This window comes from Vibrio sp. Isolate22 (assembly GCF_022398115.1).
GTDB lineage: Bacteria > Pseudomonadota > Gammaproteobacteria > Enterobacterales > Vibrionaceae > Vibrio.
The window spans coordinates 115,343-170,907 of sequence record NZ_JAKEUW010000016.1 but is presented as its reverse complement, the minus strand read 5'-3'; the positions used below and the strand labels follow the sequence as shown (position 1 = coordinate 170,907).

The 55,565-nt window shown below is 44.8% G+C and carries 58 protein-coding genes and 15 tRNA genes (1 of these 73 cut by a window edge); 11 read left to right on the top strand and 62 right to left on the bottom strand.

From position 1 onward, the window contains the following. Positions 1-653: 653 nt before the first annotated feature. The 7 genes from L1D55_RS11920 to dusA form a co-directional block, all read right to left on the bottom strand. Positions 654-1,430: a phosphoadenylyl-sulfate reductase gene (locus L1D55_RS11920; RefSeq protein ID WP_061034294.1), complete on the bottom strand. Its 777-nt coding sequence runs from the start codon at positions 1,428-1,430 to the stop codon at positions 654-656. Beyond that, positions 1,423-3,150: an assimilatory sulfite reductase (NADPH) hemoprotein subunit gene (cysI, locus tag L1D55_RS11915; RefSeq protein WP_239917558.1), complete on the bottom strand. Its 1,728-nt coding sequence runs from the start codon at positions 3,148-3,150 to the stop codon at positions 1,423-1,425. Before cysI ends, L1D55_RS11920 begins: the two co-directional genes overlap by 8 nt. Continuing rightward, complete coding sequence (locus L1D55_RS11910) at positions 3,150-5,015, bottom strand: assimilatory sulfite reductase (NADPH) flavoprotein subunit (RefSeq protein WP_239917557.1); 1,866 nt, start codon at positions 5,013-5,015, stop codon at positions 3,150-3,152. Before L1D55_RS11910 ends, cysI begins: the two co-directional genes overlap by 1 nt. A gap of 123 nt (positions 5,016-5,138) precedes the next feature. After that, entirely contained in the window at positions 5,139-5,369 is a 231-nt protein-coding gene (locus L1D55_RS11905) for a hypothetical protein (protein WP_004735813.1), read from the bottom strand. A 193-nt stretch (positions 5,370-5,562) separates the two neighbouring features. Beyond that, positions 5,563-6,228: a TIGR04219 family outer membrane beta-barrel protein gene (locus tag L1D55_RS11900; RefSeq protein ID WP_105025776.1), complete on the bottom strand. Its 666-nt coding sequence runs from the start codon at positions 6,226-6,228 to the stop codon at positions 5,563-5,565. 135 nt (positions 6,229-6,363) lie between these two features. Next, positions 6,364-6,585, bottom strand: a complete 222-nt coding sequence (pspG, locus tag L1D55_RS11895; protein WP_004741265.1) for an envelope stress response protein PspG — start codon at positions 6,583-6,585, stop codon at positions 6,364-6,366. A 182-nt stretch (positions 6,586-6,767) separates the two neighbouring features. Next, entirely contained in the window at positions 6,768-7,772 is a 1,005-nt protein-coding gene (gene dusA / locus L1D55_RS11890; RefSeq protein ID WP_239917556.1) for a tRNA dihydrouridine(20/20a) synthase DusA, read from the bottom strand. Positions 7,773-7,876: 104 nt separating this feature from the next. Between dusA and L1D55_RS11885 the strand changes: the two genes are divergently transcribed. Beyond that, positions 7,877-8,944: a site-specific integrase gene (locus tag L1D55_RS11885; protein ID WP_239917555.1), complete on the top strand. Its 1,068-nt coding sequence runs from the start codon at positions 7,877-7,879 to the stop codon at positions 8,942-8,944. Between the two features lie 61 nt (positions 8,945-9,005). On the opposite strand, the gene L1D55_RS11880 is transcribed toward L1D55_RS11885, so the two are convergent. The 20 genes from L1D55_RS11880 to L1D55_RS11790 all read right to left on the bottom strand — a co-directional run bounded on the left by L1D55_RS11880 (position 9,006) and on the right by L1D55_RS11790 (position 20,349). Then, complete coding sequence (locus tag L1D55_RS11880) at positions 9,006-9,998, bottom strand: DUF6236 family protein (RefSeq protein WP_239917554.1); 993 nt, start codon at positions 9,996-9,998, stop codon at positions 9,006-9,008. Positions 9,999-10,837: 839 nt separating this feature from the next. After that, positions 10,838-10,993 carry a hypothetical protein gene (locus tag L1D55_RS11875; protein ID WP_239917553.1) on the bottom strand — a complete coding sequence of 52 codons (156 nt, stop codon included), beginning with the start codon at positions 10,991-10,993 and terminating at the stop codon, positions 10,838-10,840. Continuing rightward, positions 10,994-11,212: a hypothetical protein gene (locus L1D55_RS11870; RefSeq protein ID WP_102279189.1), complete on the bottom strand. Its 219-nt coding sequence runs from the start codon at positions 11,210-11,212 to the stop codon at positions 10,994-10,996. A 36-nt stretch (positions 11,213-11,248) separates the two neighbouring features. Beyond that, positions 11,249-11,677: a M15 family metallopeptidase gene (locus L1D55_RS11865; protein ID WP_239917552.1), complete on the bottom strand. Its 429-nt coding sequence runs from the start codon at positions 11,675-11,677 to the stop codon at positions 11,249-11,251. Between the two features lie 73 nt (positions 11,678-11,750). Beyond that, entirely contained in the window at positions 11,751-12,434 is a 684-nt protein-coding gene (locus L1D55_RS11860; protein ID WP_239917551.1) for a hypothetical protein, read from the bottom strand. Next, complete coding sequence (locus L1D55_RS11855) at positions 12,434-13,084, bottom strand: hypothetical protein (protein ID WP_198779009.1); 651 nt, start codon at positions 13,082-13,084, stop codon at positions 12,434-12,436. Before L1D55_RS11855 ends, L1D55_RS11860 begins: the two co-directional genes overlap by 1 nt. Continuing rightward, positions 13,081-14,004 carry a hypothetical protein gene (locus L1D55_RS11850; protein ID WP_239917550.1) on the bottom strand — a complete coding sequence of 308 codons (924 nt, stop codon included), beginning with the start codon at positions 14,002-14,004 and terminating at the stop codon, positions 13,081-13,083. The genes L1D55_RS11855 and L1D55_RS11850 overlap by 4 nt, the downstream gene beginning before the upstream one ends. Next, entirely contained in the window at positions 13,985-14,191 is a 207-nt protein-coding gene (locus tag L1D55_RS11845; RefSeq protein ID WP_198779011.1) for a hypothetical protein, read from the bottom strand. Before L1D55_RS11845 ends, L1D55_RS11850 begins: the two co-directional genes overlap by 20 nt. Further along, a complete protein-coding gene (locus L1D55_RS11840) occupies positions 14,191-14,337 on the bottom strand; it encodes a hypothetical protein (protein ID WP_198779012.1) in 147 nt (48 codons plus the stop codon). Before L1D55_RS11840 ends, L1D55_RS11845 begins: the two co-directional genes overlap by 1 nt. A 2-nt stretch (positions 14,338-14,339) precedes the next feature. Next, on the bottom strand, positions 14,340-14,612 hold the full coding sequence (locus L1D55_RS11835; RefSeq protein ID WP_198779013.1) for a hypothetical protein: 273 nt from the start codon (positions 14,610-14,612) through the stop codon (positions 14,340-14,342). Positions 14,613-14,621: 9 nt separating this feature from the next. Then, a complete protein-coding gene (locus L1D55_RS11830) occupies positions 14,622-15,437 on the bottom strand; it encodes a major capsid protein P2 (RefSeq protein ID WP_141925965.1) in 816 nt (271 codons plus the stop codon). Positions 15,438-15,449: 12 nt separating this feature from the next. Beyond that, entirely contained in the window at positions 15,450-15,578 is a 129-nt protein-coding gene (locus L1D55_RS27580; RefSeq protein ID WP_256099348.1) for a hypothetical protein, read from the bottom strand. 151 nt (positions 15,579-15,729) lie between these two features. Further along, entirely contained in the window at positions 15,730-16,494 is a 765-nt protein-coding gene (locus tag L1D55_RS11825) for a hypothetical protein (RefSeq protein WP_239917549.1), read from the bottom strand. Further along, complete coding sequence (locus L1D55_RS11820) at positions 16,454-16,921, bottom strand: hypothetical protein (RefSeq protein ID WP_239917548.1); 468 nt, start codon at positions 16,919-16,921, stop codon at positions 16,454-16,456. The genes L1D55_RS11825 and L1D55_RS11820 overlap by 41 nt, the downstream gene beginning before the upstream one ends. After that, complete coding sequence (locus L1D55_RS11815) at positions 16,908-17,447, bottom strand: hypothetical protein (RefSeq protein WP_239917547.1); 540 nt, start codon at positions 17,445-17,447, stop codon at positions 16,908-16,910. Before L1D55_RS11815 ends, L1D55_RS11820 begins: the two co-directional genes overlap by 14 nt. Continuing rightward, entirely contained in the window at positions 17,440-17,757 is a 318-nt protein-coding gene (locus L1D55_RS11810) for a hypothetical protein (protein WP_239917546.1), read from the bottom strand. Before L1D55_RS11810 ends, L1D55_RS11815 begins: the two co-directional genes overlap by 8 nt. 64 nt (positions 17,758-17,821) lie before the next feature. Beyond that, positions 17,822-19,651, bottom strand: coding sequence for a replication endonuclease (locus L1D55_RS11805; RefSeq protein WP_239917545.1), 1,830 nt, complete (start codon positions 19,649-19,651; stop codon positions 17,822-17,824). Beyond that, positions 19,651-19,845, bottom strand: a complete 195-nt coding sequence (locus L1D55_RS11800) for a hypothetical protein (RefSeq protein ID WP_239917544.1) — start codon at positions 19,843-19,845, stop codon at positions 19,651-19,653. Before L1D55_RS11800 ends, L1D55_RS11805 begins: the two co-directional genes overlap by 1 nt. 9 nt (positions 19,846-19,854) lie before the next feature. Beyond that, entirely contained in the window at positions 19,855-20,085 is a 231-nt protein-coding gene (locus L1D55_RS11795) for a hypothetical protein (RefSeq protein ID WP_239917543.1), read from the bottom strand. Between the two features lie 9 nt (positions 20,086-20,094). Beyond that, the gene (locus tag L1D55_RS11790; protein ID WP_017078248.1) at positions 20,095-20,349 is read right to left on the bottom strand and encodes a pyocin activator PrtN family protein; all 255 of its coding nucleotides are present in this window, start codon (positions 20,347-20,349) and stop codon (positions 20,095-20,097) included. Between the two features lie 140 nt (positions 20,350-20,489). Here L1D55_RS11790 and L1D55_RS11785 point away from each other — a divergent pair, with 140 nt between their 5' ends. From L1D55_RS11785 to L1D55_RS11775, 3 genes are all read left to right on the top strand, one after another. Continuing rightward, positions 20,490-21,101, top strand: coding sequence for a S24 family peptidase (locus tag L1D55_RS11785; RefSeq protein WP_102313230.1), 612 nt, complete (start codon positions 20,490-20,492; stop codon positions 21,099-21,101). Between the two features lie 440 nt (positions 21,102-21,541). Continuing rightward, positions 21,542-22,000 carry a zinc uptake transcriptional repressor Zur gene (gene zur, locus L1D55_RS11780; RefSeq protein WP_008224322.1) on the top strand — a complete coding sequence of 153 codons (459 nt, stop codon included), beginning with the start codon at positions 21,542-21,544 and terminating at the stop codon, positions 21,998-22,000. A gap of 17 nt (positions 22,001-22,017) precedes the next feature. Then, the gene (locus tag L1D55_RS11775) at positions 22,018-22,479 is read left to right on the top strand and encodes a chemotaxis protein CheX (protein ID WP_004741271.1); all 462 of its coding nucleotides are present in this window, start codon (positions 22,018-22,020) and stop codon (positions 22,477-22,479) included. A gap of 141 nt (positions 22,480-22,620) precedes the next feature. Here the strand turns inward: L1D55_RS11775 and pgi are convergent, their stop codons facing one another. After that, positions 22,621-24,273, bottom strand: coding sequence for a glucose-6-phosphate isomerase (gene pgi / locus L1D55_RS11770; RefSeq protein ID WP_239917542.1), 1,653 nt, complete (start codon positions 24,271-24,273; stop codon positions 22,621-22,623). 326 nt (positions 24,274-24,599) lie between these two features. Between pgi and L1D55_RS11765 the strand changes: the two genes are divergently transcribed. Next, positions 24,600-25,019 carry a secondary thiamine-phosphate synthase enzyme YjbQ gene (locus L1D55_RS11765; protein WP_239917541.1) on the top strand — a complete coding sequence of 140 codons (420 nt, stop codon included), beginning with the start codon at positions 24,600-24,602 and terminating at the stop codon, positions 25,017-25,019. 118 nt (positions 25,020-25,137) lie between these two features. On the opposite strand, the gene L1D55_RS11760 is transcribed toward L1D55_RS11765, so the two are convergent. Genes L1D55_RS11760 through L1D55_RS11750 form a run of 3 tightly spaced genes read right to left on the bottom strand, consistent with a single transcriptional unit; the run spans position 25,138 to position 28,850 of the window. After that, on the bottom strand, positions 25,138-26,346 hold the full coding sequence (locus L1D55_RS11760) for a BamA/TamA family outer membrane protein (protein WP_239917540.1): 1,209 nt from the start codon (positions 26,344-26,346) through the stop codon (positions 25,138-25,140). Positions 26,347-26,366: 20 nt separating this feature from the next. After that, complete coding sequence (gene alr / locus L1D55_RS11755; protein WP_239917539.1) at positions 26,367-27,452, bottom strand: alanine racemase; 1,086 nt, start codon at positions 27,450-27,452, stop codon at positions 26,367-26,369. Positions 27,453-27,458: 6 nt separating this feature from the next. After that, positions 27,459-28,850: a replicative DNA helicase gene (locus L1D55_RS11750; protein ID WP_004741275.1), complete on the bottom strand. Its 1,392-nt coding sequence runs from the start codon at positions 28,848-28,850 to the stop codon at positions 27,459-27,461. Between the two features lie 175 nt (positions 28,851-29,025). On the opposite strand from L1D55_RS11750, the gene L1D55_RS11745 reads away from it, so the two are divergent. After that, a complete protein-coding gene (locus L1D55_RS11745; protein WP_239917538.1) occupies positions 29,026-29,910 on the top strand; it encodes a DUF481 domain-containing protein in 885 nt (294 codons plus the stop codon). 164 nt (positions 29,911-30,074) lie between these two features. Here L1D55_RS11745 and rplI read toward each other — a convergent pair whose 3' ends face one another. The 5 genes from rplI to rnr form a co-directional block, all read right to left on the bottom strand. Further along, entirely contained in the window at positions 30,075-30,527 is a 453-nt protein-coding gene (rplI, locus tag L1D55_RS11740; RefSeq protein ID WP_102422992.1) for a 50S ribosomal protein L9, read from the bottom strand. A gap of 38 nt (positions 30,528-30,565) precedes the next feature. After that, positions 30,566-30,793, bottom strand: a complete 228-nt coding sequence (gene rpsR / locus L1D55_RS11735) for a 30S ribosomal protein S18 (protein ID WP_000090472.1) — start codon at positions 30,791-30,793, stop codon at positions 30,566-30,568. Between the two features lie 109 nt (positions 30,794-30,902). Then, positions 30,903-31,292, bottom strand: coding sequence for a 30S ribosomal protein S6 (gene rpsF, locus L1D55_RS11730; RefSeq protein WP_004741278.1), 390 nt, complete (start codon positions 31,290-31,292; stop codon positions 30,903-30,905). Between the two features lie 548 nt (positions 31,293-31,840). After that, positions 31,841-32,581 carry a 23S rRNA (guanosine(2251)-2'-O)-methyltransferase RlmB gene (rlmB, locus tag L1D55_RS11725; protein WP_004741280.1) on the bottom strand — a complete coding sequence of 247 codons (741 nt, stop codon included), beginning with the start codon at positions 32,579-32,581 and terminating at the stop codon, positions 31,841-31,843. A gap of 138 nt (positions 32,582-32,719) precedes the next feature. Continuing rightward, positions 32,720-35,221 (bottom strand): ribonuclease R, encoded by a 2,502-nt coding sequence (gene rnr, locus L1D55_RS11720; RefSeq protein WP_239917537.1) that lies wholly within the window; start codon positions 35,219-35,221, stop codon positions 32,720-32,722. Between the two features lie 249 nt (positions 35,222-35,470). Between rnr and L1D55_RS11715 the strand changes: the two genes are divergently transcribed. After that, on the top strand, positions 35,471-36,880 hold the full coding sequence (locus L1D55_RS11715) for an amidohydrolase (RefSeq protein ID WP_239917536.1): 1,410 nt from the start codon (positions 35,471-35,473) through the stop codon (positions 36,878-36,880). 128 nt (positions 36,881-37,008) lie between these two features. On the opposite strand, the gene L1D55_RS11710 is transcribed toward L1D55_RS11715, so the two are convergent. Both L1D55_RS11710 and L1D55_RS11705 read right to left on the bottom strand, forming a co-directional pair. Then, positions 37,009-37,644 carry a tetratricopeptide repeat protein gene (locus L1D55_RS11710; protein WP_004741283.1) on the bottom strand — a complete coding sequence of 212 codons (636 nt, stop codon included), beginning with the start codon at positions 37,642-37,644 and terminating at the stop codon, positions 37,009-37,011. A 286-nt stretch (positions 37,645-37,930) separates the two neighbouring features. Continuing rightward, on the bottom strand, positions 37,931-39,247 hold the full coding sequence (locus tag L1D55_RS11705) for an adenylosuccinate synthase (protein WP_004741285.1): 1,317 nt from the start codon (positions 39,245-39,247) through the stop codon (positions 37,931-37,933). 172 nt (positions 39,248-39,419) lie between these two features. Between L1D55_RS11705 and L1D55_RS11700 the strand changes: the two genes are divergently transcribed. Then, a complete protein-coding gene (locus L1D55_RS11700) occupies positions 39,420-39,608 on the top strand; it encodes a DUF2065 domain-containing protein (RefSeq protein WP_004741286.1) in 189 nt (62 codons plus the stop codon). A gap of 213 nt (positions 39,609-39,821) precedes the next feature. On the opposite strand, the gene hflC is transcribed toward L1D55_RS11700, so the two are convergent. From hflC to tsaE, 8 genes are all read right to left on the bottom strand, one after another. After that, entirely contained in the window at positions 39,822-40,802 is a 981-nt protein-coding gene (gene hflC, locus L1D55_RS11695; protein WP_008223939.1) for a protease modulator HflC, read from the bottom strand. A 2-nt stretch (positions 40,803-40,804) separates the two neighbouring features. Next, the gene (gene hflK, locus L1D55_RS11690) at positions 40,805-42,001 is read right to left on the bottom strand and encodes an FtsH protease activity modulator HflK (protein ID WP_008223941.1); all 1,197 of its coding nucleotides are present in this window, start codon (positions 41,999-42,001) and stop codon (positions 40,805-40,807) included. Between the two features lie 27 nt (positions 42,002-42,028). Further along, positions 42,029-43,336 carry a ribosome rescue GTPase HflX gene (hflX, locus tag L1D55_RS11685; protein WP_239917535.1) on the bottom strand — a complete coding sequence of 436 codons (1,308 nt, stop codon included), beginning with the start codon at positions 43,334-43,336 and terminating at the stop codon, positions 42,029-42,031. Positions 43,337-43,380: 44 nt separating this feature from the next. Beyond that, on the bottom strand, positions 43,381-43,644 hold the full coding sequence (gene hfq, locus L1D55_RS11680) for an RNA chaperone Hfq (RefSeq protein WP_004741290.1): 264 nt from the start codon (positions 43,642-43,644) through the stop codon (positions 43,381-43,383). 193 nt (positions 43,645-43,837) lie between these two features. Beyond that, entirely contained in the window at positions 43,838-44,770 is a 933-nt protein-coding gene (gene miaA / locus L1D55_RS11675; protein ID WP_239917534.1) for a tRNA (adenosine(37)-N6)-dimethylallyltransferase MiaA, read from the bottom strand. Positions 44,771-44,912: 142 nt separating this feature from the next. Continuing rightward, positions 44,913-47,105, bottom strand: coding sequence for a DNA mismatch repair endonuclease MutL (mutL, locus tag L1D55_RS11670; RefSeq protein WP_239917533.1), 2,193 nt, complete (start codon positions 47,103-47,105; stop codon positions 44,913-44,915). A gap of 75 nt (positions 47,106-47,180) precedes the next feature. Next, positions 47,181-48,902 carry an N-acetylmuramoyl-L-alanine amidase gene (locus L1D55_RS11665; RefSeq protein WP_239917532.1) on the bottom strand — a complete coding sequence of 574 codons (1,722 nt, stop codon included), beginning with the start codon at positions 48,900-48,902 and terminating at the stop codon, positions 47,181-47,183. Further along, entirely contained in the window at positions 48,896-49,360 is a 465-nt protein-coding gene (gene tsaE, locus L1D55_RS11660) for a tRNA (adenosine(37)-N6)-threonylcarbamoyltransferase complex ATPase subunit type 1 TsaE (protein WP_004741294.1), read from the bottom strand. Before tsaE ends, L1D55_RS11665 begins: the two co-directional genes overlap by 7 nt. A 222-nt stretch (positions 49,361-49,582) precedes the next feature. On the opposite strand from tsaE, the gene queG reads away from it, so the two are divergent. After that, positions 49,583-50,725: a tRNA epoxyqueuosine(34) reductase QueG gene (gene queG, locus L1D55_RS11655; protein ID WP_239917531.1), complete on the top strand. Its 1,143-nt coding sequence runs from the start codon at positions 49,583-49,585 to the stop codon at positions 50,723-50,725. Between the two features lie 695 nt (positions 50,726-51,420). On the opposite strand, the gene L1D55_RS11650 is transcribed toward queG, so the two are convergent. The 16 genes from L1D55_RS11650 to orn form a co-directional block, all read right to left on the bottom strand. Further along, positions 51,421-51,496: transfer RNA gene (locus L1D55_RS11650), tRNA-Gly, on the bottom strand. 33 nt (positions 51,497-51,529) lie between these two features. Next, positions 51,530-51,606, bottom strand: a tRNA-Met gene (locus L1D55_RS11645). A 37-nt stretch (positions 51,607-51,643) separates the two neighbouring features. Further along, positions 51,644-51,719, bottom strand: a tRNA-Gly gene (locus L1D55_RS11640). Between the two features lie 33 nt (positions 51,720-51,752). Then, a tRNA-Met gene (locus tag L1D55_RS11635) sits at positions 51,753-51,829 on the bottom strand. 40 nt (positions 51,830-51,869) lie between these two features. Then, a tRNA-Gly gene (locus L1D55_RS11630) sits at positions 51,870-51,945 on the bottom strand. A gap of 33 nt (positions 51,946-51,978) precedes the next feature. After that, a tRNA-Met gene (locus L1D55_RS11625) sits at positions 51,979-52,055 on the bottom strand. A gap of 144 nt (positions 52,056-52,199) precedes the next feature. After that, positions 52,200-52,275 (bottom strand) — tRNA-Gly (locus L1D55_RS11620). A gap of 33 nt (positions 52,276-52,308) precedes the next feature. Next, a tRNA-Met gene (locus L1D55_RS11615) sits at positions 52,309-52,385 on the bottom strand. A gap of 36 nt (positions 52,386-52,421) precedes the next feature. Then, a tRNA-Gly gene (locus L1D55_RS11610) sits at positions 52,422-52,498 on the bottom strand. 33 nt (positions 52,499-52,531) lie between these two features. Next, a tRNA-Met gene (locus tag L1D55_RS11605) sits at positions 52,532-52,608 on the bottom strand. Positions 52,609-52,748: 140 nt separating this feature from the next. Beyond that, a tRNA-Gly gene (locus tag L1D55_RS11600) sits at positions 52,749-52,824 on the bottom strand. 56 nt (positions 52,825-52,880) lie between these two features. Further along, a tRNA-Met gene (locus tag L1D55_RS11595) sits at positions 52,881-52,957 on the bottom strand. Positions 52,958-52,993: 36 nt separating this feature from the next. Next, positions 52,994-53,069 (bottom strand) — tRNA-Gly (locus L1D55_RS11590). A 54-nt stretch (positions 53,070-53,123) separates the two neighbouring features. Continuing rightward, positions 53,124-53,199: transfer RNA gene (locus tag L1D55_RS11585), tRNA-Gly, on the bottom strand. Positions 53,200-53,253: 54 nt separating this feature from the next. Continuing rightward, positions 53,254-53,329 (bottom strand) — tRNA-Gly (locus L1D55_RS11580). Between the two features lie 180 nt (positions 53,330-53,509). Beyond that, positions 53,510-54,055 (bottom strand): oligoribonuclease, encoded by a 546-nt coding sequence (gene orn, locus L1D55_RS11575; protein ID WP_004741326.1) that lies wholly within the window; start codon positions 54,053-54,055, stop codon positions 53,510-53,512. 149 nt (positions 54,056-54,204) lie between these two features. Between orn and rsgA the strand changes: the two genes are divergently transcribed. Further along, positions 54,205-55,260, top strand: coding sequence for a small ribosomal subunit biogenesis GTPase RsgA (gene rsgA / locus L1D55_RS11570; protein ID WP_004741327.1), 1,056 nt, complete (start codon positions 54,205-54,207; stop codon positions 55,258-55,260). Positions 55,261-55,385: 125 nt separating this feature from the next. Continuing rightward, positions 55,386-55,565, top strand: the 5' portion of a protein-coding gene (asd, locus tag L1D55_RS11565) for an archaetidylserine decarboxylase (RefSeq protein ID WP_239917530.1). It continues 732 nt past the right edge of the window; 180 of the gene's 912 nt are visible here — the first part of the coding sequence; its start codon is at positions 55,386-55,388; the stop codon falls past the right edge of the window.

Here is a 55,565-nt window from a genome sequence, read left to right as displayed (position 1 = left end):
GCGTTCAATCTGAGCCATGATCAAACTCTTCAATTTAAGATTTTGTGACTCAACGAATACTGACTTCAAAACTACTGTGTAATTTTAAAGCTATTATCATTCCAACAGAATGATAATGAATTGACTGTGCCGATAATAAATTATCGATTGGTCACTCAGTTCATTGAAATCAAGTTGAAACCGGAGTTTCATTTTTTGATATTCATCAACGAGTGCCCACACAGATTGATAGGTTTAAATTGTTAAAGAACTTCTCTTCGTTGTGACTTACATCACTTCGGAAGAGGCGGCTATTCTAGCGACTTAATCTTCAGTGTCAAACACTTTTGAAAATTAATTTCTACTTTCTAAAAGTAGAAGCGAATAATCGCTTGAAGCCAGTTGCCTAACCAACATTCTTTGCTGAAGCCTTATGGCGTCTGCCGTGTCAGTGAGGCGGCATTATAGAGATGTCGCTCACATTGGCAAGTGTTTATTTAAGAAAAATGCAAAAACAAGGCTTACATGATGGATAAACCACCAAGACCCTATTTATGCAAGTTTAACTACAAAGTACCTACAAACTAATCACAGAGTTATCCACAGGGGTTGTTTTTTTGCCCCCAGAAAAGCAAAAAAGCTGCCCTAAAGCAGCTTTTTAATCAGCAATGAACCTAAATACCAGAGCCATATTGTTCGCCATCGTCCTCATGAAGCCCACATTCTCGCTTTAACCCGTTAAAGCGGGTTTCTTCTTCTGTCATACCTGGCTCCCACTTCTTAGTTGTATGTGTATCTCCAACTGAAAGGTAGCCCTGCTCTCGAAGCGGGTGGTAACTCAAACCGTGCTCTTCTAAATAGTAGTGAACATCTTTGTTGGTCCAATCGATTATAGGTAAGAACTTAAACACACCATTTTGGATAGATAAGATTGCCAAGTTTGCACGTGATTGGGACTGCTCTCTTCTCAACCCGGAGAACCAAGTACCAGCCTCAAGTTCATCTAACGCCCTTCTCATCGGTTCGACTTTATTTAGCTTGTTGTACTTTTCGATACCCTCTAGTCCTTGTTCCCACAGTTTCCCATATTGCGCTTCTTGCCAATTAGGGCTTTGCTGAGCACGAAATACTTGTAGGTTTAAGGTGAGCTTCTGGCTTAACTCATCTATAAAACGATAGGTTTCTGGAAATAGGTACCCGGTATCGGTAAGAATAACCGGAATATCCGGCTTTGCCTGAGTGACTAAGTGCAGCATGAGTGCTGCTTGGATTCCAAAACTTGAAGACACAACATGTGTTCCTTCTAAGTTTTCTAGTGCCCATTTCACTCTTTCTAAAGCAGTTAGCTGTTCTAACTCTGCGTTAATCTGTCCAAGACGAAGTACCTGCTCCGTCTTGGTCAGTGCGAGCAGTTCTGCTAACTTCAATTTTGAAGCGACAGAATTATGCATGCAGATCCCTCTTTGAAATGATCACCTCTTGGATGATGCCAGCTCGGATTGTGAAATCACCGAACCCTTCGTTCTCTTCTCGTTCTGCAGCCCAACGGCCCACCAGCGAATCAATCTCTTCTAAGATTTGAGCTGATGTGATGTTCTCTTTATACATCTTAGGAATACGAGTGCCGGCTTTGTTGCCACCTAAATGCATATTGTAACGACCTGGTGCTTTGCCTACTAAACCAAGTTCAGCCAACATTGCACGGCCACAGCCATTTGGACACCCTGTTACACGAAGGATGATGTTATCGTCTTCTGGCAAACCATGTTTCTTAAGGATACCTTCAACATCGGTAACAAACTCAGGAAGAAAACGTTCGGCTTCTGCCATTGCTAAAGGACATGTAGGGAATGCTACACACGCCATCGAGTTCTTGCGTTGTTCACTTACCGCGTCATCCATCAGACCATATTGACGAGCTAACTTCTCAATTTTTGCCTTCTGGCTCTTAGGGACACCAGCAACAATTAAGTTTTGGTTTGCAGTCATACGGAAATCGCCTTTGTGGATCTTAGCAATTTCTGCAACACCAGTTTTCAGTGCTTTCCCAGGGAAATCAAGCAAGCGACCATTTTCAATAAACAGCGCTAAGTGATGCTTACCATCAATGCCTTCAACCCAGCCGATACGGTCGCCACGCTCCGTGAATTCATAAGGGCGGCTTTCCGAAAACTTAACACCCGCACGCTTTTCAACTTCCGCTTTGAACACATCAATGCCTACACGGTCTAGTGTGTACTTAGTTTTTGCATTCTTACGGTTTGAACGATTACCCCAATCACGCTGTGTGGTAACAACCGCTGCCGCAACATCTAACGTATTTTCTAGTGGCACAAAACCAAAGTCATCAGCTTTTCGAGCATAAGTAGAAGTATCACCGTGCGTCATTGCTAAACCACCACCGACTAACACGTTAAAGCCCACCAGCTTTCCGTCTTTAGCAATCGCAACAAAGTTAAGATCGTTAGCGTGAACATCGACATCATTTTGTGGTGGGATCACAACTGTTGTCTTGAATTTACGCGGTAGATAATTATTACCTAGGATTGGCTCATCATCGGTTGTTTCTAATTTCTCGCCATCAAGCCAGATCTCGGCGTAAGCACGAGTTTTAGGAAGTAGGTGTTCACTGATCTTCTTCGCCCACTCATAGGCTTCTTGGTGAAGTTCAGATTCAACAGGGTTTGTCGTACACAGAACATTTCGGTTTACATCACCCGCAGTAGCAATTGAATCAATACCAATGCTATTTAACGTTTGGTGCATCAGCTTGATATTTGGCTTTAACACGCCGTGAAACTGAAACGTTTGACGAGTCGTTAAACGGATTGAACCATAAGACGTACTTTCATCTGCAAACTTATCTATTGCTAACCACTGCTTAGGAGTAATGATGCCACCAGGCATACGCGCACGGAGCATGACGTTATGCAGAGGCTCTAGCTTTTGCTTAGCACGTTCGTTACGAATATCACGGTCGTCTTGTTGGTACATGCCGTGGAAACGAATCAGTTGAAAGTTATCTGCTGTAAAGCCGCCAGTGATACGATCTTGTAAGTCTTGCTCGATCGTACCGCGCAGGTTATTACTCTCACGCTTTAGACGCTCATTGTCAGCCAACGGACCAAGTACTTGGCCTAGCACTTCTTGCTCTATTACTTGCTTGCTCATTAGTACACATCCCTTTGGTAACGTTTCGCTTTACGTAAATCATGAATATATTGCTCAGCCTGTTCGCGGCTTTGATTGCCCTGTTTTTCAGCAATCGTAACTAGTGCTTCATGTACGTCTTTCGCCATTCGAGTCGCATCACCACACACATAAAAATACGCGCCTTCTTGTAGCCATTGCCATACTTGCTCCGCCTGCTCGATTAAGCGGTCTTGCACATACACTTTCTCTTTTTGGTCGCGGCTAAAAGCAACATCTAGCTTAGTTAGCGCACCAGATTTGAGGTACTTCTGCCATTCAACTTGGTATAGGAAGTCTTGAGTAAAGGTACGGTCGCCAAAGAATAACCAGCTCTTACCTTGAGCATCTGTGTTTTCGCGCTCTTGAACAAAGCTGCGGAATGGTGCGATGCCAGTACCCGGACCGACCATAATGATTGGAGTATTGTCGTCTTGTGGTAGCTTAAAGTTATTGTTGTTCTCTACGAACACCTTCACTTCACCACCTTCCTCTAAACGCTGAGCTAGGAAACTTGATGCTCCACCTAAACGAGACTCTTCACCTTTTTGGTATTCGACCAGACCAACCGTTAGGTGAACTTCTTCATCCACTTCAGCTTGGCTCGATGCGATTGAGTAAAGACGCGGTGTAAGCTTACGCAACAGACCTAAAAGCTCATCAGCCGATAGTTTGGTTTTCTTCTCAGCTAATACATCAACAATTTGCGTGTTGCCCGCGTATTCACGAAGCTTGTCTTTATCTTCCACCAGCTTTAACAGTTTCTTGCTACCAGATAGCTCAGCAAACTTAGTCACAAGTTGAGGGTTTGAAGCCGTTATCTCGAACTTACTCACTAGAGCACTATGAATAGAGAGGTTTTCACCATCCACATCTACGCTCTCGATACCAGAGAGCCCAACTTTAGCAAGAATCTGATTCGCTAATTCTGAACTGTTTTCATACCACACACCCAGTGCGTCACCCGGTTGATAAGTAATACCGGACTCATCCAGATCAATCTCGATATGACGAACGTCTTTACCCGAATCTCGACCTGTGATCTTTTGACTTGTTAGCAATGTTGCAGTGTATGGGTTTTGCTTGGTGTACTGTGAATGATCGGCAGCAGCTTGACCTACTGGTAATTGAACTACCTCGGCCTCAGCGCCCGTCGAAAGTGTTTCTTGTACTTGTGATAGAGCTTTAGCGCGCCACTCGGTTGCTGCCGCTTCGTAATCTACGTCACAATCAAGACGGTCAACAAATGATTTTGCACCAAGCTTAGCTAGGAAGTTATCGAAGTCTTTCGCTGTTTGGCAGAAAAACTCGTAGCTTGAGTCACCCAGACCAATCACACCATATTGTAAGTTTGATAGCTTTGGCGCTTTCTTTGATTGTAGGAATTCGTGCAGTTCAATCGCGTTATCTGGCGCTTCACCCTCACCATTAGTTGAAGCCACGAAAATAACGTGCGTCTCTTTAGCTAGGTTCTTGCCTTTGTAATCACTGGCATCGAAAAGCTCGACGGCGATACCTAGGGCTTTTGCTTCTGCTTCTAGTGATTCAGCGACACCTTTGGCATTACCGGTTTGAGAAGCAAAGATAATGCTGAGCTTGCCAGCAGGTTTTGCAGCAACCGCCGCAGCTGCTTGAGTAATCGGTGCGGCTGCGCCCACAGGTTGAGCTTGGCTCACACCCCATAAGTAACCACTAACCCATGCCAATTGTTGAGAAGATAATTCGGAAACAGTTTGTTGAAGATGACCCAGTTGTTGGTCATTAAGCGGTGCAGCTAATCCAGGTAGCTCGTTCGTCCCAGACTGTGCATTGTTATTTTGTGAAGACTCTTTCTTATTTAAAGACATGGTCACGACATCCCTAATCATTGCGTGACGATAGATTAACCACTCCTTTTAATAACAAGAAAGAATAGAAAAGTATGTTTTATAACTTTTTGGAAGTAAAAAGCGATTGAATGGGTAAATTAGCTACTGGTTTTCAATACGAACTTGTTGAAAACCGACCGCCATTGCCGACTTAGATGCTAGGTCTAAATCTGCATAATGGCACTCCTCACCGTGGACATCAGTAAGCAGAACAAAGCCGCCCCCCATATGGCGAAACTCCACAACCCAAGACCCTTCTTGTATTGAGGGCTCTATGATGGCTTCTACTAACAAATTTTCTCGATATAAATTGCGTAATTCATTGAGTGTCATATTCCATCCCTTGTTCTGACCCAACAACATAGACCTTATAAGAATAGACGTTAATCAGCTTCCTGTATAAGGATGGTCGAAAGTGATGAATGTGCTAACTAATTCCAGAAAGATATAATCAACAGATATAAAAAAACGCCACTTAATAAAGCGGCGTTCTTAAAATTGGTTTTAGATGTTCTTTAGGGTCGACTTAGAATCGTACTTCTGCGCCAGCAAACCAACCATCTACCATGACAAAGTTTTTACCTAGCTCAGAATCAAAGAACTCATCTGAGTCTAAGTCGATAACACGGTAACCACCACGCAAGGCAATTTCAGACTCTGATACTGGGATTCGGTACTGAACACCCGCCATCAAATCTGTGCTCTTAATACCACTGCTATCACCGAATTCCATGGTACCAATGATATCGAAGTTGGTGTCAGGAACGTTGATCTCTGCGTTACCGTAGAAGCTCCAAGTAAATTCATCGAAGCTTGCTTGAGTTCCTTTTTGAGGTTCAATGTAATTCGAGTTTGAGTACTGAGTAAACGTCAGACCCGCATCGAAGTTCATCAACTTGTGCTCTAGCAAGGTGTAGTAGAATGTGTAGTCGTACTTATCAAAAGCCAATGCATCCGTATCAATAGACGTATAACGGAAGCTAGCATTTGGCAGCATTGGGGCATTATGCTCAAATGCGAAATACACAGAAGGAGAGTTAGAGTCTTCGTCTTGTCTCACTTCATTTAGCTTGGTACTTCCCCACCACATATCGGCACCGACTTTAGCCGTGTAAGAAAACTCTTCCTCAGCAGATACCGCTGAACTTAAAGATAGCATTCCCACTAAAGCAATTAATGGCATTTTATTCATTTGAGATAGCTCCAATTCCATATCGTTGTGCTAAGTGTATGCACATTCATAGATTATTGGGGAAAATTCTACCACACATCTTAAAGACTAAAACGATAAACCGACAGCAAGCCGATATTTGACGGTGTCATGACTTTAGTAGCGTCTCTGACTCGAGCTATGTACAAAGTTTTTGAAAAACCACACACCGATTGCAATCACAATCAACCAAGGCAGTAATTTAAACACCACACTCATCATACCAAGCAGCAACATTACGGCTAATGCAACTCCTGTTGCCGCTAATACCGTCATAAAGGTAATGCCTGTCACAAGAAGCGTAGCAACGAAAATAAGAACAAAGATTAATTCAAACATAATGGTCTCCCTAGTGAGTTAATGACCTATCTTTCCTAATTTCTAATATTGCAGCTTCTGTACCAAGTCGGCAAAATCAATAAAACCCTTATTTATCAGTCAAATAAAAAGCCGCACATTCTCATGTACGGCTTTTCAAGTAAATCCAAGTGGTAAATTTAGCCTTTAGTGGCGAATTTAACCTATACGTTCAGCTCTTTAGGAATCTTAGCCAATGCCGTCTGCATGACTTCGATACCCGCGCCTTTCTTATGCGCATTTTCGCTAATGTAGCGACGCCATTGTCTTGCACCCGGCATGCTTTGGAAAAGGCCAAGCATATGACGAGAAATGTGCCCTAGGCTTGCACCCTTTGAAAGCTCACGCTCGATGTACGGGTACATCTCTTCGACGACTTGTGAGCGTTTCTTGATTGGCGTATCTAAGCCGAAGATCTGTTGATCCACTTCCGCCAGAATAAATGGGCTATGGTAAGCCTCGCGACCGATCATCACGCCATCCAGGTGCTGAAGATGCTCTTTTGTCTGCTCTAATGTGGTGATGCCACCGTTTACTGCGATCACTAGATCTGAGAAGTCTTTCTTGATCTGGTAAGCACGATCATAATTCAAAGGTGGGATCTCACGGTTCTCTTTCGGGCTAAGACCACTCAACCACGCTTTACGTGCGTGAATAGTGAATTGCTCACAACCACCCTTTTCAGAAACCGTTGAGATAAACTTCGTCAGAAACTCATAAGAGTCTTGGTCATCGATACCAATGCGAGTTTTCACAGTGATTGGAATATCAGTGACTTCTTTCATTGCTGATACACAGTCTGCTACTAGCTCTGGCTCTGCCATTAAGCACGCACCAAAGCGACCGTTTTGCACTCGGTCTGAAGGGCAACCTACGTTAAGGTTTACTTCATCATAACCACGCTCAGCTGCAAGCTTGGCACAAGCCGCAAGATCAACTGGATTTGAACCACCAAGTTGAAGAGCCAGTGGATGCTCTTGCTCACTGTATTCTAGGAAATCGCCCTTACCGTGTAAGATCGCGCCTGTTGTTACCATTTCCGTGTACAGAAGAGTCTGCTGAGAGAGCAAACGGTGAAAGTAACGACAGTGGCGGTCAGTCCAATCGAGCATGGGTGCAACAGAAAGTCGGTTACTAGCGTATTTACTGGTTTTATTAGTGTTTGTCATGATTCAGTCTCAATTAATACTGTACAAACATACAGTGAATTACCTAGAATTAAACGGAATTACTTCCTGTAGTACCCCTCAAGTACCCCTTTAGGAGTTGGACAATGGCAAGTTATACCATCGAGACCAGAAAGCTAAAAAGCGGTGAACCAAGGTTCAAGGTAACAATCATCGTTAAAAAGAATTCGCGCATTATACACAGGGAAAGCAAAACTCTAAAAAAGAAAGCACTCGCTAAAGCTTTCGGTAAAAAAAGGGTAGCTGAATTAGAAGCTCAAGGGGTACTCAATCAGCCAAAAACGGTCCCCCTTTCGGTACTCCTCGATTTGTTCATGGCAGAGCGTGACCTTTGGGACAATACAGGTCGAACAAAACGCTACGTTATTAAGATGCTTAGGGATTGCGACATCGCCCAAGTTGAGAGTAATCAGCTAAAAACTAGCGACTTAATCGAGCACTGTAAGAATAGAAGAGGCACAGGAGCCAAACCCGCAACGATTTATCATGATATCGCTTACCTGCGCTCTGTAATGAAAAAGTCTAAGCCTGTCTTCAACATCGACACCAATCACCAGATATTTGATGAAGCCGTCCCTGTTCTGATTGATATGGGGTTAGTCGGTAAGAGTCAGAAACGAACACGCCGCCCGACTTCTGAAGAACTGAAAATCTTGAAGCTTGGATTAGAACTACGAGAATCTTTCCGGCCAAACGGTACAACTCGAATCCCATTCACTGACATTCTAGAGTTCAGCATTCTTACTTGTATGCGTATTGGCGAAGTCTGCAAGTTGCGTTGGGAAGACCTCAACCAAGAACATAAAACGATACTCGTTAGAGACAGAAAAGACCCAAGGAAGAAAGAGGGCAATCACATGATTGTTCCGTTACTTGGTGAATCATTCGAGATCGCACTCAAGCAACCAAATAAAGGTGATCTGATTTTTCCATACAATTCACGAAGTGTCAGTGCAGGCTTTCAGCGAGTACGAAACGAATTAGGTATTGAAGATTTGAGGTATCACGACTTACGCAGAGAGGGAGCGAGTAGGTTATTTGAAAAAGGGTACTCAATCGAAGAGGTAGCACAGGTAACAGGGCACAGGAACTTGAACATTTTATGGCAGGTTTATACTCAACTCTTTCCACACAAACTTCACAACCGTACTTGAGTAAATATGGAGCCAAAAGGCTCCATATTCATTGTAACGCTTATATAAACACGACTTTAAATCAGTTTGTAAAAGTCGACCTTACACTTTTTATATACGTAAAGTGAGATGGGATATTGCTATGAGATTGAGGTATAAGCTTGGGCGCTATAGCTAATCCAGCAGCTGATAAACCCGCAACAAGAGGAGGAACTCCTAATGCACTCGTTAATGTAGTGGCAGTCCCAGCAGCCAAACCCAACCCAACTATTCCGTCAAAGCCATTTAATACAGATCTCAAAGAATCAACAACGACTCGAAACCTTGATTCTTTCATCACTTTGTTTAGATCTATTAATGCAAGATTAAGTCGATTCATTTCCGTATTAAATGCACGAGCTGGATCTTGAGAGTTTCTGATTGACTGATATAGGTCATCCAAGTAAACCCTAAAAGCAACGAGCTCGTCATAACGACTATCTTTAAATTTTATTATGTCTAATAAACTGGTATCAGCCGAAGGTACTGGTAATAGATTGTATAGGTTAATTTCGACCCCACGCTCATTCTTTTCATCAAAAGTAATTGGAGATGAAGACATTTGTCCTTTTGACCAACAGCCTGGTTCTTTAGCATCTAACAACATAAACACATCATTATGTGCATTTAGTATCTGCTCACCAACAGCGCGGTCAAGTGCAACATTTCGACAGTTATCAATCTTACCGAGCCCGGTTCTACCACCAAACCTTATGTTTCTCATATATATTTCTTGGCTATTCGCCAAGTTAAAAACATACCCATCATATTGAGGGCCATATGCAGTTCTCTCAAGCCTACCTGCATCTTGAAGTAATCTAAACTGGTCGCAATCAAAATCAATATATGTTGATCGAGGAACATTTATTTTGTCCCAATACAGCAAGTATTTCCTGAGTTCAAAATCATCAACAGCCGATTCAAACAAAACATCACCTGTTGGGCGGTAGATAAATTTTGGCGATAAAACTATACCCCGATCCATAAGCATCTCATTGATTAAGAAATAGAACTGTAACTTACCACGACCATACAATATTTTAGAGCCCTTTTAGAACTCAAAAGTACTAAGTGTTCACATAACACAGCTTGCCGCTACATCTATGTTATAAACAAGAGTAACAATAACTTCCTTACAGTCTTTTAAATCATGAAGAAGCAACATTACCTCCCCCATATCTAACAGCCAAAAAATCAAATAACTTAACAACTTAAATGTAATTTCGACCAAAAAACAAGGTTATAAGTTTTAGCCAAAGATCAAGAGTTTTTTTTTTTGAGGTGTAGCAAAATATAGCATTCTTAAAACGCGATATTTATACAATCAAGTCGCATATATCACCATCAGTTAGTGGCCACTAACAGTTTTTTTTCCATCCACCACTTATCCACAACCGCCTCCATTTCTTTGCCTTGAAATATACTAGTTGGGGCACTATCTTGTAAGCCTTAAGAGAAGAAGCACACTATGTAGTGTTTTTTTATTCACAACGTAGAAGGGGAAGTTATACAAGCGCTGGAGATTATTTAACCATAAACGAAGAACCCCACCAAAAGGCAGGGTTCGAATTCGAAGCCAAGTCTAGAGTAACGCCAATTACTCGAAAAGTGACTACTAGATATCTAAATCTCAATATCTGACACCGAGACTATAGATCGTGGATACTGGCTTGGCAATCAAATTAACACAACCATCAAGGTGTGATTATGTTGTCAAAAAGCGTCAAAGCTATACTGCGTAAGGTGTTCAACACAGGTTTTACTATTTTCAAATTAAGACCGGATTTTTTTGTCAAGGGACTAATTTACTGTGTCAATACAGTCGTAGACTTGATTAAAGAATAACTAAAAGAGACAGTCGCAAGGCTGTCTCTTTTACCCGTTACCACTTTCAAGCCTTGTAATACGATCATCCATCTTTTCCATCATTAAGCGCAGCCACTTAACATCTGTTTTAAGTGCGATACCAACGCCCACACCACTGGATAAAGCACTGGCAACCGCGACTATTAGCGTTTGATACTCTGCCATTTACTTGAACTCATTGCGTAGGGTTTCCCATAGGCCAAATACTATTGGGGCACTTACGCCAATAATGCCACCGAATTGAACACCGTCTGCCGATACACTAGCGGTGATAAGTTCAGGGTGACCAGCTACCAAAGCAGCTCCCGCGCCAAGTAACGCTAAACCCTTTTTAGTGGATGGTTGGTCAAGGTCGATTCCGATTTTTTCTAATAAGCTTTTCATAGTAATTTACTCTTCCTTAAATACTTGATTGTGTAACTATGAGTAATGGGCTCTATCAAGTTCGATATGAGGACCATCTTTAAAGCTGACCCAATCACCGCCCCATACAATCGGAATACCTAACTCGTCCGCTGCCTGTTTGAATGCCCAACTCACTTGTTCGTAATAACTAAAGCCCCACGTCACTTTGCCGCTTTCGTCGTACACCACAAAATCAACCGCGCAGCCTGATTGGTGACGGCTTTTCTTGCTGTACCCGTCTAACTGGCTGGCGCCTTGTTTGAATAGAGCGTTTTGCTCCTCTGCGGTGCGCTTACCTGATGTGATACCAAAATCAAAAGGGGTTAGCTCAATAGCTCGGCGAACGACACGTTTTAAATCACCGTGTACGCCCACCATGCGCATCTCACTTCTAGCTGATAAAGCAAACCCACCCACTATTTTGATTATCTTGTCTTTTTTCATTAGATATCCCCCAAGCAGGATTAGAAAAAGCAGTCCTAAAAAATACTTAATATTCATTACCGTCAACGCCTTGTTAATTCGGTATTGGGGGAGAGACTTCCTCAGCAATCCACGCCTTTTTGACATGAATAAACCCAAACAAGCTTTCTAATGTTGCAGGAGCCTCTTCCAAGTAAACCATCACATCATTAGTTATATCTTCCACATCGAAAGACATTTGAAGCTCTGACTCTGCAATACTGGCTACATCGCCTGCTTGAACATTGAGAACAACATCAGACGAACCACCAAATACCAATGACGAATCACTCGAAGAGTACGCTGCTGTCACACTGCAGTACGTACCTCTATATGATGGGGCGGCTTGAGTCTTAATTCCGATTACGCAAGAAATCGGACTATCTAACGCGCTCACCTTCGCAGCCGTTGACGCATCGAGGTTTACTTTCCCCTTGAGCGTAACCCCAAGTAGAAAGGAGACAGAATCATAAGGCTCTGCTTTCGTTAGCAAGTCGACAGCCGACTTCAATTCCAATCTTCGACCGTATTCACCATTAATGCTCTCATCTCGATGATACAGAGCGGCATTATGACCGCGCTCAGAGTCATCATGAGTGTTGTTTAAGATGGTCACGAAACCGGATGCACTCCCACCATATTGAGCATCTAGAGGAATACAGGACAAAACATTAGCCCCGACTTCCCCAACGGAGCCCGAATTCGAAGAGCCTTGAGGCGGGTTTGAAAGTTGAAACATTAAATAAACTCCCCTACTTTTACGCTGTCACCCAACGCACCTTTCAACGTCACAATGGCATCTGTTTGAATTAACGCGTGACCGCCAGCCGCAAGGTCAATAAAGCCTTGCACCAAGACGGGACTAGCATTTCTGGTGGAAGCCTGAATAAAGAGCCCTTTACGCCCTGCTTTCCCATCAATAACTTGCTCATCGCTTGTTAAATCCAATAATCCACTGCCGACCTTTTGCAAGGTGTACAAGTCAGCAAGCTTTTCCACCTTGAGGACATCATTTTGAATGCGTGTTTTTACCTCGGCTTGGACTTCGCCCACCTTGATAGGGGATAGAACTTTATCAACCGTAATTGGCGTTAAAATCTCGCTGATCGCTACCGAGTTACTGATATCAATTTTTTGTGCTTTGGTAATGATTGGAATATCTGCAATTTGATACTCAATCGTCACGGCATCCGCTTTGTGATTAAACAGTTCAAGCTCATCAAAACGAGTAATATCAACCGTGTCACCGCGCTCAATCTCTACAGGTCGCAGAGCATCACCGCGCAACATAACGGTATTGCTAGCCTCCCGCATGATGAGGTACTTACCCGACTGACCAGCATTAAATTTAATGGTTTCACCCATCTTTAAGGTATGCAGTTGCTTCATTGCTTACGCCCCGCGAACATATAAGCCATAGTTAACACTGAAACGAGAATCCCCACGATAAGAGACACATTTTTCAGTAACTCGTTATTGCTTTCGTTCTCACCCGTTTGCTCTCGTGCTTTTGCCGCCCCTGCTATAGCAAGTGCCGCTTTGGTCGTTTCAGTTTGTTGGCCTGCCATAGACTTAATGGAATCTATCGCGTGCTCACTAAGACTTGCATTTGCATCTAATGCACTCTCACCAAAGCTGAATGCTCCATCTAAAGCTTTCTCACCAAACTCCAAAGACGCATCAACGGTATCTGCTGAAAAATCTAATGTGTCAGTTCCGAATTTAAACGCCTCTTCTGCCGTTCGACCTGCAACTGCCATTGCACCATGGTCAGTCATGCTTAAATTAATGTCAGAGTTTTCTATCCCTGACAGAGCAAAGCCATTGTTATCACCACCGATACCTTGGCTATTACTTTTGTTTGTGGTTGTGGTGACGGTTTTAGCGTCACTTCTTGAGCTGCTTCTTCCGCCCATATCATCAAACCTTATCTGTAATACATGCTCATTCTTGTGAGTTTCAATCTCTCGAACGGGCAATCGTAATTTACGCTGAATATAGCGATAGGCTCCGCGTTTACTAAAGTGGGCGCGAATGGAGTCAAACCCATTCGCTTTGCCGTGATTAATTGCACTGAGCGTCCCTGCTGCCATATCCCCCGCTAAAGCCACCACAACCAACTCTTTTGAGCCTGATTGTGACTGCTCACCACGGAGTAACATGTAGGTATCTTCCACGCGATAAAGGGACTCTCGCCCCTCCTTAACTTCAATTTCTGCTTGCTTGAGGTAATCACCAAGGGCTTTACATAGCCTCGGCTTGGCATTACTCCAAGTCTCAGGAATTAAGTTACTTTCGAGTGAGAACATACAGCGCAATCAGAGCAACAAGCGCAATTCCCCACCACGGTATGCCGTTGTTACTGCCAAAATTCATTCCGCCAACAGTAAAGCCACTGTTATTCGTAGTGTTAGACGTGTTACCTGACTTTGCAGGACCCGAAGACCCGCCTGTCAGACCACCACCACCCGTTAAAGACGTCAAAGAGCCTAGCATTAGCGAAATACTCCCGATTTGTAGGCAAGGTATAGAAGGGCAACCACTGCGGTAGCAGTCAGAGCTTTATTGATACCCTGACTCACACCAAACCCAAGCGCAGACCCAAGCCCAAGACCACCTAACCCCATAAAAATTAATGGCATAACTATTTACCTTTCAGCATGGTGACAAGTAGAACCAGCACTAACAGCGCAGCAATACCGCCACCGATATAAAGCAGGGTGTTATCTTTCGCTACAAGCGAACCTTGAGGGGTTGTAACTGCATTGCCGTTGTTATCAACAACGGGTGCATTTGGTTGTTGAGTTGTGCTCGGGTTAGATGAATTATCATCATCACCAAACAGCCAATCGGCATTTTCACCTACGCTATCGAGCGCACCGCCCCCAAACTCCAAGAGGTCATCAAAAAAGCTCATCTCGGCTCCTTAGCTGCGACCCGCGAGCATTTCTGGGCGAACAACTTTCACCGATTCAACCAAGATAGGAATTGAGCCAGCTACATCACTCGTTGTTACAGAGAACTTCAAGTTAGAGCTGTGCTGCGTTGGAAATAGCTCATCAATAGAGAAACCACGCACAATTGGGTCGAAATGAAAGTAACCCGCTTGAGGTGTACGCTCATTACGCTTGGCGTTCGCTTCATTGATAAACTTGTTGGCTTCGTACTCTTTTACAAAGTCGCGCTCAACTTCGAGTTTAGTGATACCCGTATGCATAAAGTGCGCACGACGAAGACTAATCAATGGGCTTGATACTAGGCTTGTAAATTCGTTTACCCCTGCCGCATTCGCAGGCATGGTTTCACGCTTGACCATTGGCACAATAATTCGTGCAGGTTGCGCATTCGTTACCCACGCATGAACTTGAATTGATAGCGGGTCACCACTGGCTTTCGCTTTAAACTGAATATCCAAGTGAATATTGTCACCCGCTTCCGTTACTAGTCCGGTGTAGCGAACACCATTTTTGGTGCGAGCAGTGATATCACTGAATGGGATCACGTAATGACCCGTTGTATGAGCACGTTGTTTGTAGCGCTCAAGCATCAAAATCTCACTGCCCGTTAAGACATAGATTTCTTCTGCATTAAGCGTGATAGACAAACGCTCAATATCGGCAGCTTCTGCATTGGTTTCTAATACCAACTCTTGATAAGTAGGTCCGACAGGGATAGGTAAAGTACCTTTTTGTCCCCAAGCAGCACCGACCATTGAGTTAAGTTTGATTGGTTTTACTGACATGTTTAAATCTCCTTAAAACCAGCCACGCTTGCCGTTAATGAGTTCTTTGACTGCTTCTAGCGTTGATACGTTATTGATGATGGCAATCACCAGTAAGGTCAGTGCTACAGCAATCAACATGTTTTTATGTTGTGCTTTCATAAGCTCCCCTGTCTCTCGACGTTGGATTGTGAATAATCAAATTGAGCGTTTATCAAATAGGAGTAAAGTGAAAAAAGGAAGAAAAGGTAACCTATAGGTTGGACGGGTAACCTATAGGTTGGACGGGTAACCTATAGGTTAAAAAGGTCAATTAACGGTAGTTTAAATTGAGCTTAGAGCCAGACTGACAGTTAAACGCTTTGTGCTCGATATTGCCGATACCATCACCAATCAATAAATATTCGGCTATCGGTTTACCAATGCGCTCTTTATTGACCTTGGCAGACTTTAGCCCTGCAACGGTGTTGACATCTAACCCACGCTTATCAGCAATCCAGTGTGCATCACTCATTGAGTTGACCGCCCCCACCCACCAAACACTTGATTGTTCAGTCACGGTTTTAGGTACCTCTTGACCACGTTGAAACACCGTATGAACAACGAGACCATACTGACGCCCACCTCGTAAAAGCTCACCCGCACGACCTCGAAGCTTGCCTGCGGTTTCAACACATGAGGCTAATTCTTCGATAACGGTATAAAGCTTACTGGCTCGACCATTACCCACCGACCACACCACCGATGCAAAGAACTCTAATTCATCGCCAGTTGCCCCGTTCTTGGGGATATAAGCCAGCTTAAACGACCCACCACGACGACGCGCCATAATGAGTGTTTTGACAAAGGTTAAACGTGATGAAGTGCCGTGACACATTTGACCTTGGAACTTGCTTCCTGCGTAGTTGGTGTAGGGGTCAAAGAAGACCACTTGAGCCGTTTTTGGGACTAGTCCCAAATGCTTAACAGCTGAGGTTTTACCTCCACCCGTTCCCGCCACATAAATCGTGTGCTCGGCATCATGCGACGGGTTCGAGTTAACGGGGTTCGGTAGAGCTAGGGGCTTCAGCTTTTTCACCGTCCACCTCCTTTGATTGTTGCAACATTACCAATTGCTTTTTAGAGGCATAAATCAAACCAAGAACCGCAAGCAATAGAGTTGCCTCTTCGATGTAATCCCCAAACACGCCCATAAATGCATTACCGTGTTTTGCAAAGACAGGCTCAGCAGCATCCATCACCGCTTGTTTACCTTTACCGTCAAACTCAAATTCAACCCCTGAAATGATGGAGGTCGCTTGCTCAGTTAAGGCAAACAAAATATTCAGTAAGCCCGCCATAGCCTGAGTTTTATCTTCGGTTTGCGCCTCAGCTGACTCGGTTAAACCAATCAAATCGCTATCGGTTTTCTCTTGTTCTTCAAGCTGATTAATAACGGAGCCAAAGTCCCCCCAATCATCCAGTTCAATTTGCTCACCTGGTAAGGTTTCGTTAGCTTGCTCCATGCTCCCCCCCTTGCGTTTGCTTGGTTGGGGCTTTCGGTAGCAATTGAGACACCGCCCAAATGATGAAGATAAACGACGCTAACCCCGCGAATACTCGTTTAAAAGGGAATTTACTTAGGGGACTTTCTGTTTTTTCAGTTACGACCGTTTCGGTTACCTCTCGGTTAGAAACCTCGTCTTTACTGACTTCATCCACTTGCACCGATTCGGTTAACCCAATTGCATCGGTAGGGTTAGGCTCAGTTATCAAATCAGACTCAATAACCGAACCTTTTTCGGTTGAGTTCGGTTTAAGTTCGCTTAACTCTGCGACGGAATTTGCTTTGATGAACTCCGTAACCTTTTTACTATTCGAACTATTACCGCACTCAGGGCAACGGTAATACATGAGCCCAATGTTACGACTGTTCTTTGGTGGCTCACCAGACGCAATCAATTGTCCCTCACCCACTTGGTGAGTAGTGGCGGCAGACTGGCAAACAGGACAGGAAATATACCCACGAATAGGATTTTCATATTTAGCCATGTTTCACCTCAACGCTCTCCACTTCACTAAGCTTTTCTTGGTTAGCAACAACGACAGCGCGGTATTTACTTCGCGCCACTCCATTGAGTTTTTCGAGCTGCTCTAATTGCTCAAATAAATTGACGGGAAGCCCTAACGCCTCCAGTGATAAGTTGCCACCCATCAGCATTCCCACGGCTTTTTTCATGAGCTTGCTGGTATCCATTTCTTTGAAGCGGTCGATTTCCACTTTCATGTTATTCGTTAGCTTGTCAGCCGCATCCAAAGCGGCTAAATCTCTCTGGCACTCTTCAAGCGATAGTATTTTCATTTCAATCCTCTGTCTCACGACGTTGTTAAGTGTTTCGCCCCTGATTCACATCGTTGGCAATGGTTTAATACACAATCAGACGGTTGTTTCTAAAACTGATACTCGTGTATTTATCAATTTGAACTTTGGCTCCCCGCATCAGCGGTGATATCAAGCATTGGACTCCCTCTACGCTCCATCCGGTCGCGCGTTGAAGATGTTCAACTAAGGGAGAGTTACAGTTATTTTCAGTGCTCCAAGGTGAGACGCTCCGCGCCTCTTGAAGACGCTTCACGTCTTTTTTCTTAACGAGCGAATAGCACTCGCTAGATGTTTCGATAAGACGACCGAGCCAAGAAAAGCCGATCACCTTTTTGGTTGTTTCACCGTATTGGTTTTGTTTCGATTGGTAGGCAACTTTTGCACTATCAGCCAATTGGCAGAACAGCGACCACTTCGAAGAATCTGCCGCTTGGCGCAGCTCTTCGAGCTTTGGGTCTATCATGGTCTGTTCCGGTTTTGCCCTGCGTAGGTTTCGCCAAAGGGACACAGGTTTGCCACCAAATTGCTGAAATTGGCGGATGCGATGAGTGGAAGCCCAAGCGCGAGCACGATAAGCAGATTCTTCACCCTCGCTCTCAGGCATGTGCTTTCCATTGATGTTTTTCGATACGTATTTAGCAATGTAGGCAGTCGCCCCACCCTTTTTCGGATCAGCCTCTTTCACATCAAAGCGAGGCGAAATATCAGATCCAAGCTCGAACCTATCCTCAGAGATCGCGCACGACTTTAAGGTTTTGATTATCAAATCTTTGTCGTCAGGTGAGCAAAATAGAAAGTAGTGAGCATGGCTAGTCGCGTCCTTATGTGGCTCAGCCACTCGAAACCCAAAATAATGAATATCTTCCTTAGCTATCAAGGCACGACCTAAAGCCCACTGCTGCATAAGAACTTGGTGACCATCTTTGATACTCGCCCCTTTCCAATTTTTAGAGACTCGGTGATATTTACTCGGCAGCGTCCAAGTAATAAACAGTGCGGTATAGCCCAAGTCTTGAGCCAGCTCTTCGAAACCACGAGAGCGCACCATCATTTCAATACGACGATTTTCTGGGTTTGCAGTGGTTCGCTTGATCACATCTTCAAGGTTGAACGATTCGCCCGTCTCGTTATTCATCACCGCCATGGTTTCAAGAAATGCTTTAGCATCACGTTGTTTCTGTTTCCAGTTAGCGAATGACAACGCACTAATCACTGGGGACTGGTGTTTACCTTGCCCCACACGCTCAAGCGTGATTTGTGAATACTCAATGTATTGCGCTCGGAGGTGTAACAAGCGTCCCTCAATCCAAGATTCAGATTGCATCTTGAGTACCGCGACCTGTAGGTCTTGCTCTAGCTCTTCCGGTTTCTTATCGCGCTTTTTTAGGTTCACTTGTGGCGCATTAACATGAATTGTTTTTAGTTCGGCTGACTGCAATTGGTAAACATGCTCTATCGCATCTAAAAAGCTTTTGAATACTTCAGGTTGGCTTTCTTCAGTAAGCATTAACGCACATTTATCAGCGAACTCTTTTGCTAGTTCGCTGACAGCATCATCACGCATCAAAATATCGTGGCTTAAAGGTTGAGTTCGGCTCTTGGCGCGACTATCGACAAACGGAAATTTATCCTCAATGAAGTGCGCTCTTTTCAGTCCAAACTTCACCGCGTCTTCTGCCGCGAGTATCAAATTCTCTTTGGTAGGGTTTTGACGCTGCTTACGCTGCACAATTTTGCGCTTCACATCATTACGCACGATTTTAGGTAAGCGAGGAAAGAAGCGTTTAGTGAACGCAGAGTAACGAGGAATGTCCCCTGCTTCACTTTTAGCTTCCATGCTAGCAAGCGCATCTATCGCCACTTGTTCGTTCATTACAGCCCCGCACACGAATGATTTGTGCAAACGTAGTTCATCGGCTTTGCTTTGCGCTTTGAGCGCTTAGACAAGCCGTGTTTCTCGCGTAATTTATCTAGCAAGAAGATAGAGCGTTCGCGTAGCTCCGGCTTTGGGTCAACCATGCCAAGCATATCGGGGCAAGGTAGGTGGATAGGGTCAGAAACGGTCATAACGCCCCCCTAAGCAAAGTTTTGAACGGCAACGATTAGTCCCGTTTCACGGAAATGCTCTAGCCTTAATCGTAGTGGGAACTTGTCATTCTTTAACTCAGCTTCATATGCCGCGAAGTACAGAGCAGAATAATAGGGATATTTCTGCCCAAGACTAAAGGCAGTGTAAGCTGACGCTTTCCCTCTGATAACTAAGCGTAAACGTTTGAAGTCTTGTTTGAGTTGGTTGGTATTTATCATAAGTCCCCCTTAAAGATTCACTGATTGCCATTCGGTTTTAGCTTGCTCATATCGCTTGTCGATATAGGCAGCTAAGTCATCAATTTTGATTAAGGTCGGGCTACGTTCTGAATCGCGCAACTTAAAGGTAGGGACGGGGAAATCACAAGCTTTCGCTCTTTGCTCGGCTGTTCTTGAGGTAATTCCAAAAAACTCTTGGCTAACTTGTTTCAACTCTACCGTTGGATTTCCAAAACGGGCTAATAACGCAAAGTTTGTATTCATAGCTCACCTATTAATCTATTATCTAAGCAACAAAATGAGACTCTAAGCGATTCAAAACCGTCCTAATCGTCCCTAAAGCGATTGAATAATATTAACGATGAGACGCTATTGCAACGCTTTTATTTTAATAGAGGTGCCCTTTGAAGACTATCGACGAACAAATCACAGAACTTAAGCAACTTACAAAAACGGCAAAAATTACAGATTTATCAAAGGCTTTAGGTGTTTCACCATCCACAGTTAGAACATGGCGATCACGCGAAAAAATCCCTGAAAATATTTTTCTTAAAGCTGAAGAGATAGCGCAAGAGCGAGACGGTTTTGGGACACCCAAAGGGTATGTCACTCTAAATTTCTATGATGTGGAAGTTAGTGCAGGACATGGCGCACTTGTCGAACGAGAAGAGAAGTCGACTGAAATTGTTTTTAGTGAAAAGTTCATAAGCAAAAGCATTGGCGTTAACCCTAATGAAGTTTTCTTGATGCCTGTTAGAGGCGATAGCATGGCACCAACACTAAAAAACCAAGCTTTAGTCATGGTTCATAAAGTTGATGAGTTTTCTGGAGATGGTGTTTATGTATTTCGCTTTGATGGTCAGCTGATGGTTAAGAGACTTCAGTTCATGCCAAAGGTGATCAAAGTGGTAAGTGATAACCCTACTTATGAAAACTGGGAATTACTCAAAGATGATTTGAAGAATGAAGATTTTCAGATTATTGGCGAAGTAGTTTGGTCAGGACAGAGAATGTAACACGTAGAAGTAATTTATGGAGTGCGGTACTCCTATAGTACCCCTCAAACTCGCTCAGCCCTTGCTAAGGCTGCTTAATCAATCCAATCGAGCATTGGAGCGACAGACAACCTACATGAATGTGTCATGGCAAAGTACCCTAGTAGCGAGTCAAACAAAGATACTGGAATACCCAGCAAAAGCAAAGTCGGCTATTGTAAAGGCTATACTCTGTTTGTGCTATATGAACTTTGCCTCACACTTTTTTATAAATCATTCACCAGATCTCTAATTCAGCCTCACTAATCAGTTATGCCTTGAGTCACAATGTCATTTTGAGTTACCTTGTCTTATTCAAAGTCGTGGGTCACAATACGCTCTGTACCTGACTTTAATAGAAATCAATGGCTCCTTAGCCGAAATAACCTGAGAATAGGGTTTGTTTAAGGATGTCCGATTGAATGGTGAAGAATTTGGACCACACATTAATAGAGCAAGTTGAAGGGATATGCGCATCGCGTGGCGTTAGATTAACGCCTCAAAGAAAGCGAGTGTTTGAGCTCATCCTCTCTAATAAGAAAGCCTCTAGTGCTTATGAATTATTAGAGCAATTGAAAGTCAGTGAGCCGCAAGCCAAGCCACCTACCGTATATCGCGCTTTGGATTTCTTGTTGGAGCAAGGTTTCATTCACAGAGTTGAGTCAACCAATAGCTTTATATGCTGCTGTTCTTGTAATGCCAACAAACATTTCTCCCAACTACTGATCTGCGATAAATGTGGCACAGTGGTAGAACTACAAGACGATTCCCTTGTGACTCTGCTCGCGAGTAACGCTGAGAAGCATGGCTTTCAATTGACCAACCACGTCATTGAATCGCATGGCATTTGCCAGTCTTGCTCCTCCGAAATGAAAGAATAAGATTATAGAAGAACATTATGCGCGCTGAATTTGTAAACCCGTTTTTAGCTTCTTTGATGAACGTTCTAAAAACGATGGCTTCTCTAGAGTTGAAGCCACAAAAACCAAGAGTTAAGAAAGATGAAATCGCTCGTGGTGATGTATCTGGTTTAATTGGTATGGTTGGTCCACAATCACGTGGTTCAATGTCGATTACCTTTGATGAAGGTCTGGCTCTGGAAATCATGGAAAACATGCTTGGTGAGCGACCAAACGGTTTGAACGAAGAAGTAACCGACATGGTTGGTGAGATCACCAACATGGTAACTGGTGGTGCAAAACGTATTCTTGCGGAAAGCGGCTTCGACTTCGATATGGCAACACCGATTGTGGTTTCTGGTAAAGGCCACACTATTCGTCACAAATGCGAAGGCGCAATTATCATCATGCCTTTCTCATCTCAGTGGGGTAATGCCTTCATCGAGATCTGTTTCGAATAGAAGTAACTACTGCAAAATATTTAGAAGGCTGGCGTCGATACATCAGCCTTTTTTATTACCTGCGATTTAATCATTACTTGCTCTACAGATACAAAAACGCCAACCCTAAGGTCGGCGTTTACTTTTATGCTATCAACTCAATTAAGCTTTAAGTACTTTGAATGCGTTGATTAGACCGTTCGTTGAGCTATCGTGAGATGTCACTTCTGCGTCATCAGCAAGCTCTGGAAGAATTTGGTTTGCTAGTTGCTTACCAAGTTCTACACCCCATTGGTCGAAGCTGAAGATGTTCCAGATAACACCTTGAACGAAGATCTTGTGCTCGTACATCGCGATTAGGTTACCCAGAGAGCGAGGTGTAACTTGCTTAACAAGGATAGAGTTCGTTGGGCGGTTACCTTCAAACACTTTGAAAGGTACTAGTTCAGCCACTTCTTCTGCAGTTTTGCCAGCCGCTAGGAATTCAGCCTCTACCGTTTCTTTTGTCTTACCGAATGCTAGTGCTTCAGTTTGAGCAAAGAAGTTAGACATTAGCTTCTGGTGGTGATCAGATGCTGGGTTGTGGCTGATTGCAGGTGCGATGAAGTCTGATGGGATCAGCTTAGTACCTTGGTGAATCAGTTGGTAGAAAGCGTGCTGGCCGTTTGTACCTGGTTCACCCCAGATGATAGGACCTGTTTGGTACTCTACTGGGTTACCCTCACGGTCTACAAACTTACCGTTTGATTCCATGTTACCTTGCTGGAAGTAAGCCGCAAAACGGTGCATGTACTGGTCGTAAGGTAGAATCGCTTCTGACTCAGCGCCGTGGAAGTTGTTGTACCAAATACCGATAAGCGCAAGGATTACTGGAATGTTGCTTTCAAACTCAGTTGAAGCAAAGTGGTTATCCATTTCGTGAGCACCTTCTAGCAGCTCAACGAAGTTATCGAAGCCTACAGAAAGAGAAATAGAAAGGCCGATCGCAGACCATAGTGAGTAACGACCACCAACCCAGTCCCAGAATTCGAACATGTTATCAGTATCGATACCAAACTCAGCTACCGCAGTTGCGTTAGTCGATAGCGCAGCGAAGTGCTTAGCAACGTGCGCTTCATCACCTGCTTCTGCTAGGAACCAATCACGTGCAGAGTGTGCGTTCGTCATTGTTTCTTGAGTCGTGAATGTTTTTGATGCTACTAGGAATAGTGTTGTTTCTGGGTTCAGAGACTTAAGCGTCTCAACGATGTGCGTACCATCTACGTTCGAAACGAAGTGCATGTTTAGGCGAGTTTTGTATGGCGTTAGTGCTTCAGTCACCATGTATGGACCAAGATCCGAACCGCCGATACCGATGTTCACAACATCAGTGATCTCTTTACCTGTGTAACCTTTCCACTCACCAGAAACGATGCGGTGTGTGAACAGTTCCATTTTTGCTAGTACAGCGTTAACTGCTGGCATTACGTCTTTGCCATCAACCATTACTGGCTTGTCGCTACGGTTACGCAATGCAGTGTGAAGTACTGAACGGCCTTCAGTCTTGTTGATTGCATCACCGCTGAACATCGCTTCAATTGCAGTCTTAACTTCAGTCTCGTTTGCAAGAGCAAATAGGTGCTGCATCGTTTCTGCGTCGATTAGGTTCTTAGAGTAATCGACCAAGATGTCTGAACCGAAACGAGTAGAAAAGCTCTCGAAACGTTTTGCATCTTGAGCAAAAAGCTCTTTCATATCCATATCTTGAGCAGACTCAAAATGAGCTGTTAGAGCTTTCCACGCTTGTGTTTGCGTTGGGTTGATATTTTTCAACATGGTATCTATCCCGATGTTACTGTAGGTTTTATTCTAAACGTCACCTGGGTGATGAATAGAACCCCCGATTAGGCGAAAGTTTATATTTTTCTGTGATGACCAAACCGCGTCACCACTGAAAGATTCTTTGTAATTTTTTTTCACGACGTATTATGCCGTATATGAAGAGCTGTACCTTGAGATAAATCAGGATTAGATTTCCTGAGACAGGAATCGGTACAGACTCTGGCTCTAACATAATTAAATGTGAGCGAGACCTGATAAATTCAAGTTCAAAAGATAGCCTCAAACCACTTTTTTTCCAAATACATTATAAAGGATGGCGTATGTGGATTCAGAAGACTATACACCTAAATGCACAAAAGCGTGGATTTCATCTCATTACTGATGAAATTGAACAACAGATACACGAGATGAACTCTTTATCTGTTGGTTTATTACATCTATTTATTCAGCATACTTCTGCCAGCTTAACGCTCAATGAAAACGCCGATCCGACCGTCCGTAGTGATATGGAGTCACACTTCAACAAGTTTGTGCCCGAACGAGCACCCTACTACAAACACACTTATGAAGGTGATGATGATATGCCAGCTCACATTAAAGCATCGACACTTGGCAACAGTGTGACAATTCCGATCACCAATGGTCGTTTAGCTTTAGGAACATGGCAGGGCATTTACTTAGGGGAGCACCGAGACTACGGTGGTAGCCGCACTGTGGTTGCTACGATTCAGGGGGAGTAGGCTGCTTAAAAGCTAGGTCTTTTTGATAAAAGCAATGCCTTCTTAATAAAAAAAGAGTGGTGTATTTCTACAACCACTCTTATGAAAATAGCATTTAGCCTACTATAGGCAAAAAGCTTTAGAAGGGCTGGTTTATCATAACCCTAAAGGTCCCCTCATCGCCGCCTCGTGCTAATTCAGCACGAACAACAATACCTTCGACTTGGAAGCGAACCGCGCCGCCCAAACTCCACTTCATATCGGTATGCAGTGTTTTGATATCGTACTCATCGGCAACGCGCCCGACTTCGGCAAATGCTACCCACTGCCACCAAGGTAAGTCGTAGTAGTTAATCAGTGGAATATCGTCCAGTGGTTGCCAATCTGGAATCACCCTATACTCTGCTGAGTAATGAACTGCAGAACGTCCATGATAACGCCCCCCGGTATAACCTCTTAAACGGTATAAACCACCTAACCGCGCCTGTTCCGTTTCTGGTGGGCGAGCGCAGTCTTGCCCCGTGCAGTTATCCCAAGTCGGTGTATCTGCAGTATAGAAATCAAATGCTAAGACTTGCTGATCAAACACATCACCTAACGGGCCTAAAGCAAAGTACTGACTGTTTTGAAATGTCCACTTCAGCCATAAGTCGTCGTTAGACCAACTTTCAGCGCCGGTAGTGAACTCAAGATTGGTATGAGAACCCTTGGTTGGGTTACGCGTGCTATCACGATTATCCCAATCAAACGCCAAACTAAAGCCTGTCGCCTCTTCACTATTATTTAAACCCTCCAACTCACGGGAAGTATAAAAAGGCGTAAAGATTATCGAGCTGACACCCGACTCAACCGGCGAAGCAAAGTTCACATCTTTGATTGGTTGAAACGCACCTAATAAACCATGCTCAGCAACATTGCCCCATGGCAACAGATACTTAAACTCAAACTGATAGTTCTCTTCCAAGCCATCAGCAATGGTTTTGTCATCAATTGATGAATCGTTATCGCCTTGGGAACCAATGTAATACGGGTTTTCGTTAAAACGAGCTTGGTACATCTGAGTACTGAACAGTACGTTCTCAGACAATGCAAAGTTAAAAGCAGATAGGAAACCGACGTAGCTGTCTTTATCTGAATACAGCGCCATACCAAACAAAGCGGCTTGAGGTTGCCAAACACCCTTTGCGACACCAGCAACCCCAAAGGTATTACCCATGGTTTCAGTGCTGAAGTAGAAAGGGACAAAGGCAGAGTCTTTTTCTTCACTCAGGGCTGAAGAAGAAAAGCTCACACCTAGTAATGCCATTGCTGACAACACTAGGTGTCGATTGGTTCGCTTGAACACCATTTACTGTACTGAATCCATAGCTACTTCACGTATTCCATAGCTACACGCGAGGTAAGCTTGGTAACTAACTCGTAAGCAATCGTGCCGATATGTTCTGCGACCTCCTCTGAAGGTAACTCTTTGCCCCAAAGTGTCGCTTCATCACCGACTTTATCTTGAGCATTAGGACCAAGGTCAACCGTTAACATGTCCATAGATACTCTGCCTGCAATAGGCACTTTTCGGCCATTCACAAACACAGGTGTGCCGTTAGGGGCAGTTCGAGGGTAGCCATCACCGTAACCAATCGCGATAACACCCACTTTAGTGTCACGCTCACTGGTCCAGTTAGCACCATAGCCCACGCTTTCACCTGCTTTAACATCACGAACGGCAATCAGGTGAGAGGTAAGGGTCATCACTGGCATAAAGCCAAGCTCTTGTGCTGATTTATCAACAAACGGCGATACACCGTAAGAGATGATACCAGGGCGTACCCAATCAAGGTGGCTATCAGGCCAAGCCAACAAACCAGCAGAAGCTGCCAGTGAACGCTCACCTTCACAACCATCAGTAAGAGACAAGAACAATTCCGTCTGCTCTACCGTAGTCGTTCTATCCAGCTCATCAGCACAACCAAAGTGGCTCATGTAACGAAGAGGCTTAGCCACATTCGCACATTGATGCAGACGCTCAACGAAATCTTGGTATTGCTCAGGACGAACGCCCAAGCGGTGCATGCCACTATCGACCTTTAGCCACACCACGACCGGTGTTTCTAAGTCAGCATTCTCTAGCGCGCTTAATTGCTCTTCGCAATGCACCACCGTTTGAATGTTATTAGTGACAAGAATCGGTAAATCGCCCGAAGAGTAAAAGCCTTCGAGCAACAAAATAGGTTTAACAATACCACCAGCACGCAGCTGCAGTGCTTCTTCAATTCGAGCCACACCAAAGGCATCAGAGCTTTTAGAGTGCTTAGCAATGTGCAGTAAGCCGTGACCATAGCCATTGGCTTTGACAACAGACATCACTTTGCACTGCGGGGCTTTCGACTTAATTTGGTTCAGGTTGTGCTCAAGCGCATTTAAATCAATGCTCGCGGTCGCCGCTTTCATATACGTCATTAGCGATTACTCGTCATCAAATGCAGGACCTGCATAGTTATCGAAACGGGAGTGTTGCCCTTGGAATGTCAGACGAACCGAACCGATTGGACCGTTACGTTGCTTACCGATAATGATTTCAGCGATGCCCTTCAGTGAGCTGTCTGGGTTATAAACTTCATCACGGTAGATAAACATGATTAAGTCGGCATCTTGCTCAATCGAGCCCGATTCACGCAAGTCCGAGTTAACTGGGCGTTTATCGGCACGTTGCTCTAGGGAACGGTTAAGCTGAGAAAGTGCCACAACTGGAACGTTCAACTCTTTCGCTAGCGCTTTAAGGGAACGTGAAATCTCGGCGATCTCAAGGGTACGGTTATCGGACAGTGAAGGTACACGCATCAATTGAAGGTAGTCGATCATGATCATTGAAAGACCATCATGTTCACGAGCAATACGACGCGCACGAGAACGTACTTCGGTTGGCGTTAGGCCAGAGCTGTCATCAATGTACATGTTCTTCTTGTCCATGAGGATACCCATGGTCGAAGAGATACGTGCCCAGTCTTCGTCATCAAGTTGACCGGTACGAATTTTGGTTTGGTCCACTCGAGACAGGGATGCAAGCATACGCATCATCAGCTGTTCGCCTGGCATCTCTAGAGAGAAGATAAGCACTGGCTTGTCTTGTTTCATCGCCGCGTTTTCACACAAGTTCATCGCAAAGGTGGTTTTACCCATCGATGGACGTGCCGCCACAATGATTAAATCAGAACCTTGTAGACCGGCGGTTTTCTTGTTGAGGTCATTAAAGCCAGTATCAACACCTGTCACACCGTCTTGCGGAGTTTTGTACAAGATTTCGATACGCTCTAGCGTCTTCTCAAGAATGCTGTCTACGTTTTGAGGGCCTTCGTTTTCACTCGCACGACCTTCCGCAATAGCGAATACTTTACTCTCAGCAAGGTCGAGCAGGTCTTCTGATGTACGACCTTGTGGATCGTAACCAGAATCAGCAATCTCATTCGCCACACCGATCAGGCTACGGACCAATGCACGCTGAGCCACGATATCCGCATAAGCGTTAATGTTAGCCGCACTTGGCGTGTTCTTAGCTAGGTCAGCAAGGTAGGCAAAGCCACCCACTTCTTCAAGTTGCTCACGCAGCTCTAAGTGTTCAGAGAGTGTAATAAGATCCAGAGGAGAGCTTTCTTCAAGGATATCTTTTACCGCTTCAAAGATCAGACGGTGAGGACGACTATAAAAGTCTTTGGCCACAACCTTTTCAGCAACCGTATCCCAGCGTTCGTTATCTAATAACAAACCGCCAATAACAGATTGCTCAGCTTCTAATGAATGTGGCGGGACCTTGATGGCGTCCACCTGATCTTTGGCTGATTTCTGACTTTTGGTATCCACTATGACTACACTCAATAACTAATAATGATCGTTCATTATACCCAAGAACACTCATTTGTAATCCGATCCTATGAGTTTGTTTTATTCTTCAGGAAGAATTTACTTATTGCTGACGGAATTAACCAAGGGTAGCATTACGATCTCGCCATTCATTCACTGTATAACTGAGGTATGCGTGTCCAAACTATTGGCTCTGAGCACTGGTCTTCTAAGCACTGGTCTCCTGAGCGCTCCGATGGCTTTAGCTGATGATGCTAAAACCGATGTTGATGCAATCCTCGACTCGATAGTAGTTCCAGAACCTACTGCTGAGCCGATCGTCGTTGCACCAGCACCTGAAGAAAAAGATATGGATATCGCACCAAGTGATACGAGTGAAACTGAACTGCCAAGCCCACTAAAAACTGAAGTCGAATTTGGATATCAGTCGCATACTGGTAACTCCGATTCACGCTCTCTAAACGCACGCCTAAACGGTGAATACACGGCTGGCCGCCACAGAACCAGTGGCGAATGGAAATACTACAACCTCTATAAAGATGGCGAAGAAGATAAAAGGCAATCGACTTACACAGCTCAGAGTGACTACAAGTTAAGCCCTAAAACCTATCTTTACGGCAGTTTCAAAGGCGTCGATTCACGCTACAGTGCTTACTTTAAGGACTACACCGTTTCGAGCGGTCTGGGTTACCAGTTTTCTAATACCGAAGAGTTTGTATTGGAAGTCGAAGTGGGCCCGGGTTTCCGCTACCAAGAGCCAAACCTCGATGAAATCGACGATGATGACATCATATTCCCAGAGATCGTTGAAGAAGCGATTTTCCGTGGCAACGTGAATACGTCTTGGCAGGTGTTGAAGAATTTGCAGCTAAAAGCCGATGTAACATTGGTGTCTGGTCACAGTAACTTGAAGTTCGATACTGAGTTAGAAGCTATCAACGATATTACTGACAATATCGCGCTGAAGATTGCACACTCTCGCCAGTACCACGATAAGGTACCCGAGGGGCTAGATAAAGAAGACTCAGTTCTCTCCATAAACCTTTTGTTCCAATTCTAATTTCCATGGCTGTTTGTTCAGCCATCAGAGCTTTTTGATCATAGTAAGCTTTTTACCTACTGTAACCCTCCCTTACCCTTTCCTATATTCCAGACATAAAAAAACACCAGCCGAAGCTGGTGTTTAAAACTTTCATAAAGAAAGAATTCGTCTTGGTACTGAAATTACTCAGCTGCAACGATAGCGATTTTCGCAGTAGCAAAAACTTCAGAGTGAAGTTGGATGCTTACTTCGAATTCGCCGATGTTACGTAGAGCGCCTTCAGGTAGGCGTACTTCGCTCTTAGCTACTGCAACACCTGCCGCTGTGATAGCGTCAGCGATGTCACGAGTACCGATAGAACCGAATAGTTTACCTTCGTCACCAGCTTTAGAAGCGATAGAAACGCCTTCTAGAGCGTTAACTTTCTCTGCACGAGCTTCAGCAGCAGCTAGTTGCTCAGCAACTTTAGCTTCTAGTTCAGCACGACGAGTTTCGAACATAGCAACGTTGTCTTTAGTTGCCATAACTGCTTTACCCTGTGGGATAAGGAAGTTACGAGCGTAACCAGATTTAACGTTTACTTGGTCGCCAAGGCCACCTAGGTTACCGATCTTATCAAGTAGAATAACTTGCATTATCTTAGTCCTCTTAAACTATTATTAACTATTACCGATTACTGATGCTTGTCAGTGTACGGTAGTAGAGCTAGGTAACGAGAACGCTTGATAGCGCGAGCTAGTTGACGCTGGTACTTAGCGCTTGTACCAGTGATACGGCTAGGAACGATTTTACCAGCTTCAGTGATGTAGTTTTTAAGAGTTGCTACGTCTTTGTAGTCAATCTCTTGTACGCCTTCTGCAGTGAAACGGCAGAATTTACGACGACGGAAGAAACGAGCCATGGGCTATCTCCTGATCTTAAATTTAATAATGCAGCCTTTCAAAACTTAGGAAGTGGTGAAAGACTTAAAACAAGTTGAGAATTTTTTAAGGCATTAAGCCAAAAAAGAATTACTCAGCAGCTGCTTCTGGTTTAGCTTCTGTACGCTCTTCGCGACGAGGAGCACGCTCTGCACGCTCTTCTTTTTGCTTAAGCATAATAGATTGCTCAGTCACAGCGCCTTTAGTGCGCATGATCATGTTACGTAGAACTGCATCGTTGAAACGGAAAGCAGTTTCTAGCTCGTCAATCACTTCTTGACCAGCTTCAACGTTCATAAGAACGTAGTGAGCTTTGTGAAGCTTGTTGATTGGGTAAGCCATTTGACGACGACCCCAGTCTTCTAGACGGTGGATAGTACCGCCAGCTTCAGTGATAGAACCAGTGTAACGCTCGATCATGCCAGCAACTTGCTCGCTTTGATCAGGGTGAACCATGAATACGATTTCGTAATGACGCATTTGGTTGCTCCTTACGGATTATTAGCTTCCACGAATGGCTCGGTCGTCCAGAGGAAGCAAGGAACTAAAGATAAATGACCGAGTTTTAAGGACGGCAAATATTATAGAAAGAACCCTGTATTGGCAAGTGGTATTTGGCGAATAATGAAACAGTTTTTCTTTCGCCATTTAGGGGCTGTTAATCTTTCGAGCTGGCTTTTGCAGCTCTTTGTGGGAAATTTATACAAGACAGAGGCTTTGACGTGTAGCTAGCCTACATAAAAAGCCGATAACGCAGTAGAAATGAACCACAAAGGCTGCCCGAAGGGTTCGAGCTAGGCGCCCCCGCAAAAATCATTTTGTGCTTTGTTGAAGAATATTTGCTTAGAATGACTAGGCTACATACTCTTCGCCGCGCCTAAAACGATTTTATCTCGAACAAAATTCAACCACGAAAGAGCAACAGCCCCTTACCATCCGTGGTTCTTTCGATTTCTGACTCTATGCCCTTAAACAAACGCCCACCAGCATGTGGTGGGCGTTAGAAATAAATCAATTCAATTAGTAATTTACTGCGCTAGACGCTGACGTACCGCTTCAAACAGACAAATACCAGAAGCCACTGACACGTTCAGGCTTGATACGCTACCAGCCATCGGGATTTTGATGAGGTCATCACAGGTTTCACGCGTTAGACGACGCATACCGTCACCTTCTGCACCCATTACCACTGCAAGAGGGCCGGTTAGCTTCGCTTGATAGATATCGTGCGTCGCTTCGCCTGCTGTACCTACAAACCATACACCTTGCTCTTGCAGAGCACGCATTGTGCGAGCTAGGTTGGTTACGCGTACTAGAGGAACTGTTTCAGCAGCACCACATGCAACCTTACTAACTGTTGCTGTTAATGGAGAAGAGCGGTCTTTAGGCACGATAACCGCAGCAACACCAGCCGCATCAGCATTACGCAGACAAGCACCTAGGTTATGAGGGTCTGTTACGCCATCGAGAACCAACAGCAATGGCTGCTCGTGTTGAGCTAGGATGTCGTCTAGGTGAGTTTCGTTAAGCTGCTTAGCAGGCTTCACCTTAGCGATAATACCTTGGTGGTTTGCACCTTGTGCTTTGTCATCCAGCGGCTTACGGCCCATCTGTTGAATGGATACACCAAACTGTTGTAGCTGATTCAGCAATGGCAAAAGGCGCTCGTCTTGACGACCTTTCAGCACATACGCTTCAATGAAACGTGCTGGATCTTTTTCTAGTACAGCTTTCACCGCGTGAATACCGTAAATAAATTCGTTACTCATTGTCTCAAATTACTCTTATTGCTCAGAGATGAACGGCACTAACTCCGATGCATTCAGCTCTGCGTTGTTTATTTCGAGAGTATGCGTTTCACGCCCGATACTCCCGTATTACATTCGTTGTTAACGCTTGGCGATGTCCTAAGACTTATCCGCCCTTGCCTTGCGCGTTGCTGAGCGCTTTTTCTTCGCTCGAGCTTTCGCCGCACCGGTCTTATTACGCGATTTTTTCTTTTTCTCAGAAGCTTCTGAACTACCATCTGGTCGCTTAGTTGGCTCAACTAATGGTTTAGCTGCGACACCCGGTTTGTTGCTCTTCACTGCGGCGCGTTTCTTACTTTTCGCCTTTTTCATCGCTTCAGCAGCACGTTTCTTGGCGGTTTTACCTTTGCCACGAGGCTGACGAGCAGTGTCTTCCAAATCAAAATCAATTTGGCGAGTTTCTAGGTTAACCGCAGAAACCTTCACTTTAACCGAGTCACCCAAGCGGTAGATGTTGCCAGAGCTTTCACCCACCAAGCGCTGACCAACAGCATCAAATTGGTAGTAATCGTTCGCTAACGCTGAGATATGTACCAGACCATCAATGTGCAGCTCAGTTAAACGCACAAAGAAACCAAAACCGGTAACGTTGGCAATCACACCGTCCATCACTTCACCGACGTGGTCTTGCATGTATTCACATTTCAGCCAGTCGTTCACTTCACGAGTGGCGTCATCGGCACGACGCTCAGTCATTGAACACTGCTCGCCGTAGAAGTCCATTTCATCGAAAGTGTAGTGGTAACCGCCGGTTGGTGTCCAACGTTCGCTGTTACGCCCCTCTTCTTTCGCAATAAGGTACTTAATCGCACGGTGCAGTAGCAAGTCAGGGTAACGACGGATCGGCGAAGTAAAGTGAGCATAGCGTTTTAGCGCTAGACCAAAGTGACCTACGTTATCAGCGTTGTATACTGCTTGCTTCATCGAACGTAGCAGCATGGTTTGAATCAACTCGCGATCTTCACGCTCATTAATTTGCTGCATCAGCTTTGCGTAATCCGTTGGTGAAGGAGACAAACCACCATCTAGCGATAAACCAAGTTCACTTAGGAAATCCTTAAAGCCTGCTAGACGCTCTTCACCTGGAGTTTCGTGAATACGGTACAGCGATGGCTCTTTCGCTTTCTCCACCAAAGATGCAGACGCGATGTTCGCCAGAATCATACACTCTTCGATGATCTTGTGTGCATCGTTGCGAACAACGGGTTCAATACGGTCAATCTTACGATCCGCATTGAAGATGAATTTAGTCTCTACCGTTTCAAACTCAATTGCACCACGCTCGTCACGAGTCTGCTTCAGTACTTTGTACATTCTGTGCAGCTCTTCTAGATGCGGCACTTCTTGTGCGTACCGCTCACGAAGTTCTTCGTTGCCATCTAGGATCGCGCCTACTTTATTGTAAGTAAGGCGAGCATGAGAGTTCATTACCGCTTCATAGTGCTTGTAGCCAGACAGTTTGCCTTTGTCTGAGATAGTCATCTCACACACCATACACAAACGGTCTACTTGAGGGTTCAACGAACATAGGCCATTAGAAAGCACTTCTGGCAGCATTGGAACAACTTGCGATGGGAAGTATACCGAGTTACCACGATTGATCGCTTCTTTATCTAACGCAGTATCAGGACGAACGTAGTAGCTAACATCAGCAATCGCTACCCATAGGCGCCAACCTCCACCTTTCTTCGCTTCACAATAAACCGCATCATCGAAGTCGCGTGCATCTTCACCATCGATTGTTACCAATGGCAATTTACGCAGGTCAACACGTCCTTCTTTTGCTTCTTCAGGTACATGCTCACCCAAGTTAGCAATTTGCTTATCAACAGCTTCTGGCCACTCATTTGGGATCTGGTGGGTATGAATCGCAATTTTGGTTTCCATGCCCGGAGCCATGTTCTCACCAAGCACTTCAGTTACCTTACCCATCATGTTACGAGAGCGACCGCCACGGTCAGTAATTTCAATCACAACCACATTACCCATTCGAGCTCCGCCTTTATGCTCGGTTGGGATAAGGATGTCATGACTGATACGTGAGTCGTCAGCAACCACATAAGAGTGACCATACTCCAAGAAGAAACGACCAACGATTGGTGTAGTGCGTTCTTCAAGTACGCGAACTAAACGACCTTCACGACGGCCACGCTTGCTATTGTCCGTTGGCTGAGCCAACACGTAGTCACCGTGCATGATGGTTTTCATCTGATGGTGCGGCAGTAGAATATCGTCATCCTTGCCTTTGCTGCCATCAGGGCGAACCCAGCCATGACCGTCTTTGTGACCAATCACGTAACCTTTCACTAGCTCTAACTTTTCAGGTAGCGCGTAGCATTGGCGACGAGTGAAGACAAGTTGTCCATCACGCTCCATAGCACGTAAACGACGACGTAGCCCTTCATATTGCTCCTCTCCTGCAAGGCCAAGCGCTTCGAATAGATCATTGCGGTTCATTGGAATATTCGCTTCCGTTAGAAACGATAAAATGAACTCACGGCTTGGTACTGGGTTGTCGTAATTCTTCGACTCTCGATCGGCAAAAGGATCAACGTTAGTGGTAGCTGTCGTGTTTTCTGACATCGGTGTGTTTTTTGACATAGGCGGGCCTGCTTAAGCAAGGAAGGTATATACCCCTAGTATATCCGATGCTAGAGGTAAGCTACAGATATGCTTTAGAAAACCCGAAAATAACCTCAGATTGATACATATCTTCATTTTGTGAAACATCACTTCATAGTCACGGACTACCATCAGAATTTTGCGCAAACGATAAAACAAACGTTTGCCTCATGAATGAAATGCACTATTATCCAGACACTTTTACCAACTCCTGTTCTGAGTATTGATATGAAATTAAAACGCACCTTATTGGCTTCAGCAATGGCGAGCCTTGCGCTATTCCCATTCGCAAGTTCTGCGATGGAAAAAGCTGACCTAATGATTACCGATGCGATGGTTCTAACCATGAACCAAGACAAAACGGTTTATGAGAGCGGAACGGTTGTCGTCAAAGACAATAAAATCATTGCGGTTGGCGATGCTTCACTAGAAAAGCAATACAAGGCTGAGCAAGTGCTAGATGTCGATGGCGACATCGTAATGCCAGGTCTAATCAATACTCACACCCACGTATCAATGACGGTTTTCCGTTCACTGGCTGATGATGTACCAGACCGACTACACCGCTACATCTTCCCACTAGAGAAGAAGTTAGTATCACGCGATATGGTGCGCATTGGTGCTAACCTAGGTAACGTTGAAATGGTCAAAGGCGGTGTGACAACTTACGCCGACATGTACTACTTCGAGGATGAAGTTGCAAAAACCGTCGATAAGATTGGTATGCGTGCCATCCTTGGTGAAACCGTTATTAAGTTCCCGGTTGCCGATGCTGCTAACGCCGAAGAAGGTATCAAGTACGCGTTGAACTTTATTGAAGAATATAAAGATCATCCACGTATTACCCCTGCATTTGCACCACATGCGCCTTACACCAACACCACAGAAATCCTGCAGAAAATTTCTAAATTGTCATTAGAGCTCGATGCTCCAGTGATGATCCACCTTGCTGAATCACACCGTGAAGTAGAGAAGATCGCAGAGCGTTCAGAAGGCTTATCGCCGGTTCAATACATGGATAGCATTGGCGCACTCAACAAAAACCTGGTTGGTGCACACATGATCCTAGTTGATGAGCATGACATTGAGCTTGTTAAAAAATCGGATATGGGTGTCGCTCATAACATGAGTGCGAACATCAAGTCGGCAAAAGGCGTATCACCTGCACTACAGATGTATGACGAGAATGTACGTATCGGTTTAGGTACTGATGGCCCAATGTCAGGTAACACTCTGAGCACTATCGATGAATTCAACCAAGTTGCGAAAGTTCATAAGCTAGTCAATAAAGATCGTGCTGCAATGCCGCCGATCAAAGTGATCGACATGGCAACAATGGGCGCAGCAAAAGCGCTACACATGGAAGATAAGATCGGCTCCCTTGAAGCTGGTAAGCTAGCAGACATCATAGTGATCGACACTAAAGCACCAAACATGGTTCCTGTTTACAACCCGTATTCAGCACTGGTGTATTCAGCTAACTCTGGCAATGTTCGTCACACGATCGTCGATGGCAAGATCATAATGCAAGATCGCGACATGCTAACGGTAGATGAAGATAAGATTCGTCAGGAAGCACTCGACTTTACCAAGGTAGTTCGTGAAACCGTTATCGAATCAGGTGAAGTAGTTCAATAAGTTCGCTATCGAATCACATGACTATCTAAACGTAAAAAGCCCCGCACTAATTCAATTAGGCGGGGCTTCTTATATCTTGTGACCTGTAACAACGAGTGCTGGAATCATTACAGGTTTCTAGCTCGGTATTACCAGAATACGTCGCGTCGTTTTGCTCGCGCGATAATATTGTCTGGCATTCTCTTTTCCAGACCACTTCGCAATACGGTAATGCGCTTGTGTTGTCTTTGGTCTGCAGTGACTGAGTTGTATAACCAGCGGTAAGCATCTTCGTAATCTAACGGGCTGCCATAGTCACGTAACAACAGCTCTGCTAGATGAATACTGGCACTCAGGTTCCCCAGAGAGGCCGCTTCGCGCAGATATGGGATCGCACGCTCTTGGTCTTGTTGAACCAAGGTTCCACGAGAATAATAACGACCCAATTGCTCTAGTGCTGCAGGTAAACCTTGGTGTGCCGCGTTTTCCATATAGTAAAGGCCAAGCTCTACATCTTGAGGAACACACACGCCCCACGCCAGCATATCGCCGTATAAAAACTCATAAGAAGGCAAGCTAATACGCGTTGCACGAGCAACGATATCTTCAACTAACTGGCACTTATCAGCTTTCACTCGCTCTAGGTGTTGATTATTCTCGATTAAATTAATCAGTTCAGCTTCTGTATATATTGGAACCGGCTCCCCGACATCAGCCAAATTTGCATGACTCAAGGGTGAGCTCAGCGCCATTATCAATGAAGCTGCCACAATTCGTAGCTTCATACCTGCACTCTTTTATCGGTTTTAAAAACGCATCGAACCTTTGGGCAACCCAAACTCAATTACATTTCACTCACTATGATATCTGTATCGGCAACTCAGCGTATCGCTTTAGACAAAACTTGCCGCTAATGGGCAATATTTTGCCAGATGGCGTTCAAAAGATCATCACAGAAAGCTTCACCCTCAGATTACAAATATAAAAAAGCCGACTTAAGAAAGTCGGCTTTTAGAAAACGATTTAATTATCAAAGCACTAAAGGTGCCGTGGTAATCACTCAATCAGGCATTATGCGCTGTATGGGTGAACCTTGATGATAGTTTCGTTACGGTCTGGACCAGTTGATACGATATCAATTGGCACACCTGTTAGGTCTTCGATACGTTTGATGTAATCAAGAGCAGCTTGTGGAAGCGCGTCGATTGACTTAGCACCAAATGTTGTTTCAGACCAACCTGGCATTGTTTCGTAGATTGGCGTTGCTTCTTCGAAAGACTCAGCAGCCATTGGAGAAACTTCTAGGATAGAGCCGTCAGCCATCTTGTAGCCAGTACAGATCTTGATTTCTTCTAGGCCGTCAAGAACGTCTAGTTTAGTCAGACACATACCAGTTAGAGAGTTGATTTGGATTGCACGACGCATAGCAACAGCATCGAACCAACCAGTACGACGTAGACGACCAGTCGTTGCGCCAAACTCGTGGCCAACATCACCTAGGTGCTTACCAACTGGGTCTTGCTTGTCTAGGCCATCGTATAGCTCAGTCGGGAATGGACCTGAACCTACACGAGTACAGTAAGCCTTAGTAATACCAAGGATGTAACCGATGTGACGAGGACCAAAACCAGAACCTGCAGCAACACCACCAGCAGTCGTGTTAGAAGAAGTTACGTATGGGTAAGTACCGTGGTCGATATCTAGTAGAGTACCTTGAGCGCCTTCGAACATGATCTTGTCGCCGCGCTTACGTGCTGCGTCTAGTTCGTCAGTTACGTCCATAACCATTGAAGTTAGTAGATCTGCGTAACCCATGCACTGCTCAAGTACATCTTCGTAGCTTACTGTTTCAGCTTTGTAGAAGTGCTCTAGTTGGAAGTTATGGAATTCCATTACTTCTTTTAGTTTTTCAGCGAACATTTCTTTATCGAAAAGGTCACCAACGCGTAGACCGCGACGAGCAACTTTATCTTCGTAAGCTGGACCGATACCACGACCAGTTGTACCAATAGCTTTCGCGCCACGAGCGATTTCACGCGCGTTGTCGATAGCGATGTGGTAAGGAAGAATTAGAGGACAAGCTTCAGAAACGAAAAGACGCTCGCGAACTGGGATACCGCGCTCTTCAAGAGGCTTCATTTCTTTAAGAAGTGCTTCAGGCGAAAGTACAACACCGTTACCGATAACACATTTAACGTTATCGCGCAGGATGCCTGATGGAATTAAGTGAAGAACGGTTTTTTCACCGTCAATTACAAGTGTGTGACCTGCATTGTGACCGCCTTGGTAGCGAACCACGTATTTTGCATCTTCAGTTAAAAGGTCAACGATTTTACCTTTACCTTCATCACCCCATTGGGTGCCTAGAACGACTACGTTATTTCCCATCTTTCCAATTTCTGTTGCTAATTAAAAATGGATTCTAGCACTGAATCACACTTCTTGCAGTCACTTTTTGTTCATAAACGTTAACGCTGTACAAAAATAAAACAGCGATTACGAAGGGCAGATCGCTAAAGATGCTGATATCATTATATTTTTATAGATATAAGGCAGCATCATGTCTGATTCAATTTGGCTCGCAATTGGGCTTGTTCTCATCGTTGAAGGGCTTGGCCCATTAATCGCACCAAATGGCTGGAGAAATATGGTCGCTCAGCTAAGCGAGCAACCCGATACTCAATTGCGCCGCATTGGTGGCTGCCTTGTTGTCGCTGGTGCCGTAATCGCCTTTATGACACATCACTAACTCACATCGTCACTTCTCAGAGTCGCTGCTATGCATAATTCCTTAGCATTGCTAGCTGGAAGATAGTTCGAGCAACCACTCTCCCATAGCAGCTCAGGCAAGAAAAATAACAGAACTCTAAAAAGCAAAAAGGCTCCCATTGTGGGAGCCTTTTAAGTGTTAGCGTGACTGGTTATTAAAGTTCAGCGTTTGCTGCTTCAATAACTACTTAGCTTATTTCGCTGGAGCACCGCTCGCTTGATTCATGTATTGGAAGAAGTCTGTCTTCGGATCCAGTACTAGAATGTCGCTCTTATCGCTAAATGATGACTCGTAAGCTTGCAGTGAACGCATAAAGCCAAAGAACTCAGGATCTTTGTTGTATGCATCAGAGTAGATCTTCGCCGCTTCTGCATCTGCATCACCACGAGTTACTCGAGCAGTACGGTCAGCTTCAGCAAGTACTGTTGCTACTTCTAGCTCAGCTTGAGCACGGATAACTTCAGCACGCTCACGACCTTGAGAACGGTGCTTACGAGCAACCGACTCACGCTCTGCACGCATACGCTTGTAGATAGAGTCACTGATGTTGTCTGGAAGGTTGATTTTCTTCATACGGAAATCAACAATCTCAACGCCTAGGTCTTTCAGCGCACTTTCACGAGTATCTGCAAGTACGTTTTCCATGATCTTGTCACGCTCACCATCCACCTCTAGGGCTTCAGCAGCAGCAACTGTTGTCACTTCTTCACTATCAGCTGAATCTGGCAGTACATCGTTATTACGAGGACCTGATACGATTTGCTTGATTTCACGAGAACCGATTTCAGAACGAAGAACATCTGTCACTTTACGCTCAAGAAGTGCTTCTGCTGTTAGTGCGTTACCACCACCTGTTGCTAGGTAGTATTGACCGAAGTCTTGGATACGCCACTTAACGTATGAATCGATGATCACGTCTTTTTTCTCAGACGTTACGAAACGGTCAGAACGGCCGTCCATTGTTTGAATACGTGCATCAAGAGTTTTCACACGGTCGAACAATGGCAGTTTGAAGTGTAGACCTGGTTCGTGGATACGAGAGATGTCGTTAGTATCTTTCAATACACGACCGAAACGAATCACGATACCGCGCTCGCCTTCAGGAATCACGAATACTGACATCAGTAGTAAAGCTAACGTAACAACCAATACAGGGATCATTAATTTACGCATTATTAGTATCTCCCTTGACGTGAGCTATCTGAACGAGACTGAGAGCTCGACGCTGGTTCAGGTTGAGTTTCTAGTTCAATCTGATCGTAAGTCGATGGTGCCTTTGTTGAGCGAGTGCCCGACTGAGAACCACCTTGAGCGCCTAGCTTATCAATTGGTAGGTACAACAAGTTACCGCTTGATTCAGAGTCAATCAGGACTTTAGATGTGCTTGAGTACACTTTTTCCATTGTATCTAGGTACATACGGTTACGTGTTACTTCTGGAGCTGCTTGGTATTCAGGTAGCAGTTTCTCGAACTGAGCCACTTGACCTAGAGCACCATTAACTGTGCGCTCTGAGTAACCAACCGCTTCTTTCTTCAAACGCTCAGCACGACCTGTTGCTTTTGGAAGAATGTCATTTCGGTAAGCTTCAGCTTCACGTTCAAAACGCTCTTCATCCTCACGAGCCGCGATAGCATCATCAAATGCATCTTTAACTTGCTCAGGTGGACGTGCTGACTGGAAGTTCACATCAACAATAAGAATACCCATGTCGTAGCTATCGATAATGCGGTTAAGCGTTTCTTGAGTGCTTTGACGAATCTGTTGACGACCACTTGTTAGGATGCTGTCCATCAGTGAGTCACCGATTACTGCACGAAGCGCAGAATCCGTCGCCTGACGTAAGCTGTCGTCCGCATTCGTTACACGATATAAGTATTTGTACGGGTCAGAAACACGGTACTGAACACCCATCTCAACCGTAACTACGTTTTCGTCTTTCGTTAACATGGTGCCAGAAGCACGTAGAGAACGAATCGCTTGAACGTTTACTAGCTGCTCATCACTGATTTGATCGATGAAACGTGGATGCCAGTTAAGACCAGGTTCTTCAATACGGTCGAACTGACCTAAGCGAAGTACAACTGCTCTTTCTGCTTCGCCAACGGTGTAAAAACCTGCGAAGAACCAGATAGCAATAGCAATAACGGCAATGACACCAAAGCCAATTGCACCGCCACCACCAATAGATGGCCCGTTTCCGTTACCACCTTTTTTACCAAACTTGCCACCCAACTTTTGACTCAGCTTGTTAAACACTTCGTCTAGGTCTGGCGGTCCTTGATCTCGGCCACCGCGATTATTTTTATTACCCCAAGGGTCATTATCGCGGCCGTTATCGCCGTTGTTATTTCCAGGCTCATTCCACGCCATTAGAAAGCTCCATCATTTGATATGACGTTATACTGTAGCAGTCTCTGAGGTAACGATAAAGTCACCCAAGAGCGCCCCTTCTCTTTTTTCAAGTTTAGACCAATCTATCTGTTGCATTCGGATATCTATCAACAAGTTACCATTTTCATCATACTCTTCCTGTTGAATACATTTCAGCTGGAAAAATAAACTACGAATTCGGCCTTGATGTTGATGCGGAATACACAGTCGGTATTGAACCATTTGACTCGCTAAACGCTCAGTTAAAGCTTCAAACAGCAGTTCGATACCTTCACCTTCCATCGCAGAAACCCAAACAGCGCGTGGTACGCCCTCTTCGTCTCTATCAATGCGAGGTTTTTGGTCTTCCATGCAGTCAATCTTGTTCATGACTACAAGGGTTGGCACTTCATGAGCATCGATTTCTTCTAATACATCATGAACAGCCTGAATGTTCTCACGAAAGCGGTCATCACTGGCATCAACAACATGTAACAAAATGTCAGCTTCCTGCGTCTCTTGTAACGTAGCCTTGAACGCAGCGACCAAGTCGTGTGGTAGATGACGGATAAAACCTACAGTATCTGCGAGAATCGCAGGCCCGACATCTGGCAAATCAATCTTACGTAGTGTTGGGTCTAGTGTTGCAAACAGTTGGTCTGCCGCATAAACACCGGCACTAGTGATTCGATTGAAAAGCGTTGATTTCCCCGCGTTGGTATAACCAACTAAAGAAACGGTTGGGATCTCAGCTCGATTACGAGCGCGTCGCCCTTGTTCACGTTGCTTAGCTACCTTAGCTAAACGACGTAATATTGCCTTTATACGGTCACGCAACAAACGTCGATCGGTTTCCAGTTGAGTTTCACCTGGACCACGAAGACCAATACCACCTTTCTGCCTTTCAAGGTGAGTCCAACCACGAATCAATCGGGTAGAGATATGACGAAGCTGAGCGAGCTCAACTTGTAGCTTACCTTCATGAGTTCGCGCACGTTGTGCAAAGATATCTAAGATCAAACCCGTGCGATCAATCACACGACATTTACACAATTGCTCGAGGTTTCGCTCTTGGGCAGGAGAGAGGGAGTGGTTAAAAATCACAATTTCAGCACCGGTCAGCTGAACAGCTTGTGCGATTTCTAGGGCTTTACCTTCTCCGACATAGTATTTAGGGAGTGGGGATTGGCGGCTACCAGTAATCACTTGTAGCGTTTCTACCCCCGCAGAGGAGACCAGCATTTCACATTCGCTTAGGTCTTCCCATTCTCCCTCATGCGTGAAGTTGATATGAACAAGTACGGCTCGCTCACCGGATTCATAACGGTCAAACAAGCAACCAACTCCTTATCACAGCATTTGCTGTGTTAATTGAACGATTAATCTTCTGTCTTCTCTGCACGATCAGATGGAGCACGTTGCTCGCCGCTGTGGTGACTTACTGCACGAGCAGGAACCACAGTAGAAATCGCATGCTTGTAAACCATTTGGTTTACAGTGTTCTTCAGCAAGATCACGAATTGATCGAACGACTCGATCTGACCTTGCAGCTTGATGCCGTTTACAAGGTAGATTGAGACTGGAATGCGCTCACGGCGGAGTGCATTTAGGAATGGGTCTTGTAGCGATTGCCCCTTAGCCATTTTATTTTCCTTATTTTGTATTTTGTTGTAATTATTTAGCTAGTGGTGCACAAAAAGGTGCGGCCTTTGCATCTGAGCTAAATGAATAAAAAAACTCCGTTGTTATTGAAAGGCTGTGATTTTAAAAAGCCTCAATAACGGATCCTTTCCAGAGTATATTCACGCAAAAGCGATCACATTATACACAGCAATACTAATCAGATGCTATTGCATCTGAAAGAGTTTCTAATGCTTGATCAATGTTTTCGCTATCCAACCAAGTTAAATCATCCCAACTGCGCAACCAGGTGATCTGTCGCTTGGCCAACTGACGGGTTGCACAGACACCACGGAAAACCGCTTCGTCTAAATCACAATTACCGTCTAAATAATCCCACATCTGCCTATAACCAACGCATCGGATCGATGGCAATTCAGGGTGAAGATCTTCTCTGGCGTACAGCGCCTTCATCTCTTCTTGGAATCCTGCTTCGATCATCTTCTCGAAACGCAGCTCAATACGGCGATGGAGTTCTTTCCTTTCCTTGGGAGCTATTGCAAATTGTTTTACACGAAATGGCAGGCTATCGCCTTTCGTTTGAGTTAGCTCTGTTAATGTTTTACCCGAAATTCGATAAACTTCCAATGCCCTTGAAAGCCTTTGTGGATCATTTGGGTGTATTCTTTCAGCGGATACGGGATCAATCTCTCTTAATTGATCATGTAATGCTTGCCAACCTTGCTCGATAGATTCCGCTTCAATCTGCTTGCGAATCTCAGGATCCGCAGCCGGTAGTGGCGATAAACCTTCCAACAACGCCTTGTAGTAAAGCATAGTGCCGCCCACTAAAAGAGGGATCTTGCCTTGGGCAACGATCTCGTTCATCTCTTTCAGTGCATCACAACGAAAATCTGCCGCAGAGTACGCTTCGCTTGGGTCAAGAATATCAATCAAGCGGTGAGGCGCGAGCGCAAGCTCTTCTGCATCCGGTTTAGCGGTGCCAATATCCATGTCTTTGTAGATAAGTGCCGAATCGACGCTGATGATCTCTACTGGGTATTTCTGACGTAAGCGGATAGCTAAATCTGTTTTTCCTGATGCCGTTGGGCCCATTAAAAACAACGCTAAAGGTAATTTTTCAGTCATGATAGTTAGTATTTGTTTCTCAGTTATAGCGCTTTATAGCAAAGGGCTTTTGTCACGAGGGATTCGCGTTCAAAAAAGCGTCCATCGTAAAAATAAAATCATACACAGCCTAAGCCGTAAACTAGCTTAATTTATCAATAAACTAAGCCATAAATGCCGCAATAGTCGCCGAAAAGTCGATAGGATTAACAAACTCAGGATCATCTAATGGAAGTAGACCATGCCAAAGTTGTTCAAGTTCCCCAACTAATTGAACCGCTTCAGATAAAGTGTAGTCGCTTTTTACTTGTGCGGTTTGAATCCCGATCCAGTTAACCAAAGCTGGCAACATGTCATCAGGTTGCTTCACTGCACTCTGGGCATTTATTGAAGCCGCGTACGATAACAGATCTGGGATCAGAATTTGTAAGTTTTGCTGCCTTAATGGAGAAGGAACCCCCATCACCATAACCGCTTCACTATTTCGAACCTTAAGCTCGATACCAAGACGCGCCAGTGGTTGGTTTAATGTATTCGCTACTTCAACCAATTCACTGCCAATTTTAAGCGATAAAGGCACCAGTAATGGCTGACTTTTTAATGCCCCGCTTCGTGTATCCAGCTGGCCAATAACGCGCAGTAATTCCGCTTTAGCTAAGGAGACCAATACGCAACCATTCTTGTTACCCATCATCAGGTACTGACGCTCGACAATCGAGACCGCCTTACCTAATTCAGTGACTGGTGTTCTTAGCTTCGACTGAGACAGCTTCTGTTGAGACGGCTCAGTATCGCTAGGCGCTGTTTGCGTCACCGGCTGTTGAGCATCTGATAGCTCCACCGTTTGGCGCTCAAAATCTGGCGTTTTCAACAGCTCTTTGTAAGCGCTAACCTCACGCTTCGAAGGTACAGGTTCGGCGTGATGTTGATGTGACTCTTTCTCTTTTTTCGGAGCAGGTCGTGATTCTATCCACTCTTGACGAGGCGATCCGGTAAAACTGGTTTCACGAGCAGACGAATTACGGTTAGCAGGTGAACCTAGATTACTTAAAGAGCCGCTGCTTGAAGATCCTCTACTAGACGCTGAACTATAGTGCTGACCACCATCATGCACGCTGTGCTGAGGCTGGTCATAAGCTTGCTCAGATTCTGCTTTTCTCGGATAGGCTGGAGTCTGCTCAATGGCATGTCGCACTCTTTCAGAAACCTGCGATTGTTCAGAGTGAACTGGGACATTGCTTTCTGGCGCACTAAAACTCGTCGTCTCTTCCACTTCAGGCACCGAACTATCTTGCTGATAACTAGGGGCTTCTGATTGGTGGAAAGCGGATTGATTAATAGGCGCCGCATCGATTTGCTTACTTTGTGCGAGACCATCGCTCAGTGCTTGATAAATAAAATCATGCACCAGACGAGCCTGATGAAAGCGCACTTCATGTTTAGCAGGGTGAACGTTCACATCGACTTGGTGTGGGTCCAGTTCAATGAAGAGTACGTAAGTTGCAAATTGGTCTGGACGCAAGCTGGTTTCGTAGCTTTGACGAATCGCGTGGTTGATCAGTTTGTCACGCATCATACGGCCATTCACATAGCAGTATTGTAAGTCGCTTTGCTGTCTTGCCCCCTCTGGCGTGGTGATCCAGCCATGAAGCTTCAACCCTTGGTGCTCAAGTTCTATCTTAAGCATATTACGAACAAATGGATTACCGCATACCGCTGCAATGCGTTTCTCAGCTTGAACCTCTGTTTTCGCTGCGCGGTACTGACGAATCATCTTGCCGTTATGACGCAGGTTGATCGTCACATCAAAGCGGCTTAATGCAATACGCTTAAGCAGCTCATCAATATGGGTGAATTCGGTTTTTTCAGTACGTAAGAATTTGCGGCGTGCTGGGGTATTGAAAAACAGATCCAGCACTTCAACCGAGGTGCCGATTGGGTGCGCGGCAGGCTGCAGTTTTACCTGCATATCTCGGCCTTCACTGTGCGCTGCCCAAGCTTGATCTTGAGTGGCAGGGCGTGAAGTCATAGTTAAACGCGCCACTGAACTGATACTCGCTAGCGCTTCACCACGGAAACCTAGGCTGACGATCGCCTCAAGGTCATCAAGAGTATGGATTTTAGAGGTAGCGTGGCGACTTAGTGCGAGAGCAAGCTCATCTTTAACGATGCCCTTACCGTTATCACGAACACGGATCATCTTGGCGCCACCTTTCTCAATATCAATATCGATGCGTGTCGCGCCGGAATCCAAACTGTTCTCAACCAGTTCTTTTACAACAGAAGCTGGCCTTTCTACCACTTCACCCGCTGCGATTTGGTTCGCTAAGCGAGCTGGCAGTATTTTGATCGTCATATTTATAGCTACCTTACTGCCATTCATAGAAGTCCTTCCAAGCTTAGAAGGCACTTCTATGTTAGTTAAACTCGATTATTTATGAGGAATAATTAGCACTTGTCCAATCGCCAATTCATCAGAGCGGAGCTTATTCGCTTGGCGAATGCTGTTCACACTCACCCCGTACTTGGCGGCAATCTTGCCTAAGTAATCGCCTCTTGCGACTTTATGTTTGCGTAGAGGAACATCTTTAACCTCAACCGTAATACGTAACTTTTGACCCACTCTCACCGTTTCTGATTTTAGACGGTTCTCACGTTTAATATCAGCCACAGACACTTTATAACGGCTAGCTATCTTACCTAGGTATTCTCCAGACTTAACCGTGTGAGTGATAGTCTTGGTCTTAACCGCACTACTTGATGATGAGCTTGAAGCACCGCCTGGAATCTTAAGCACTTGGCCAATCGCTAGGCTGCTCGACTTCAGATTGTTGTATTTCATCAATGCTTGTGTCGATGTACCGTATTTACTCGCAATCACCGATAGTGACTCACCACGAGACACCTTGTGCTGACTCACACTGCCTGTTGATGATGTCGCATTAGACAAGATAATCCCTTCAGGCGGGTTCTCTTTCAGGTATTTCACCACAGCTTTAGTCACAGCACGCGCAAGTTTATCTTGGTGCGAACGTTGGAAAAGTAACTTCTCTTCCGTTGGGTTTGAAATAAAGCCCGTTTCTACCAATACCGAGGGGATCTGCGGTGAGCGCAATACTGCCAAGCTCGTATTAATCGGCTTACTGTTGTGTAGCTTAGCGACTTTACCCATTTCAGACAGAATCGCTGTTGCCAGTTTATAGCCCTCTTTCTGAGAGTGGCTAAACTGCAGGTCCAACAAGGTTTGGTTTACGTTCTTATCATCAATATTATTAGTGAAAGCAGCGCCGCTGCCTCCCAACAATTCTGATTGTTTCTCTTTATTCTCAATCCAACGGGAGATTTCTGTATTCGCACGTCGAGTATTCAGTACAAACACCGAGCCGCCTCGTGGTTGAGGTGTAGTAAAGGCATCCGCGTGAATAGAGATCAATAGGTGTGCTTCATTCTCACGAGCGATAGCAACACGTCGATTGAGGTTTACAAAGTAGTCAGCATTACGAGTCATACGAGTTTTGATACCCGGAATCGCATTCAATTGAGCGGCTAACTTCTTAGAAATGCTCAGCGTCGCATCTTTTTCATATTTACGGCTTGGACCGATCGAGCCTGGGTCTTCACCACCATGGCCAGGATCAATCACGATCAAAATATCTTTCTGACGCTTAACCTGATTGATGTCTTTACTTACCGTTGGTTTACTTGGTTTTGTAGCTGGCTTACTCTTGCTCACAGCACCATGAGGCAGATCGATAACCAAGCGGTGTCCATATTGGCCGCCCGGTGTTGGGCTCAACTTAAAGAGTTCAGCTTTAGAAGATTTCTTCAATTCGAAAACTAAGCGATAGGTTCCCTTCTGAGGGGGAGAGCTTTTACGAACTTTAGAAAGTACAGGGCTGTCTTTCACCACCACCGGTAACTTAGTGGCCAATTCGGTATTTTTTAAATCGACAACCAAGCGGCTTGGGCTACTCAGTGTGAAATAGCTAAAGTCGACCTCAGATTTAAGATCGATAACCACACGCGTTTCTTCAGGTGAAGGCCAAACCCTCAAACCTTTTAATGAATTCGCAGAAACCAGTGAAGAAAATAGTAAGGAAAAAACAGCAGCCATCATGGCTACTGTTGGAAAAAGGCGTCTAGAAATCAACATAACTCCAACTGACTAAGTAAGCGCTGTCCGTATTCACTATTAGCGGTTAAAGAAACAATGCGGTGATCGTCTTGGTAACGAATATCAATATCCATGTCCGCTTCTGGTAGCAGTCCTTGGCCTTTCTCTGGCCATTCAACCAAACAGATCGCGTCAGGCGTAAAGTAATCACGAATCCCCATAAACTCGAGTTCTTCAGGATCGGCTAGGCGGTAAAGATCAAAGTGATAAACCTGCCAATCTGCAAGTTGATAAGGTTCAACTAGAGTATACGTTGGGCTCTTTACATTTCCTTGATGACCAAGTGCTTTTACAAAGCCGCGACTAAACGTCGTTTTACCTGCGCCAAGATCACCATGCAGATAAATAGTTGTCTGCTGTGAGCAAAGATTAGAAAGCTCCGTTCCTAGTTGAATCGTTGCTTGTTCATCTTTCAAAGTAAATTGTTTAGTGCTCATGAATACGTTCTCTAAAAATCGATCGTTGACTATATAAAAATCAAAAGAACAAGAATAGTAAACCGTGATGCTTTTGGGAGACAAGCACTCAAGTGTAAGTTCTATGAAAAATACTGTTCAAAACACGTCTGTTCTGGTCAACACCACTAAGATCCGTTAAGATCCGCCCCCATTTTTGCCGAACCTCATTTTAGTTATCCTTATCTCTATAAGAATGAAGCCATGAATCTAGACCATCTTGCTGAAAAAATTAAAATTTGGGGAAAAGAGCTAGGCTTTCAAAAAGTTGGTATCTGCGATGTTGATCTCAGTGAACACGAAGCCCCTCTTCAAGCATGGCTAGATGCGGGTCATCACGGCGAAATGGATTGGATGGCCCGTCATGGCATGATGCGCGCACGCCCTAATGAACTTCACCCGGGGACCATTCGAGTGATCAGCGCACGAATGAACTACCTACCACCAGAAGCTCAATTTGCTTCAAACCTCAGTGATACCACTCAAGGTTACATCAGCCGTTATTCTTTAGGTCGCGATTATCACAAATTGTTCCGTAACCAACTGAAAAAGCTGGGACAAAGAATTGAAAAAGAGGTCGAAGGTTTAGACTCTCGTCCTTTCGTTGATTCTGCGCCTATTTTAGAAAGACCACTTGCTCAAAAGGCAGGGCTTGGCTGGACAGGTAAACACTCACTCATTCTCGATAAAGACGCAGGCTCTTGGTTCTTCCTTGGAGAGCTACTAGTGAACATCCCTCTTCCTGTCGATGAGCCGAGTGTTGACGAATGTGGAAAATGCACCGCATGTATCACCTCCTGCCCAACCGGCGCCATTATTGCTGATGGTGTGGTCGATGCTCGAAAATGCATTTCATATTTAACGATTGAATACGATGGTGTAATCCCAGAAGAGTTCAGAGAAGCAATTGGGAACCGAATCTATGGTTGCGATGACTGCCAGTTGGTTTGCCCATGGAATCGTCACGCTGATATCACTGAACAAAAAGACTTCCACCGTAGAGAAGATTTTAAAGAAGCCGACCTCGTTTTACTCGCAAGCTGGGATGAAGCGACCTTCTTAAAGAAAATGGAAGGCTCAGCGATTAGACGTATTGGCCATACGCAATGGTTGCGCAATATCTATGTTGCTATGGGTAATGCACCATTCCAACAACGTATTGTTGAAACCTTAGAGTCTCACCGAGGTAATAGCGACATGTTAGATGTTCATATCGAGTGGGCTTTAGAAAAACAATTACAGCAATTGCCGAGCATTATTGAGGTTCAAAAAGGTAACAACAAAGTCGCAACTAAAAAGCACCGGCTGATACGTATTGTTGAGAAAGGACTACCAAGAGATGCTTAGCCCTATATATGCCAATGTTTGGCAGGCTAGCTCTTACTAACAGTCCAATATTTAAGACAACTCGTTGCACATAATTTTAGAACAATGTTTGACCTTGTTCTCAATTTTGACAATGTGGAAAAAATTCAGAACTCTCGTAAACTTCCGACACCTACACAAAGTTAAACACAGTACCGATAAATGATTAAGATCAAAAAACAACAAGTTAACGATCTTTCACCAAATCCCGCATACGCATCTAAACTTATAAAAAACAACAAGTTACAAACATCAAGATTTAGCTAATATATTGAAAACAAGAAAGATCTTTTTGAGAGATGCAAAGAATTAAGCCTGAAATAACTTTATCAACCAAGTTATCCACATCTAACTATTTGTGGATAAGCCTGTTTATAGATATGAAAAACCTCAAGTATCTACTTCAGAGACCTGATGATTACTAGCATTCCAGTTGCTAAGAAAAATTTAAGACAAAAAAATATCCACCATGATGGAGGATTATTTGCTTTTTTGGGGGATTATGCTTCGCAGCATTAAAGAAAGAGCTTAGGCTTAAAGCCTATATCCAAGCCAGATAGCTTAGAAAGAAATTGGAGCGACACATGAGGTTCCCGATCTTTAAGGCTTAGGCGTGACCTCAACCTTGGCAAGGATTGCACTCTGCCAGAATGCTCTTCATGTTTCACTTTCAAAAATGGAGCGACACACGAGGTTCGAACTCGTGACCTCAACCTTGGCAAGGTTGCGCTCTACCAGCTGAGCTAGTGTCGCATAAGTTAACCGCTAATGCGTTTAACTGTAATGTGGTTGCGGGAGCCGGATTTGAACCGACGACCTTCGGGTTATGAGCCCGACGAGCTACCAAGCTGCTCCATCCCGCGTCCGGATGCATTGTTTAAGTCAATGAATCTATCAAATTGGAGCGACACACGAGGTTCGAACTCGTGACCTCAACCTTGGCAAGGTTGCGCTCTACCAGCTGAGCTAGTGTCGCATAAGTTAACCGCTAATGCRTTTAACTGTAATGTGGTTGCGGGAGCCGGATTTGAACCGACGACCTTCGGGTTATGAGCCCGACGAGCTACCAAGCTGCTCCATCCCGCGTCCGATGCCATCATTTAAAGTAGATGGGAACTTATCAAATTGGAGCGACACACGAGGTTCGAACTCGTGACCTCAACCTTGGCAAGGTTGCGCTCTACCAGCTGAGCTAGTGTCGCATAAGTTAATCGCTAATGCGCTTAACTGTAATGTGGTTGCGGGAGCCGGATTTGAACCGACGACCTTCGGGTTATGAGCCCGACGAGCTACCAAGCTGCTCCATCCCGCGTCCGGATGCCATCATTTAAAGTAGATGGGAACTTATCAAATTGGAGCGACACACGAGGTTCCCGATCTTCAAGGCTTAGGCGTGACCTCAACCTTGGCAAGGATTGCACTCTGCCAGAATGCTCTTCATGTTTCACTTTCAAAATGGAGCGACACACGAGGTTCGAACTCGTGACCTCAACCTTGGCAAGGTTGCGCTCTACCAGCTGAGCTAGTGTCGCATAAGTTAACCGCTAATGCGTTTAACTGTAATGTGGTTGCGGGAGCCGGATTTGAACCGACGACCTTCGGGTTATGAGCCCGACGAGCTACCAAGCTGCTCCATCCCGCGTCCGGATGCATCAATTAAGTTGATGAGTCTTCAAATTGGAGCGACACACGAGGTTCGAACTCGTGNACCTCAACCTTGGCAAGGTTGCGCTCTACCAGCTGAGCTAGTGTCGCATAAGTTAACCGCTAATGCGTTTAACTGTAATGTGGTTGCGGGAGCCGGATTTGAACCGACGACCTTCGGGTTATGAGCCCGACGAGCTACCAAGCTGCTCCATCCCGCGTCCGGATGCATTGTTTAAGTCAATGAATCTATCAAATTGGAGCGACACACGAGGTTCCCGATCTTCAAGGCTTAGGCGTGACCTCAACCTTGGCAAGGATTGCACTCTGCCAGAATGCTCTTCATGTTCCACTTTCAAAATGGAGCGACACACGAGGTTCGAACTCGTGACCTCAACCTTGGCAAGGTTGCGCTCTACCAGCTGAGCTAGTGTCGCATAAGTTAATCGCTGCTCTTCCTGCTTTTGGCAATAGATAGCGCTTAACTGTAATGTGGTTGCGGGAGCCGGATTTGAACCGACGACCTTCGGGTTATGAGCCCGACGAGCTACCAAGCTGCTCCATCCCGCGTCCGGATGCATCAATTAAGTTGATGAGTCTTCAAATTGGAGCGACACACGAGGTTCGAACTCGTGACCTCAACCTTGGCAAGGTTGCGCTCTACCAGCTGAGCTAGTGTCGCATCATGGAAAGGTCTTTCACCTTCCGATTACCGTTTTCACGTTAATCTACAAATTGGAGCGACACACGAGGTTCGAACTCGTGACCTCAACCTTGGCAAGGTTGCGCTCTACCAGCTGAGCTAGTGTCGCATCACGGAAAGGTCTTTCACCTTTAGATTACCGCTTTCGCGTTAATCTACAAATTGGAGCGACACACGAGGTTCGAACTCGTGACCTCAACCTTGGCAAGGTTGCGCTCTACCAGCTGAGCTAGTGTCGCATTCTGAAAACGTCTTTCGCCGTTCAGGGCTGCGAATTATAAGAGCATTTTTTTGTGATGCAAGTCCTTAATGCAAAATTACGAAACTTTTTATTCAACTGCTGTAAAAGCACACAGATTTGCAAAAAAATTAGCTCTTATGTCCCTGAAAAGTTAGACAAACGTGATCAGTTTATCTGGCTAGATGTTAATAATTGTTTTTCGGTAGTACTGCAGCTCTGCAATTGACTCACGAATATCGTCCAATGCTAAGTGGCTTCCTGACTTAGAAAAACCATCTAATACTTCTGGTTTCCAACGACGAGCTAGCTCTTTAAGCGTACTAACATCTACATAGCGGTAGTGGAAGTACTCTTCTAATTCAGGCATGTGTTTGTATAAGAAACGGCGGTCTTGGCCAATGCTGTTACCACAAATCGGCGATTTACCTTTTGGTACCCACTTTTCAAGGAATGCGATCGTCTGTTCGATAGCATCTTGCTCAGTGATGGTGCTTTCTTGAATTCGCTTCACCAGGCCACTGCCAGTGTGCGTCGTTGTGCACCATTCGTCCATTTTGTCTAATTCACTCTGAGGTTGGTGAATAGCCAAAACAGGTCCTTCAGCAAGGATGTTAAGCTCACTATCAGTCACGATAGTCGCAATTTCAATGATTTTATGAGTTTCAGGATCTAGTCCCGTCATCTCTAGATCTACCCAAATTAGGTTCTGATCGCTAAAGGACATAAGGCGTCGCCTATTTGTTTATGTTTAAAAGAGGTACTATACCCAAATAACTATACTCAAACTAGCTTTAGGGCCATCGAAATCAAATGGCACCAGCAACAGTAGTTTGAGTTCCCAATCATCAAGTTAGATGTGTTAAGTGAAAAATTGTGGCTAAGAAAAAGAAGTTAACTAAAGGTCAGGTGCGTCGCGTACGTAGCAACCAGAACAAGCGACTCAAGAAAGAAGACTCAATCCAATGGGATGAGAACATGCTTGGTAGCACTAAAAGCGGACTCGTGATTACGCGTTTTGGTCAACATGCTGATATCGAAGATCTTGAAACAAACGAAGTTCATCGTTGTAACTTACGCCGTAGTATCGAGACTTTAGTTTCTGGTGACCGAGTGACTTGGCGTGCAGGCTTAGAATCGATGGCTGGTATTTCAGGTGTTGTGGAAGCCGTTGAACCAAGAACCTCAATGCTGACTCGCCCTGATTATTACGACGGCTTAAAACCTGTTGCGGCTAACGTAGACCAGATGGTTATCGTGTCTGCTGTACTTCCAGAGCTATCACTTAATATTATCGACCGTTACTTAATTGCTTCAGAAACAGTAAAAATCGCACCGCTTGTTGTACTCAACAAGGTCGACTTACTGACTGAAGAGCAAATTGCTGAGTACCAAGAGACACTAAAGATTTACGAAGAGATCGGCTACAAAGTGATGTTCGTGAGTAAAGAGTCTGGCTACGGTATCAAAGAGCTCGAGGCTGAACTCAAAGGCCGTATCAACATCTTTGTTGGCCAATCTGGCGTAGGTAAATCCAGCCTAGTGAATGCACTAATGCCGACACTAGACATCGAAGAAGGTGAAGTTTCTGAAAACTCAGGTCTTGGTCAGCACACCACCACTGCAGCTCGCTTGTACCACTTCCCTTCAGGTGGCGACCTAATCGATTCTCCTGGAGTTCGTGAATTTGGCCTATGGCACTTAGAAGCCGATGAAATCACTGAAGCTTTCGTTGAGTTCAAGCCTTACCTTGGCGGCTGTAAGTTCCGCGATTGTAAGCACAATGATGATCCAGGCTGCATCCTGCGTGAAGCCGTTGAAGATGGGAAAATCAGTCGACTACGCTTCGACAACTACCACCGCATCATTGAGAGCATGGTCAACAACAAAGACAACCGTCAGTATTCACGAAACAAAAAAGCGGACCTTTAATCGCGTTTTTGTGAACAAATATGTGCAGTTACTGACAATTGGCGCGAATTTAAGTAACATCTCGCGCCCTAAAGCGTCATCGACAGATTGAATTGAAAAACACATAGCATTGGAAAATTAATACAATGGATAAGATTAAAGTTGGATTGCAGTACTGGATTCCACAACATGGACTAACTCGTCTAGTCGGCAAACTGGCGTCTGCTAAAGCGGGCGGCTTAACGACAGCGATCATCAATTGGTTCATCAAACAATACAAAGTAAACATGGATGAAGCGCTACATAGCGATCCAAAACACTTTAAA

Excerpts from the sequence above, each read along its gene's own strand:
- hflK (WP_008223941.1), bottom strand. The coding sequence starts at position 42,001 with ATGGCGTGGAATGAGCCTGGAAATAACAACGGCGATAACGGCCGCGAT.
- L1D55_RS11830 (WP_141925965.1), bottom strand. The coding sequence starts at position 15,437 with ATGTCAGTAAAACCAATCAAACTTAACTCAATGGTCGGTGCTGCTTGG.
- L1D55_RS11700 (WP_004741286.1), top strand. The coding sequence starts at position 39,420 with ATGTCTGATTCAATTTGGCTCGCAATTGGGCTTGTTCTCATCGTTGAA.
- L1D55_RS11860 (WP_239917551.1), bottom strand. The coding sequence starts at position 12,434 with ATGTTTCAACTTTCAAACCCGCCTCAAGGCTCTTCGAATTCGGGCTCC.
- L1D55_RS11910 (WP_239917557.1), bottom strand. The coding sequence starts at position 5,015 with ATGTCTTTAAATAAGAAAGAGTCTTCACAAAATAACAATGCACAGTCT.
- L1D55_RS11800 (WP_239917544.1), bottom strand. The coding sequence starts at position 19,845 with ATGACCGTTTCTGACCCTATCCACCTACCTTGCCCCGATATGCTTGGC.
- L1D55_RS11715 (WP_239917536.1), top strand. The coding sequence starts at position 35,471 with ATGAAATTAAAACGCACCTTATTGGCTTCAGCAATGGCGAGCCTTGCG.
- L1D55_RS11795 (WP_239917543.1), bottom strand. The coding sequence starts at position 20,085 with ATGATAAATACCAACCAACTCAAACAAGACTTCAAACGTTTACGCTTA.
- L1D55_RS11850 (WP_239917550.1), bottom strand. The coding sequence starts at position 14,004 with ATGTTCTCACTCGAAAGTAACTTAATTCCTGAGACTTGGAGTAATGCC.
- L1D55_RS11885 (WP_239917555.1), top strand. The coding sequence starts at position 7,877 with ATGGCAAGTTATACCATCGAGACCAGAAAGCTAAAAAGCGGTGAACCA.
- L1D55_RS11790 (WP_017078248.1), bottom strand. The coding sequence starts at position 20,349 with ATGAATACAAACTTTGCGTTATTAGCCCGTTTTGGAAATCCAACGGTA.
- L1D55_RS11765 (WP_239917541.1), top strand. The coding sequence starts at position 24,600 with ATGTGGATTCAGAAGACTATACACCTAAATGCACAAAAGCGTGGATTT.
- dusA (WP_239917556.1), bottom strand. The coding sequence starts at position 7,772 with ATGACAAACACTAATAAAACCAGTAAATACGCTAGTAACCGACTTTCT.
- alr (WP_239917539.1), bottom strand. The coding sequence starts at position 27,452 with ATGACGTATATGAAAGCGGCGACCGCGAGCATTGATTTAAATGCGCTT.
- L1D55_RS11710 (WP_004741283.1), bottom strand. The coding sequence starts at position 37,644 with ATGAAGCTACGAATTGTGGCAGCTTCATTGATAATGGCGCTGAGCTCA.
- L1D55_RS11875 (WP_239917553.1), bottom strand. The coding sequence starts at position 10,993 with ATGGCAGAGTATCAAACGCTAATAGTCGCGGTTGCCAGTGCTTTATCC.
- hfq (WP_004741290.1), bottom strand. The coding sequence starts at position 43,644 with ATGGCTAAGGGGCAATCGCTACAAGACCCATTCCTAAATGCACTCCGC.
- L1D55_RS11905 (WP_004735813.1), bottom strand. The coding sequence starts at position 5,369 with ATGACACTCAATGAATTACGCAATTTATATCGAGAAAATTTGTTAGTA.
- miaA (WP_239917534.1), bottom strand. The coding sequence starts at position 44,770 with ATGACTGAAAAATTACCTTTAGCGTTGTTTTTAATGGGCCCAACGGCA.
- zur (WP_008224322.1), top strand. The coding sequence starts at position 21,542 with ATGGTGAAGAATTTGGACCACACATTAATAGAGCAAGTTGAAGGGATA.
- rpsR (WP_000090472.1), bottom strand. The coding sequence starts at position 30,793 with ATGGCTCGTTTCTTCCGTCGTCGTAAATTCTGCCGTTTCACTGCAGAA.
- rpsF (WP_004741278.1), bottom strand. The coding sequence starts at position 31,292 with ATGCGTCATTACGAAATCGTATTCATGGTTCACCCTGATCAAAGCGAG.
- L1D55_RS11855 (WP_198779009.1), bottom strand. The coding sequence starts at position 13,084 with ATGAAGCAACTGCATACCTTAAAGATGGGTGAAACCATTAAATTTAAT.
- L1D55_RS11835 (WP_198779013.1), bottom strand. The coding sequence starts at position 14,612 with ATGAGCTTTTTTGATGACCTCTTGGAGTTTGGGGGCGGTGCGCTCGAT.
- rlmB (WP_004741280.1), bottom strand. The coding sequence starts at position 32,581 with ATGAGTAACGAATTTATTTACGGTATTCACGCGGTGAAAGCTGTACTA.
- L1D55_RS11920 (WP_061034294.1), bottom strand. The coding sequence starts at position 1,430 with ATGCATAATTCTGTCGCTTCAAAATTGAAGTTAGCAGAACTGCTCGCA.
- L1D55_RS27580 (WP_256099348.1), bottom strand. The coding sequence starts at position 15,578 with ATGAAAGCACAACATAAAAACATGTTGATTGCTGTAGCACTGACCTTA.
- queG (WP_239917531.1), top strand. The coding sequence starts at position 49,583 with ATGAATCTAGACCATCTTGCTGAAAAAATTAAAATTTGGGGAAAAGAG.
- L1D55_RS11840 (WP_198779012.1), bottom strand. The coding sequence starts at position 14,337 with ATGCCATTAATTTTTATGGGGTTAGGTGGTCTTGGGCTTGGGTCTGCG.
- pgi (WP_239917542.1), bottom strand. The coding sequence starts at position 24,273 with ATGTTGAAAAATATCAACCCAACGCAAACACAAGCGTGGAAAGCTCTA.
- mutL (WP_239917533.1), bottom strand. The coding sequence starts at position 47,105 with ATGACGATCAAAATACTGCCAGCTCGCTTAGCGAACCAAATCGCAGCG.
- L1D55_RS11820 (WP_239917548.1), bottom strand. The coding sequence starts at position 16,921 with ATGGAGCAAGCTAACGAAACCTTACCAGGTGAGCAAATTGAACTGGAT.
- L1D55_RS11805 (WP_239917545.1), bottom strand. The coding sequence starts at position 19,651 with ATGAACGAACAAGTGGCGATAGATGCGCTTGCTAGCATGGAAGCTAAA.
- L1D55_RS11775 (WP_004741271.1), top strand. The coding sequence starts at position 22,018 with ATGCGCGCTGAATTTGTAAACCCGTTTTTAGCTTCTTTGATGAACGTT.
- L1D55_RS11810 (WP_239917546.1), bottom strand. The coding sequence starts at position 17,757 with ATGAAAATACTATCGCTTGAAGAGTGCCAGAGAGATTTAGCCGCTTTG.
- orn (WP_004741326.1), bottom strand. The coding sequence starts at position 54,055 with ATGTCCTTTAGCGATCAGAACCTAATTTGGGTAGATCTAGAGATGACG.
- tsaE (WP_004741294.1), bottom strand. The coding sequence starts at position 49,360 with ATGAGCACTAAACAATTTACTTTGAAAGATGAACAAGCAACGATTCAA.
- L1D55_RS11705 (WP_004741285.1), bottom strand. The coding sequence starts at position 39,247 with ATGGGAAATAACGTAGTCGTTCTAGGCACCCAATGGGGTGATGAAGGT.
- hflC (WP_008223939.1), bottom strand. The coding sequence starts at position 40,802 with ATGCGTAAATTAATGATCCCTGTATTGGTTGTTACGTTAGCTTTACTA.
- L1D55_RS11870 (WP_102279189.1), bottom strand. The coding sequence starts at position 11,212 with ATGAAAAGCTTATTAGAAAAAATCGGAATCGACCTTGACCAACCATCC.
- cysI (WP_239917558.1), bottom strand. The coding sequence starts at position 3,150 with ATGAGCAAGCAAGTAATAGAGCAAGAAGTGCTAGGCCAAGTACTTGGT.
- L1D55_RS11665 (WP_239917532.1), bottom strand. The coding sequence starts at position 48,902 with ATGTTGATTTCTAGACGCCTTTTTCCAACAGTAGCCATGATGGCTGCT.
- L1D55_RS11815 (WP_239917547.1), bottom strand. The coding sequence starts at position 17,447 with ATGGCTAAATATGAAAATCCTATTCGTGGGTATATTTCCTGTCCTGTT.
- rplI (WP_102422992.1), bottom strand. The coding sequence starts at position 30,527 with ATGCAAGTTATTCTACTTGATAAGATCGGTAACCTAGGTGGCCTTGGC.
- L1D55_RS11845 (WP_198779011.1), bottom strand. The coding sequence starts at position 14,191 with ATGCTAGGCTCTTTGACGTCTTTAACGGGTGGTGGTGGTCTGACAGGC.
- rnr (WP_239917537.1), bottom strand. The coding sequence starts at position 35,221 with ATGTCAAAAAACACACCGATGTCAGAAAACACGACAGCTACCACTAAC.
- L1D55_RS11760 (WP_239917540.1), bottom strand. The coding sequence starts at position 26,346 with ATGGTGTTCAAGCGAACCAATCGACACCTAGTGTTGTCAGCAATGGCA.
- L1D55_RS11900 (WP_105025776.1), bottom strand. The coding sequence starts at position 6,228 with ATGAATAAAATGCCATTAATTGCTTTAGTGGGAATGCTATCTTTAAGT.
- pspG (WP_004741265.1), bottom strand. The coding sequence starts at position 6,585 with ATGTTTGAATTAATCTTTGTTCTTATTTTCGTTGCTACGCTTCTTGTG.
- L1D55_RS11865 (WP_239917552.1), bottom strand. The coding sequence starts at position 11,677 with ATGAAAAAAGACAAGATAATCAAAATAGTGGGTGGGTTTGCTTTATCA.